Raw genomic sequence first — 55,493 nt, 5'->3', positions numbered from 1 at the left:
CTATTGGATGGAATGGTGCCGCTTAGGTGACTCGAACACCTGACCCCGTCATTACGAATGACGTGCTCTACCAACTGAGCTAAAGCGGCGCCTGGAAGCTGCTGCCTCCAAGTTGCGGTGGGTGATAGACGGAAGCCCGCGGAAATTCAAGATGGGTTATCGTCAATTCATGCACGGCGTGCGCAGGTGGCTCACTTCCGGGTTTGGCGGTCAGGTGCGGGGTCGCGAACAAATCCGCGGAGCCTCGGGCATTTTGGGGCACCGGGTCGCTTCCTTTCGGGCCTGAATGCGCCGGTGAGCGAACGAAACAAGGGGACGCACGCGCCTGTCGCGAAACGAATGCGCCGTTAGGGCGTTGATTGACTGGCCGCCTGCGTTTAACGATCATGCCAACGCGGACGACGCCCGGAGGAACTTTCTTGGACCCGATCGAAAAAGCGATCCGGAATGCCTTCGAAAAGGGAAATGCCGACGATCGCGCCTTTCGTGAAAAGGTCTATCGGTCGGCTTTCGCGGCGCTGGATCGGGCGCTGCAGGCCAATCCGGGGACGACCGTCGAGATTGCGATCAAACGCCGCAAGTCGATGCAGGCGAAGATTGCCGAAATCGAATCGGAATATTTGCCGGCCGTGGCCGGGGTCGCGCCGGAAATAACCGTCGGCCGACAGGCTCCGGCGGTCGAAGCGCCGTCGGTGAGCGTCGGGCCGGAACCGACCGTGGACAAGCCTGTCTCCGACCGGGATCCGGCGTTGGAAGCCGGTCGCACGGCTTCGCTCGACATTCCCGCTACGGGCTCGCTGCCGGTGCCCGACATCTCGCTGGAGCCTATCCTTGCAGGTTCCACGGCGTCGGAAGCCGGCGGCAATGGCGGCGTCGAAGTCATGCCCGACAGGGACGAGCGCCGCGCCGCGCGCCGCCGCCTGCCCTCTTTCGGCCTGCTTTTCGGCCTCGCATTGCTTGCCATACTCGGCGCGGGCCTGTGGTGGGCCTTGCAGTCCGGCGCCTTGAAGATGCCGGTGCAGCCGGGCTCCTCGCCCTCGGCGGCCGAAGGCGAACAGCCGGCAGCACCGGGCGTTCCGCTCAAGCCCGGCCAGGCGGACGAGGCGCGCGAATGGATTACGGTCTTTTCGCCAAGCGACCCCACGCTGGTCAGCGCACCGGCCGACGCCGGGGCCGAAGTCATGAAGGACGATACCGGGTCGTTCCTACGCATCCGCTCGGGCGCCTCCGGATCGGCAATCAGCTTCGACGTCGGCCAAGGCATTCTGGAAAGCCTGGCCGGCAAGCACGCCGTCTTCGACATTCTGGCTCGTGCCGAGGAAGGCAAGGAAACGCAGATGTCGGTCGACTGCAATTTCGGTGATATGGGCGATTGCGGGCGCAAGCGATACGTGGTCGGCAACGAGCGCAACGAATATCTGTTCGACGTGCAGTTCCCCGACAAGCATCCCGGAGCCGCCGGTACCATCGCCGTCAATTCCGATTTCGGCGGGGGTGGCAAATCGGTGGACATTTACCAGATCCGCGTCTCTATCGCTGAATAACAGCAGCTCAATTATCGAGCAGCGCCTTGAGCGTCTCGATACGGTCGGCCTCGGCTGCCGGCTTGTCCCAGCGCAACCGCGAGATGCGCGGAAAGCGCATTGCGACGCCCGATTTATGGCGGGTGGAGCGGGCAAGCCCCTCGAACGCCACTTCCAGAACCAGCCCATTGTCGCGGTCGGCGCGCACCGAGCGCACCGGGCCGAAGCGCTCGATCGTGTTGTCACGGACATATTTGTCGATCTGTTTCAGTTCCTCGTCGGTGAAGCCGAAATAGGCTTTTCCCACCGGCACCAGTTCTTGCGCGCCTTCCGGCCCCGACCAGACGCCGAATGTGTAATCAGAATAGAAGCTCGAGCGCTTGCCATGCCCGCGCTGCGCATACATCAGCACGGCATCCACCGTGTGCGGGTCGCGTTTCCATTTGAACCACGGGCCCTTCGGCCGCCCTGTGAGATAGGGCGAATCCCAGCGTTTCAGCATCACGCCCTCGATGATCGGATGCGGCGGCGCGCTGCGCAGTTTTTCGAGATCATGCCAATCCTCGAAAGCCACAAAGGGCGACAGGTCGAAGCGGGCCGGATCGAGCGTTTTCACGAAAGCGTCGAGACGGCTGCGCCTTTCGCGAAACGGAAGACCGCGCAAATCCTCGTCGCCCTCTTGCAGCAAATCGTAGCAACGCATGAAGGCCGGATATTGCTGCATGATCTTTGGCGAGACCGCCTTGCGGTTCAGCCGCTGTTGCAGGTCAGAAAAGGTGCCGGTGCTTGACGGCCTGCCGACCAGCAATTCGCCGTCGAGCGTCGCGGAAAAATCCATCGCGTCCGCAAGGTCGGGAAAAGCACCAGATACATCGTCGCCGGTACGCGAATAAAGCCGCCGCACGCCGCCTTCGGCCACAGCCTGTACGCGGATGCCGTCCCATTTCCACTCCGCCGCATAATCGGCAGGATCGAGTTTTTCGAGGTCGTTGTCCCCGACCGGATTGGAAAGCATGACCGGGCGAAACAGCGCCTTGGCCGTCCTTTCCGGCTTGTCCGCTTTGCCCTCCAGCCATGCGAAAAGCTCGGCGTAGGGCGCTGCCAACCCGTGCCACAGTTCCTCGACCTCGGCGACATCGATGGGCCCGAGATTGGCGACCGCCTGCTTGGCAAGCCTGGCCGAAACGCCGATGCGCAAGCCGCCGGTGACCAGCTTGATGATGGCATAACGCGCGTCGATATCCGCGCTGTCGAGCAGCCCGGCCAGCACTTTCGGCCCGTCGGAGCGGCTTGCCGCCTGTAGCTTTTCCACGACTTCGGCCAGCGTCGGTGCGTGGTTCGGAATGGCGGACGGCGATGGCGGCCACACCAGCGACACGGTTTCGGCGAGGTCGCCGACATAGTCGTAGGAGTAGCCGAACAGCACCGGGTCCATGCGCTCGGTCACCAGCGCGCGCAGCATGGCCGGCTTGACCGCGGCGATTTTCAAGTCGCCGGTAATCGCCGCCAGCGCCAGCCCGCGATCCGGGTCTTCCGTGGCGCGAAAATAATCGGTGAGCAAGGTAAGCTTGCCGTTGCGCGACGGCGTCAGCACCAGCCGGTCGAGGAGTTCGGCGAAGCGGTTCATCAATCCCCCTCGTCTTCATAGCCGACGAGGTGCAGCGGCTTTGCCTCGATGCCTTGCAGTTCGCACCAACGCACCAGCGCTTCCTCGCGGCCATGCGTAACCCAGACTTCGCCGGCTCCAGTCTCGCGGATCGTCAGGAGCAACTCGTCCCAGTCGGCGTGGTCGGAAATGATCAGCGGCAGTTCGACGCCGCGCTGGCGGGCGCGCTGGCGAATGCGCATCCAGCCCGAGGCGAAGCACGAAACTGGGTCGGGAAAGCGCCGCGCCCAGCGGTCGGCAAAGGCTGACGGCGGACCGATGACGATGGCCCCGGCGAAATCGCCCTTGCCGCCGTTTTCCACCGTGGCCGGCTCCAGCCGGCCCAGGTCGATGCCCTGCCCCTGATAATAGTCGCTGAGCCTTGCCAGCGCGCCGTGGATATAGATCGGCCCGTCATAGCCGGCATCGCGCAACAGCCGCATGACACGCTGTGCCTTGCCCAGCGCATAAGCGCCGACCAGATGTGCCCGCTCGGGAAATTGTTCCGTCGATTTGAGCAGGGTCGCGATTTCGTGCGTGTCGGGCGGATGCCGAAACACCGGCAGGCCGAACGTCGCCTCGGTGATGAACACGTCGCAGGGCACCACCTCGAACGGCTGACAGGTTGGGTCCAGCCTGCGCTTGTAGTCGCCGGAAGCGACGATGCGCATGCCCTGATGCTCGACCGCGATCTGCGCCGAACCCAGCACGTGCCCGGCCGGATGAAAACTGACGCTGACACCTCCCAGCGCGATCGTCTCGCCCATCGAGGCGGCCTGCGTCGCTTCCGCAAAGCCGTCGCCATAGCGCAGCGCCATGATGTCCAGCGTCTCGCGTGTCGCCAGCACCGAGCGGTGGCCGGCGCGGGCATGGTCGGAATGGCCATGCGTGATCAGCGCACGGTCGACGGGCCGGACCGGATCGATGAAAAAATCGCCGGGTGGGCAATAAAGGCCTTCAGGGCGGGGATGAAGCAGGTCGCTGGCGCGCATGCTGCAAAGATAGGGTTTTATCGCTGGAGGGAAAGCCGGTGTTCCAATACTCCTGCCACACATTCAAGAGGCACAATCAGACCAAGGCCCGTCAGCAGGCCGTCACGTCCGAACTCGACCTACCAGTAAACGCCGATCACTCCCGACATATTTATATCAATGCCTTAGGTCGCGCACTGGCGTTCTGTTGCGACGTCCGGATGGGCAGAAATCATTCCCACTCGATGGTGCCGGGGGGTTTGCTTGTCACGTCGTAGACGACGCGGTTGATGCCCTTTACCTCGTTGATGATGCGGGTGGCGGCGCGGCCGAGGAAGGCCATGTCGTAGGGATAGAAATCCGCCGTCATGCCGTCGACCGAAGTGACGGCGCGCAGCGCGCAGACAAATTCGTAGGTGCGCCCATCGCCCATGACGCCCACCGTCTGCACCGGCAAAAGCACCGCGAAGGCCTGCCAGATGGCATCATAGAGGCCGGCCTTGCGTATTTCGTCGAGATAGACGGCATCGGCCTCGCGCAGGATTTCCAGCTTTTCGCGGGTGATGCCGCCGGGGCAGCGGATCGCCAGGCCGGGGCCGGGGAAAGGATGACGGCCGATGAAACTTTCGGGCAGGCCGAGTTGCTTGCCAAGCACCCGGACCTCGTCCTTGAACAGTTCGCGCAGCGGCTCGACCAGTTGCATGTTCATCCGGTCGGGCAGGCCGCCGACATTGTGATGCGACTTGATCGTCGACGAGGTCGCACCGGTAAACGACACGCTTTCGATGACATCGGGATAGAGCGTTCCTTGCGCCAGGAATTCGGCGCCGCCCAGTTTTTCGGCCTCTTCCTCGAACACCTCGATGAACAGCCGGCCGATGGTCTTGCGTTTTGTTTCCGGGTCGCTCTCGCCTTCCAGCGCGCCGATGAAGCGGTCCGCCGCATCGACCAGGATCAGCGGCAGATTGTAATGCTGGCGGAACATGGCGACGACGTCGGCCGCCTCGTTCTTGCGCATCAGGCCGTGGTCGACGAGGATGCAGGTCAGCTGGTCGCCAACCGCTTCATGGATCAAAAGGGCGGCCACGGAAGAATCGACGCCGCCTGAAAGCGCGCAGATGACCTTGCCCTTGCCGACCTGCTTGCGGATCGCCTCGACAGCCTGTTCACGATAGGCGGCCATGGTCCAGCCGGAACGCAAGCCGGCGATGTTGTGGACGAAATTGTGCAACAGCTTGGCGCCGTCGGGCGTGTGCACCACTTCCGGATGGAACTGGACGGCGTAGAATTTTCGCGCCTCGTCGGCGATGGCCGCATAAGGCGCGCCGGTCGAGGTGCCGACCACCTTGAAGCCGCTCGGCAGGGCGGTGACGCGGTCGCCATGGCTCATCCAGACCTGATGCCGCGTGCCTTTTGCCCAGATGCCGTCGAACAGGGCGCAATCGTCTTCGATCTCGAGAAAGGCGCGCCCGAATTCGCGCTCGTGCCCGGCTTCCACCTTGCCGCCCAGTTGGGCGCACATCGTCTGCTCGCCATAGCAGATGCCAAGCACGGGGATGCCGGCCTTGAATATAGCTTCCGGGGCACGCGGGCTGCCGATGTCGACGGTGGAATGCGGGCTGCCCGACAGGATAACGGCCTTGGGCTTGACCCGGTCAAAGGCTTCTTGCGCCGACTGGAACGGCACGACCTCGCTGTAGACGCCGGCTTCGCGGACGCGCCTGGCGATCAGTTGCGTGACCTGGCTGCCGAAGTCGATGATAAGAACGGTGTCGGAGTGATTGGCTGTCTTCATGGCGGGCGTTTAGAGAAGAAGTTGAGTCGGCGCAATGGGTTTGGCGTGGCCCGAACGTCGCACAAGACGCCTTATGCGTATCAACAGCAGATTTCGTCCGGTGAAGCCGGTCAGCCGTCGATATCATCGCGGCCCACCACCGTCATCATCGTGCCGGTCATGGTGGCGATGAGGCGCGCCTCGCCATCGGCGGCGATGGCATAGGCCTGCCCGTCGGCAACCAGGATGGTGCGGCCGGGCTTGGTAACGGAGCCGCGAAACAGGAAGCGTTCGCCTCTGCCGGGAGCCAGCAGATTGACCTTGAACTCGATGGTCAGAACGCCAGCATCTTCCGGCATCAGCGAAAAGGCGGCGTAACCGCAGGCCGAATCCAGCGCCGTGGAGATGACGCCGGCGTGCAGGAAACCGTGCTGCTGGGTCAGCGCCGGCGAATAGGGCATCTCGATTTCTATGATGCCGGGCGTCACCAGCGTCAATTCGGCCCCGATGGTCGTCATGACCTGCTGACGTGCGAAGGAGGCGCGAACGCGCTCCTCGTAATCCGGGGCCGGTACGATCTTTGCCGCCATAGCCTTATCCTCGCTGCTGCGATAGCCGGCTTATCGCAGAGGTCGCCACGGCAGGCAATCGCAAATGCTGCGATGCAGCATTCAACCGGATCGGCGCATGGCGCAGAAATAGAAGCCATCGGTGCCGCTGCGGGCCGGCGACAGCGAAATTCCGCCGCTCGTATCAAGCCGTGCCGCAGCCTCATGGCCTGGGAAATGGGCGCGCCACAGCGCGTCATGATCGACCGGCCCGAATTCGGGAGCACGGTCCTGGAAAGCGGCGGTCTGAGCGGCGTTTTCGTCATCGAACACCGAGCAGGTAATGTAGACGAGCAGCCCGCCGGGTTTCACGAAAGCCTTCGCCGCATCGAGGATCGCCGCCTGTTCGGCCTTGCGCGCGTCGAGCTGCCTTTGCGTCAGCCGCCATTTGGCATCGGGTCGCCTACGCCATGTGCCGCTGCCGGTGCAGGGCGCATCGACGAGGACGATGTCCATGCGCTCCGTCAGCGGGGCAAGCTCGGACGGCTTGGTGACGACCTGCACGTTGCGGTTTTCCGAGCGGCGCATGCGCTCGAAGATCGGCGCGAGGCGCACCTTCTCGGAATCATGGGCAAATACCTGGCCGTGATTGTCCATCGCGGCCGAAAGCGCCAGCGTCTTGCCGCCGGCCCCGGCGCAATAGTCGAGAACCTGCATGCCGGCCTTTGCGCCCGACAGTTCGGCAACCAGTTGCGAACCCTCGTCCTGGACCTCGAACCAGCCCTTCTGGAAAGCCGGCTCCGCCTGTACGTTCGGATGGCGGCCGTCTGCCTCAATGGGTGCGATGCGGATGCCATGCGGCGCGATGGCGCTGGCGCTGGCACCCGTCTGCGCCAGTTCGGCCAGCACTTTTTCCCGGTCGGCTCGTAGCGTGTTGACGCGAATGTCCAGCGGCGGACGCGCGGCAAGGGCCGCCCCCTCCTCCACCCAATCCGCGCCAAAAGCCTGCTCGAACAGCGGCACGCACCAGTCGGGAATATCGGCGCGGATTTCCGGTGGCGCGTCGTCGAGCTGCCGGCTTTCGATTGCCTTCAATTCGGCATCGTCAAGCGGCGGCGGCGCGAATTTGTCGCCCTCAAGGGCTGCATTCAGGGATGCCGCCGTGCGGCCTCCTTCCAGCAAAAGCGCGCCGAACGCGAAAGCGCGCGGCGTCTCCTCGCCGACCAGCCAGCCGGCCGAACGCCTGCGCCGCAGCGCGTCATAGACGATGTTGCCGATGGCGGCGCGGTCGCCGCCGCCGGCGAAGCGATGCGACAGGCCCCAATCCTTGAGCGCGTCCGCCACCGGCCGGTGCCGCCGGCCGATGTCTTCCAGCACTTCGATGGCTGCCGCCAGCCTTCCGCCAAGTCGCATGTTGTTTGCCGCCGTTTGTCGATTTCGGTTCTGCTGTAAAGCGCGCGGCCCGCATGCACAAGCGAGCGGGTCCGCACAATAGCCGCGCTTCCCAATGTCACGCGCGAGGCCTAATCTTTCGCGGTGATTCGAAGGTGGGACCCGGACGGATCCATTCCCATACCAGGAGAGGGTACATGAAGCTATTTTTTGCCGAATTGCTCGGCACGTTCTTGCTTGTTTTCATCGGTACTGCCGCAATCGTCACGGGCGGCATGGGCGATGCCTTGCCGCTTGGCAGTATCGGCATCGGTCTTGCTTTCGGCATGGGCCTGGTCGCGGCCGCCTATGCCATCGGCCCGATTTCGGGCGCGCATCTCAATCCGGCGGTGACGCTGGGCTTCTTCCTCGCCGGCCGGCTGCCCGCAAGGGACGTCATAACCTACTGGATCGCGCAGGTGGTGGGCGCCATTCTTGCCAGCATCGCTTTGTGGGCCATCGTTGCCGGCAAGGTCGGCGATCCGGTCACGAACCTCGGTGCAACGACATGGGACCCGACGAAATGGGGGATCTCGGCGATCTTCCTGATCGAGGTGATCGCCACCTTCACCTTTGTCCTCGTCATCCTGGCTTCGACCAGCGCCAAGCACATGACCCCGCTTGCCGGCCTGATCATCGGCCTGACGCTGGCGGTGCTGCACTTCGGCTTCATTCCGATTTCCGGCAATTCGCTCAACCCGGCACGGTCTATCGGACCGGCGCTGTTTTCGGGCAGCGTGGCGATCGGCCAGTTGTGGCTCTACATCGTAGCCCCGCTGATCGGCGGCGCCATTGCCGGCGTCGTCGCCAAGTGCGGCGTGTTCGAAAAGGACTGATCGGGCCTTCCAGATCCAACGAAAAAGGCCCTCACGGGGCCTTTTTTGCTTCAGGCCGTTTTCGCAACCTTCAAGCCGAGTTCCTCGATCATGGCGTCGCGCATGATGAATTTCTGCGGCTTGCCGGTCACCGTCATCGGCAGGCTGTCCTTGAAGCGGATGTAGAGCGGTATCTTGTAGTGGGCGATCTGGCCCTTGCAGTAGGCTTTTATTTCATCTTCCGTTGCGCTCTGGCCGGGGGCCAGCACGATCCAGGCGGCAAGCGCCTCGCCCAGCTTATCGTCGGGCACGCCGAATACCTGCACTTCCTTGACCTTGGGATGGCGGTACAAAAACTCCTCCACCTCGCGCGGATAGACGTTCTCACCGCCGCGGATGACCATGTCCTTCACGCGCCCGACAATGTTGCAGTAGCCTTCGGCATCGAGGGTCGCGAAATCGCCGGTATGCATCCAGCCGTCCTCGTCTATGGCCTCACGGGTCTTTTCCTCGTCCTGCCAGTAGCCCTTCATCACCGAATAGCCGCGCGTGCACAATTCGCCCGGTTCGCCTACGGCCACGGTGACGCCGCCCATGCCGACGATCTTGACTTCGACATGGGGCTGGATGCGCCCGACGGTCGAGACGCGCTTTTCGAGCGGGTCATCGACATTGCTCTGGAACGACACCGGACTGGTTTCCGTCATGCCGTAGGCGATGGTCACTTCGCTCATATGCATCAGCGACACGACCTTCTTCATCACCTCGATCGGACAAGGCGAGCCGGCCATGATGCCGGTGCGCAGGCTGGTCAGATCGAACGACGCGAAATCGGGGTGGTCGAGCATGCCCACGAGCATGGTCGGCACGCCGTAAAGGCCGGTGCAGCGTTCGTCGGCGACGGCCTTCAGCACCGCGCCGGGGTCGAACCCCTCGCCCGGAAACACCATGGTCGCGCCCTTGGTGACGCAGCCCATGGAGCCCATCGACATGCCGAAACAGTGGTAGAACGGCACCGGGATGCAAAGCCGGTCTTCGGCGGTCAGCTTTATCGCCGAGGTGACGAAATTGCCGTTGTTGACGATGTTGCGGTGCGTCAGGGTAGCCCCTTTGGGCGCGCCGGTGGTGCCGGACGTGAACTGGATGTTGATGGAGTCGTCGGGCTTCAACTCCTCCGATATGGCATCCAGCCGCTCGTATTCGTCGAGACCGCCCATGGCCAGCACATCGCCGAAATTGACCATGCCGGCGGTAATGTCCTCGCCCATGCGTACGACAATGCGCAGGGCCGGCAATGCCGCCGCTTCGAGCTTGCCCGGCTCGGTGGCGCCAAGTTCCGGCGCCAGCGTCTGCAGCATGCCGATATAGTCGGAGGACTTGAACGCGGCAGCCGTGACCAGCGCCTTGCAGCCGACCTTGTTCAACGCATATTTCAGCTCGGTCAGCCGGTAGGCCGGATTGATGTTGACGAGAATCAGCCCGATCCGCGCAGTGGCGAACTGCGTGACCAGCCATTCCCAGCGGTTCGGCGCCCATATGCCGATACGCTCGCCCTTTTCCAGTCCCAGCGAAAGCAGGCCCGCGGCAAACGCATCCACCGTTTCCGACAGTTCGTTCCAGGTGAACCGCTTTTCCTGGCCGGCGAAAACAGCAGCCTCGCGCTCGCCATAAGCCCGGACGGTCTCGGCAAACAGCTCGGGAATGGTCTTGTCCAGCAGCGGCACCGTCCGCTCGCCGGAGACGTGCGCGATGCCGTCCAAAGGCGCAACGAATGTCCCGCTACCGTCTGGACCGCCCTCATGCCGACGGCTCGCGTTCATCAGGACATCGAGATTGATCGCCATCGCCGTCACCTCCATTGGAGGCAAAAGCCTATCAGCCTGCGGGCGCAGTGAAAACCGCTACGTATGGGCGGTCTCCGGGGTCGGCCCAGGGCACGGCCTAAAGGCCGAGTTCGGCCCGCAATTCGGCGACGCTGGTCAAATTGACCGCGCCGTTCGGCCCTTCCATGGGCTTTTCGGGCCAAAAAATAGTCTTCATGCCGGCTGCCAGGCCGGACGAAGCGCCGGTCCAGCTGTCGTCGATCGCCACCGCTTCCGAAGGGTCGACGCCAGCCAGCCACGCGGCGCGCAAGAAGGGTTCGGGATGCGGCTTGCCCTCGCGCACATCGTTGCGGCTGACCGTTTTCATGCCGGGAAAAGCGAGACCTACGGCGTGAAGATTGGCATCGACGATCAGCCGGTCCGAGTTGGAAACGACCGCCTGAGCCACGCCGCGCTTGCGAAGTTCCTCGAATATCTCGATGGCGCCGGGGCGTGGCTTCAGCTGATCAACCAGCGGCATATAGTGGTCGTATTTGCGCACGATCCACTCGTCGAACGGCAGCGTGAGGCCGTGCTCGTCGCGCAACATCTCATAGACCGGCCAGGCGGAGACGCCAAGCACGCGGTCATGCAGATCGTCCGGCGGGTTGATGCCGGCGCTGCGCAGCGCCGCCACCAGCGCGGCCTCGTGCAAGGGCTCGCTGTCGGTCAGCGTTCCATCCATGTCCCAGAACACCGCTTTGGGTATCATTGCTCAATCCTCGCTTTTCCAGCGCCCGCCAGACTCGTCCGGAACGCTCTACCATTTCGACCGGGCATTGAAACGCCCGGTCGTGCGAAATCCGCTTGCCTGCCCAACGCTCACAGGCTTTATCAGCCTCGAGTGCCCTTTCCTGAGCCAAGCCATCTTTCAGACAATGAATAATTGACACACTTAACGAGCAATTGCTCTTAAAAAGAAATCCTGCGAAGATGCGGCACGGAGGAAAGCCGGAATGAACGCCCAGCCCGAAAACAGCAGGCTCGATGACGCGGCGCGCGCCGGTTGGCTCTATTACGTTGCAGGCCATACCCAGGACCAGATTGCCGCCGCCCTCGGCATTTCGCGCCAGACGGCGCAGCGGCTGGTATCGCTGGCCATGTCGGAGGGCCTGATCAAGGTCCGGGTCGATCATCCGATCGCCAATTGCCTGGAACTCGCCACACGCCTCAAGTCGCGCTTTGCGCTCGACCTGGTGGATGTCGCACCCAGCGCGCCGGGCTCCTCCTCCATCACGATCGGCATTGCCGAGGTCGCGGCCAGCCAGATAGAGCGATGGCTGCGCTCGCCCAAGCCCATCGTCATGGGCATTGGCACCGGGCGCACGCTCAAGGCGGCGATCGGGCAGCTGCCGCCGATGGAATGCCCGCAGCACAAGATCGTTTCGCTGACCGGCAATATCGCGCCAGACGGCTCCGCCGCCTTCTACAACGTCATCTTCACCATGGCGGACCGGATCAAGGCGCGTTCGTTCCCGATGCCGCTGCCTGTCATCGCGTCATCGCGCGACGAGCGCGAGATGCTGCTCAGCCAGCCGATGATCCAGCCGACGCTGGCGCTGGCCGCACAGGCGGACGTCACCTTCGTCGGCATAGGCGACCTCGGCCCCAAGGCGCCGCTCTATGAAGACGGCTTCATCACCGAGAGCGAACTGAAGGCGTTGCAAAAGGCCGGCGGCGTCGGCGAGATCGTCGGCTGGGTGTACGACCGCGAAGGCCGGCTGATCGATGGCGTCACCAATGATCGCGTTGCCTCCGCGCCGCTGCCGTCACGCGAAAAATCGCTGGTCGTAGCGCTCGCCATGGGCGACCTGAAACTGCCGGGCATTCTTGCGGCCGTGAACCGGCGGCTGGTCAACGGCCTGATCACCGACGAACGAACCGCCGCGGCCCTTCTCGCCGAAGGCTGATTGCCGGCGATAGTCGTCCCTCTGCCGAAAAGGTCATCGGATGCGCGGAGGCGAGTGCAATGCAACAACGAATCCGACTTGACATGCTCAATCGACAGTGAATAATTGCTCATCACCAAGGCAATTGCTCATTCTTGGTTTTGGGAGGAATTCATGAAACTGCGCACGCTCATCCTGGGCCTGTGTTCGGCAAGCGCATTCGCGTTCGCCGCACATGCCGAATCCATCACCATCGCTACCGTCAACAATGGCGACATGGTCCGCATGCAGAAGCTGACGGACGATTTCACCGCCAAGAATCCCGACATCCAGTTGCAGTGGGTTACGCTCGAAGAGAACGTGCTGCGCGAACGCGTCACCACCGACATCGCCACCAAGGGTGGCCAGTATGACGTGGTGACGATCGGCAATTACGAAGTTCCGATCTGGGCCAAGCAGGGCTGGCTGCTCGCGCTCGACAATCTGGGTAGCGACTACGATGTGGACGATATCCTGCCGTCCATTCGTGGCGGCCTGTCGGTCGATGGCAAGCTCTATGCGGCTCCGTTCTACGGCGAATCCGCCATGATCATGTACCGCACCGACCTGCTCGAAAAGGCCGGGTTGAAAATGCCGGAAAAGCCGACCTGGGAATTCATCGGCGACGCGGCTCGCAAGATGACCGACCGCGCCAATGGCATCAACGGCATCTGCCTGCGCGGCAAGGCCGGCTGGGGCGAGAACATGGCCTTCCTGACGGCCATGGACAATTCCTTCGGTGGAAGCTGGTTCGACGAGAAGTGGCAGCCGCAATTCGACCAGCCGGAATGGAAGAGCACGCTCGACACCTACGTCACGCTGATGAAGGACGCCGGGCCGGAAGGCGCTTCCTCCAACGGCTTCAACGAGAATTTGACGCTGTTCCAGCAAGGCAAGTGCGGCATGTGGATCGACGCCACGGTGGCGGCTTCCTTCGTGTCGGACCCGAAGAACTCCACCGTCGCCGACAAGGTCGGCTTCGCGATCTTCCCGAACAAGGAAGGCGTCGACAATCACGGCAACTGGCTGTGGTCGTGGAACCTGGCGATCCCGGCATCCACGAAAAAGGCCGAAGCGGCGGAAAAGTTCGTGTCGTGGGCGACCAGCAAGGGCTACACCGAACTCGTCGCCTCCAAGGAAGGCTGGTCCTCGGCCCCTCCCGGAACCCGCACCTCGCTCTATAAAAACCCCGAATATCAGAAGGCCGCTGCCTTCGCCGGCCCGACACTTGCCGCGATGGATGCCGCCGACATCACCAAGCCAAGCGTGAAGCCGGTTCCCTATACGGGCGGGCAGTTCGTGGCGATCCCCGAATTCCAGGGACTCGGCACCACGGTTGGCCAGATCTTCTCGGCAGCCCTGGCAGGCCAGTCGAGCGTCGACGACGCCCTGGCGGCGGCGCAGGCGGCGGCGGTGCGCGAAATGACCCGCGCCAAATACATCAAATAAGGCCACCTCCCGGTGCCTTGGCCGTCCGGGTTCCCATCCGGGCGGCCACTTTCCCAATCGATGAAAACCTCAATCTGTTCGATGCAGGGTGATCGCCATGGCTACTCGGCAGACCGGTACGCTCGCGCGCTTCATGATGGCGCCTTCGGTCATTCTCCTCCTGATCTGGATGGTCGTGCCGCTGGCGATGACGCTGTGGTTCTCCTTCCAGAACTATAATCTGCTCGATCCGACCCAGACCGGCTTTGCCGGGCTGTTCAACTACCGGTTCTTCTACAGCGACCCGGCCTTCTTCCAGTCGATCTGGAACACGCTGGTCATCGTGGTGGGCGTGCTGCTCATCACCGTCATCGGCGGCATCGCGCTGGCGCTGCTGATCGACCAGCCGATCTTCGGCCAGGGCATCGTTCGCATCCTGGTCATCTCGCCCTTCTTCGTCATGCCGCCGGTGGCGGCACTGGTGTGGAAGAACATGATCATGCATCCGCAATACGGCGTGTTCGCCGATGTTGCGCACTTCTTCGGCCTGCAGCCGATCGACTGGTTCGGCCAGCACCCGCTCCTGTCCATCGTCATCATCGTTGCCTGGCAATGGCTGCCTTTCGCAACGCTGATCCTTTTGACCGCGCTGCAATCGCTGGACGGCGAACAGAAGGAAGCAGCCGAAATGGACGGCGCCGGCTTCGTCAGCCGCTTCATCCATCTGACGCTGCCGCATATGGCGCGCGCCATCACCGTCGTCATCCTGATCCAGACGATCTTCCTGCTCAGCGTCTATGCCGAAATCCTCGTCACCACCAATGGCGGCCCCGGCTATGCCTCGACCAATCTGCCGTTCCTGATCTACCGCACCGCGCTGCTCGGCTACGACGTGGGTGGAGCATCGGCCGGCGGCATCATCGCGGTTGTTCTGGCCAATGTCGTCGCGCTGTTCCTGATGCGCGCCGTCGGCAAGAACCTCGACAAATAGGAGAGACCAGATGGCACGCGCAGTCTCGACACAGGCCAAGATCGGCTGGACCATCGCGGCATGGGCGGTTGCCCTGCTGATCTTCTTTCCGATCCTCTACACGATCATCACCAGCTTCAAATCGGAGACGGAGGCGATCGCCGGCTTCAGCCTGATCCCGTCGGGAACGCTGGAGAGCTATTCCGAGGTGCAGTCGCAATACAACTACTTCAAGCCGTTCATGAATTCGGTGATCATTTCGGTCGGCTCGACGCTGCTTGCGCTGGCCGTCGCCATACCGGCGGCGTGGTCGATGGCTTTCTCGCCGACCAGGCACACCAAGGACATCCTGATGTGGATGCTGTCCACCAAGATGATGCCGGCCGTAGCCGTCCTGGTGCCGATGTATCTGATCTTTCGCGACTGGAACCTGCTCGACAGCCGCATCGGCCTGACCATCATGCTGATGCTGATCAATTTGCCGATCGTGGTGTGGATGCTCTACACTTATTTCCGCGAAATTCCGGGCGAAATCCTGGAGGCTGCGCGCATGGATGGCGCGTCGCTGTGGGGCGAGATCGTCTATGTGCTGACGCCGATGGCGGTGCCCGGCATCGCCTCGACACTGCTTCTCAACATCATCCTGGCGTGGAACGAATCCTTCTGGACGATCCGGCTGACGACGACGGAAGCAGCACCTCTCACCGCCTTCATCACTTCCTTCTCCAGTCCGCAGGGCCTGTTCTGGGCCAAGCTTTCGGCGGCCTCGACGCTGGCCATCGCGCCGATCCTGATCATGGGCTGGTTCAGCCAGAAGCAACTGGTCCGCGGCCTGACCTTCGGCGCCGTAAAGTAACGATCCGATTAGCCCTTTGGGGAGGAAATCATGGGAAACATCACGCTCAAGAACGTGTCCAAGTCGTTCGGGTCGACCGTCATCATCCCCGGCCTTGATCTGGTCATCGAGAATGGCGAGTTCGTCGTCTTCGTCGGCCCGTCCGGCTGCGGCAAGTCTACACTGCTGCGGCTGATCGCAGGCCTTGAGGACACCAGCGGCGGCACCATCAACATCGATGGCCGCGACGTTACCGGCGAGGCTCCGGCCAAGCGCAAGCTGGCCATGGTGTTCCAGTCCTACGCGCTCTATCCGCATATGAGCGTCGCCAAGAACATCGCCTTCCCGCTGAAGATGGCCGGCGAAAGCCAGGCGACGATCGACAAGAAGGTGGCGGACGCGGCACGCGTCTTGAACCTGACCAACTATCTCGAACGCCGGCCAGGCCAGCTTTCCGGCGGCCAGCGCCAGCGTGTCGCCATCGGACGAGCCATCGTGCGCAACCCCAGCGCCTTCCTGTTCGACGAGCCGCTCTCCAACCTCGATGCAGCATTGCGCGGCACCATGCGGCTGGAGATTTCCGAACTGCACCAACAGCTCAAGACGACCATGGTCTATGTCACCCACGACCAGGTCGAGGCGATGACCATGGCCGACAAGATCGTCGTCTTGAACGCCGGCAATATCGAGCAGGTCGGCTCGCCGATGGAGCTCTATAAGACGCCCGCCAATCTATTCGTCGCCGGCTTCATCGGCTCGCCGAAGATGAACCTGATCGAGGGCGCGCCAGCCGCCAAACATGGCGCCAAGACCATCGGCATACGGCCCGAGCATCTGAAAATCTCGACCACTGCCGGCGAATGGAAAGCCAAGGTCGGCGTTGCCGAACATCTCGGCTCCGACACTTTCCTCCATGTCCAGACGGACGACGTCGGTCCGCTGACGGTACGCGCCGACGGCGAGATGGCGGCCCATCACGGCGATATCATCTATCTGACGCCGGACCAGACCAAGCTGCACCGCTTCGGTGCGGACGGGAAGGCGATCTGACATGCGGCTGGCAGGCAAATCGGCGCTGATAACAGGCTCGGCGCGCGGCATCGGCCGGGCCTTTGCCGAAGCCTATCTTCGCGAGGGTGCGACCGTCGCCATTGCCGACATCAATCTGGAAGCGGCCCAAAAGACCGCCGCCGAACTGGGCGAGAAGGCGTATGCCGTAAAGCTCGACGTTACCGACCTCGCCTCTATCGAAGCCGCGGTCAAGGCTGTGGAGGAGCGGACCGGCGGGCTGGATATCGTGATCAACAATGCCGCGCTGTTCGATGCCGCCCCCATCGTCGAAATCTCGAAGGCCAGCTACGACAAGCTGTTTGCGGTCAATGTCGCCGGCACGCTGTTCATGATGCAGATGGCCGCGCGCTCCATGATCGCGCGGGGCAAGGGCGGCAAGATCATCAATATGGCGAGCCAGGCCGGGCGGCGCGGCGAACCGCTGGTTGCCGTCTATTGCGCCACCAAGGCGGCCGTCATCTCGCTGACCCAATCGGCGGGGCTCGACCTCATAAAACACCGCATCAACGTCAACGCCATCGCGCCGGGCGTGGTCGACGGCGAGCACTGGGACGGCGTCGACGCACTGTTTGCAAAGTACGAAAACCGCCCGCGTGGCGAGAAGAAGAAACTCGTCGGCGATAGCGTCCCCTATGGCCGCATGGGCCAGGCCGAGGACCTCACCGGGATGGCGGTGTTCCTCGCCAGCGCGGAGGCCGAATACATCGTCGCCCAGACCTACAATGTCGACGGCGGCCAATGGATGAGCTGATGGGGATGAGCTGAATTTCCTTCTCCCCTTGTGGGAGAAGGTGGCCGAGCGGAGCGAGGTCGGATGAGGGGTGTTCCAGCCTGGCGCTCCGTCCGTCACCCCTCATCCGTCTCGACGCTGCGCGCCGATCCACCTTCTCCCACAAGGGGCGAAGGGGTCGGAGATGCCGCGCGAAACGAGAAAGCGTTGCTGAAATGACCGTAAAACTCTCTTCTTCCAGTCTGGCGAACCTCCCCGCCACCGTCGCCCAGCCCCGCTACGACCGGTCGGCGCTACGGGCCGGCATCGTGCATTTCGGCGTCGGCAATTTCCACCGCGCCCATCAGGCGGTTTATCTGGACGATCTGTTCAATTCCGGCACGGGCCATGACTGGGCGCTGGTCGGCGCGGGTGTCTTCGACGGCGAAAAGATCGGCCGTGGAAAGCTTGAGGAACAGGACTGGCTGACCACCGTGGTCGAGCAGGACGAGGGCCATATGAGCGCCCGCGTCACCGGCGCGATGATCGATTTTCTGACGCCCGGCGATGCCGCCGCCATCATCGAGCGGCTGGCCGATCCGGCCATAAAAATCGTATCGCTGACCATCACCGAGGGCGGTTATTTCATCGATCCGGCCTCCGGCCAGTTCAATCCGACGCATCCGGACATCGTGAGCGACGCCCGCAACCCGGCCGCGCCGAAAACGGTGTTCGGCATCATCCTGGCCGGGCTGACGCGCCGCCGCGCCGATGGCATCGTGCCGTTCACAGTCATGTCTTGCGACAACATCCCCCATAATGGCCATGTCACCTTCGACGGCGTCGTCGGGCTGGCCCGCCTGATCGACGAGGATCTGGCGGGCTGGGTCGGCGAGCATGTCGCCTTCCCCAACTCCATGGTCGACCGCATCACGCCCGCCACCACCGAGCGCGAGCGCAAAATTCTGGCGGACGAATTCGGTGTTGAGGACAATTGGCCGGTATTTTGCGAACCGTTCCGGCAGTGGGTGCTGGAAGACAAGTTCACCGATGGCCGCCCGCCGCTGGAAAAGGTCGGCGTCCAGTTCGTGCCCGATGTCGCGCCCTACGAGTTGATGAAGATCCGTATCCTCAATGGCGGCCATGCGGCGATCGCCTATCCGGCTGGCCTGATGGATATCCATTTCGTCCATGAGGCAATGCAGGAACCACTGGTGCGCGGCTTCCTCGACAAGCTCGAGCATGACGAGATCATCCCGACAGTGCCGCCCGTCCCCGACACCAGCCTCGAAGACTATTACCAGCTCATCGACAAGCGCTTTTCCAATCCGAAGATTGGCGACACGGTGCGCCGGCTTTGCCTCGACGGCTCCAACCGCCAGCCGAAATTCATCATCCCGACCATCGCCGACCGGTTGAAGGCAGGCAAGAGCATTGCCGGCCTGGCGCTGGAATCCGCGCTGTGGTGCCGCTACTGCTTCGGCACCACCGATTCAGGCGCGGTCATCGAGCCGAACGACCCAAGCTGGGATAGGCTGCAAGCGACCGCGAAAGCGGCCAAGGACGCGCCCGCCGCGTGGCTGGCCATGGAAGACATCTATGGCGATGTCGGCCGCTCGGAAGCTTTCACGGTAGCGTTTGCACATGCGCTCGACGAATTGTGGGCAAAGGGCGCGCGCGAGACCCTGACGCGCTATCTGGCCGGCACGCTCTGATCGGGAACTTCCTTTCGGAGCGCGCCGGTCGACCAAGCGGCTTGCGCCGATGCAACGGCCCTTATAGTCTCGCCAGTTGCTGCACTTCAGCCTGAAACGAGAGAAATGCGCCTTGATTAGCGGATTCGTCTGCGCAGTCGATGTCGGGACAGGGAGCGCCCGCGCAGGCATTCTGGATGCACAGGGAACGCTGCTTGGCCGGGCTGAACAGCCGATCCTCATGAACCGCCCCAAGACGGACCACGCCGAGCACGATTCGCAGGATATATGGGCGGCCGTCTGCGCTGCGGTGCGCATGGCTCGTGAAAAAGCCGGCATCGAGCCGGACGCGGTCGTCGGCATTGCCTTCGACGCGACCTGCTCGCTGGTCATGCGAGGCCGCGACGGGGGCCAGCTCAGCGTCTCGACTGGCGGCGATCCGCGCTGGGACACCATAGCCTGGCTCGATCATCGCGCCATCGCGGAAGCCGACGAGTGCACCCATAGCGGCCATGCGGTGCTTGATTCCATCGGCGGCGTCATGTCGCCGGAAATGCAGACGCCGAAACTGATGTGGCTGAAGCGCAAGCTGCCCGATAGCTGGGCAAAGGCCGGGTATTTCTTCGACCTCACCGATTTTCTCGGCTGGAAGGCGACCGGATCGCTGGCGCGGTCGCAATGCACGCTAACCGCCAAATGGACATATCTGGCGCATGAGGAGCAAAGCTGGCGGCGCGATTTTTTCGCTTGCGTCGGCCTTTCCGGCCTGTTCGAGCGCAGCGCCCTGCCGCAGAAGGCCAGCCCGGTCGGAGCCGATCTTGGGCCGCTTCTGCCGGAGGCCGCAGCGGCATTAGGCCTGACCGAAAAGTGTCGTGTCGGCGCGGGCGTCATCGACGCCTATGCCGGAGCGCTCGGCGTGTTGGCCGGCTTTGCCGGCGACGCCGAAAACATCGGGCGGCATCTGGCGCTGATTGCCGGAACCTCAAGCTGCGTCATGGCGATGTCACCGGAGCCGCAGCCCTTCGCCGGGGTATGGGGGCCGTATTACGGCGCGGCGCTGCCGGGCCTGTGGCTTTCGGAAGGCGGTCAGTCCGTCACCGGCGCGCTGCTCGACCACGTCATCCGCTGGCATGGCGCCGGCGGCGAACCGGATGCGGCTGCCCATGCAAGGATCGGCACGCGGATCATGAAACTGCGCGCCGAAGAAGGGCTCGACCTTGCCGGACGCCTGCATGTGCTGCCCGACTTCCATGGCAACCGCTCGCCGCTGGCCGACCCGCATGCCGTCGGCGTCGTCAGCGGCCTGACGCTGGACGCGTCCTTCGACAGCCTGTGTCGACTTTACTGGCGAACGGCGGTGTCTATTGCGCTCGGCGTGCGCCATGTGCTGGAAGCGCTGAACGAGAACGGCTATCTGATCGATACGCTCCATGTCACCGGTGGCCATACACGGAACCCGTTGCTGATGGAGCTTTATGCCGACGCCACCGGCTGCACCGTCGTCGAGCCTGTGGTGGACGATGCCGTGTTGATCGGCTCCGGCATGATCGCCGCCACGGCCGCCGGCCTTTATCCGGACCTCAACGCTGCCGGCCTGGCCATGCAGCAGGAAACGAAGACGCGCCGGCCCAATCCTTCCGCCGCCAGACGCTTCGACCGCGACTATCGCATATTCCTGGAAATGCACCGGCAAAGACAGGCGCTGGACGCGCTCGTTTAGAGCGTTTCATAGCCCCCGTCCTCTGGCTCAATCGCTGCCGGCCGGCCATGTCTTGCCAAAATGTCGCGGTTCAGTCAAAAGCAATCTCTTAGCGCTGCGGAACCGAAGGTTTTGCCGTTTGAACTGCGGCTTCCGGCTTTGCGCCGACGTGCCGTCTGAAAGTTGCGAAATGTCTATGACCAGAGCCGGCGCGCCAGCGGCGGCAAACCTGTGGCGTTCGGAAATCAGGGCGACGCTGGCGCTGTCCTGGCCGATGGTGCTGACCAATCTTGCCCAGACGGCCATGACCGTGACCGACGTGATGATCCTCGGCCGCGTCAGCGCCGGCACGCTCGCCGCCGGCGCGTTGGGCAGCAATCTCTATTTCGCGCCGATGATATTCGGCCTCGGCCTCATGCTGGCCACCGTGCCGATGATGGCGCGCGAGATCGGGCGCAACCGGCATTCGGTGCGCGACCTGCGCCGGACGGTGCGCCAGGGGCTATGGGCGGCGGTATTCATCGCCATTCCGATCTGGTTCCTGCTGTGGCATGGCGAGGCCATCCTGCTGGCCATGGGCCAGGAACCTCAGCTTGCGGCCGATGCGGGCGCCTATCTGCGCGCGCTGGAGTGGGGCCTCCTGCCTTTCTACTTCTACATCGTGCTGCGCTCCTTCATCACCACGCTTGAGCGTCCTGGCTGGGCAACGCTCGTCGCCTTCGTCGCGGTGGGCGTCAACCTGGTTGGAAACTGGGCGCTTGTCTTCGGCCATTTCGGCTTTCCGCGCATGGGCATCGTCGGTTCGGGCATCGCGACCAGCATCGCCAGCCTGACCATGTTTTTGGGCATGGCTCTGGTCGTGACGCTGGATCGCCGTTTCCGGCGCTACCGCCTGTTCGGCCGCTTCTGGCGGGCGGACTGGCCGCGTTTCAGGCAGTTGATGCGGCTTGGCCTGCCCATTGCCGCGATGATGGCGTTCGAAACCACCCTGTTCAATGCGGCTGCGTTCCTGATGGGCATCATCGGGGCGGCGTCGCTGGCCGCCTATGCCATCGTGATCCAGCTTTGCTCGATCTCCTTCATGGTGCCGCTCGGCGTCAACCAGGCCGCAACGGTACGCGTCGGCTTGGCCTACGGCGCCGGCGATCCGGCCGGCGTCACCCGCGCCGGCTGGGTCGGCTACGGCGTCGGCGTCGGGTTCATGGCGCTGGCCGCGCTGGTCATGATTTCGGTGCCGCATTTGCTCATCAGCATGTTCATCGATGTCGACAACGTCGCCAACGCCGAAGTCGTCGCGATCTCGGCCACTTTCCTGGTTTTCGCAGCCTTGTTCCAGATCGTCGACGGCGCGCAGGCGGTGGGTGCCGGCATGCTGCGCGGCCTGCATGACACCAGCGTGCCGATGATGATTGCCGCGTTCGGTTATTGGGGCGTCGGCATGCCGCTCGGCACCGTGCTGGCCTTCCATTTCGGCTTTGCCGGCGTCGGCATCTGGATCGGCCTGTCGGCTGGGCTGGCCGTGGTCGCCGTGCTTTTGCTGCTGCGCTGGCTGCGCCGCGGCCGGCTGCCGATGCTGACCTACCGGTCGACCGCCCTGCCGGACGGCCAAGCCTGAGATTGGGGGCCTGAGATTGGGGGCCTGAGATTGGGGCGGGCGCGGGACTTTTTGTCGGACCAGAAGGCAAAGCGGGAAGCGTTTTGCGAATTTCGATGCTAAGAGCCTTGCCGTGGACCGTCACCGGACAATGAAGGCGACAACACTATGGCAAAAACCGATATTGCGCGGCGCGTCTACAACCACACCTGGAAGCTCGATCCGATCGTGCGCAGCCTGCTCGACACGGATTTCTACAAGCTTTTGATGCTGCAGATGATCTGGGGCATGTATCCCAAGGTCGATACCACCTTCTCGCTGATCAACCGCACCACCTCGGTTCGGCTCGCCGACGAGATCGACGAAGGGGAACTGCGCGAGCAACTCGACCATGCGCGCACGCTGCGCTTTTCCAAGAAGGAAATGATCTGGCTGGGCGGTAATAATTTCTACGGCCGCAAGCAGATATTCGAGCCCGAATTCCTGGCGTGGCTCGAGAAATTCCGATTGCCGGAATATCATCTGGAAAAGCGCGACGGCCAGTACGAACTGACCTTCTCCGGTCCCTGGATGTACACGACATTGTGGGAAATCCCGGCGCTCGCCATCATCAACGAACTGCGCTCGCGCGCCGCGATGCGGCTATACGGGCCGTTCGCGCTCGACGTTCTCTACGCCCGCGCCAAGGCCAAGATGTGGGCGAAGACCGATCTGCTGAAGGTGCTGCCAGACATCAATATTTCCGATTTCGGCACCCGCCGCCGCCATTCCTTCCTGTGGCAGCGCTGGTGCGTCGAGGCCCTGAAGGAAGGCATCGGCAAAGCCTTCACCGGCACGTCGAACGTGCTTCTGGCCATGGACAACGACCTGGAAGCGCTTGGCACCAATGCGCACGAACTGCCGATGGTGTTCGCGGCTCTTGCCAATTCCGAAGCGGAGCTGAAGCAGACGCCCTACAAGGTGTTGCAGGACTGGCAGCGCTATTATGGCGGCAACCTGCTGATCGTCCTGCCCGACGCTTTCGGTACCGCCGCCTTCCTGCGCGACGCGCCCGACTGGGTCGCCGACTGGACCGGCTTTCGCCCGGACAGCGCGCCACCCATCGAAGCCGGCGAAAGGATCATCGCCTGGTGGCGCGAAAAGGGCCGTGATCCGAAGCAGAAGCTGCTGGTCTTTTCCGATGGGCTCGAGGTCGAGACGATCGTCGAGACGTACCGGCATTTCGACGGCAGGGTGCGCATGGCCTTCGGCTGGGGAACCAATTTGACCAACGACTTCGAGGATTGCGCCCCGGTCCCGACGAACCGGCTCGACGCCATATCGCTGGTCTGCAAGGTCACCGAGGCCAATGGCCGCCCAGCGGTGAAGCTTTCCGACAATTCGGAAAAGGCTACCGGCGATCCGGCCGAGATCGAGCGCTATTTGCGCATTTTCGGCAAGAAGGATCGCGCAAGGCACCTCGTCAAGGTTTGAAATTCCATTCCGCTTCGGTGAGCGCGTAGCGCTTGCCAGTAACCTCGAACGGCGCGCGATAAGCTGCCTTGCCATCATCCGGCATTGGTGATTGTGTGCCGTTCGTTTCGTCCCGTGGGGGGTCGGTCAGCACCAGAAGAGGACGTTCGATGCCTGACAAGAAGGGTTTTTTCGATCTTGGCCAAGCCACGCCAAGCCGCCGCACGGCGCTGAAAGGCATCGCCGCAGCCGCCGGATTGATCGCGGCTCCGGGCTTCGTGCGCTATTCTCAGGCGCAGAATTCCGCCCCGATCAAGATCGGCTTCCAGTCGCACCGCACCGGTATCGGCGCCGCCTATGGCCACTGGTATGAAAGAACCACGGACGCCGCGATCAAGGCCATCAACGCCGCCGGCGGCATCAACGGCCGACCGGTCGAGGTCATCATCGAGGACGACGGCACGGATGCGGGCCGGGGCTCGGAAGTGGTGGCGAAATTCGCCAAGCAGCACCAGACGGACATCGTCTATGGCACGCTGTTTTCCAATGTCGTCGTCGGCTCGGCGCCGACCGCGGGCGAACTCAAGATCCCTTATTATGTGGTCAGCGAAGGCTATCACGTCGCCTCTGGCAAGTTGAACCGCTGGTGCCTGCAGCCAGGCATTACCGACGTGCGCGCGCAGGTGACGTCGATGGCGCCATGGATCGCCGCCAATGCCGGCAAGAAAGTCACCATGATCTATCCAGATTATGCCTTCGGCTACGATCACCGCGACTACCTGCCGCCGGCGCTTGAAAAGGCCGGCGCGCAGGTCATCGCCCGGATCGCCATTCCACCGACGGAATCGTCCTTCACCAAATACTTTCCGCAGATCCCCAACGATACCGACGTGATCTATCACGTCATGGTCGGCCCGGCGGTGCTGACCTTCGTCAAGGAACTGGGCGAATTCTACGGCAACAGCGGCCCAAAGCTGTTCGGCTTTATCGATTCGCTGGAAGCCGTCGACATCAACAGCCCCGGTCTCGAATATCTCGAAGGCAGCCATTTCTGGGAGGGCTCGCCGCGGCTTGCACAGGCCAATGATACCGATGCGCAGAAAGCCTATCGCGCGGCCGTCGGCATCGACGACAATGGCGCTGCCGTTGAAAACCCGAAGGACGTTTCCACGGCCGGCCATATGTTCGGATGCTGGGAAACGCTCTACGTCATCAAGAAGGCGATGGAGGATTGCGCCTACAAGGGACCGGAGGACCGCGCCAGGCTGGTCGAGGCGACGGAAGCGCTGACCGACTTCGCCGAAGGCCCGGAACACCCGCAGGGGCCGAAAATCTTCAACGGCAAGATCCACCAGGTGTTCGGCGTCCAGTATATTTCCAAGCTGGAAAACGGCAGGCTGAACGTGATCCACAGAACGTCGATCGAGGACGGGATGTACGAGCCGGAAGCGGACTACACGACGCAGCCGCTTTAGGCCGCTTGCTTGCCGGATTGGTACTAACGGCGTATATACATCGTCAGTACCAATCCGGAGATGAGCCATGGCCAAGGAAGCCGTCTTCACCCTGAAGCTGGAACCGGAACTGCGCGACGCCTTCATGAACGCCGCCGCAGCGGCCGACAGGCCGGCTTCGCAGATCGTGCGCGAATTCATGCGCGACTACGTCCAGCAGGACAAGGACTATGTCGAATTCCTGCGCCGCAAGGTCGAGAAAGCGAGACAGTCCATTGCCGAGGGCAAATGGTCCAGCAACGAGGAAGTCGAAGCCAGAGCCGCTGCCCAGCGTGCCGAGCTTCAGCGTCGCATCGACGGAACTGATTCGTGAAAGTCGGGTGGTCATCCGACGCGGAGGATGACCGCGCTGACTTCAGAAACTATATCGCGACCGACAACCCACGCGCGGCGTTGCGCGTCGACCAGGCCCTTGGAGCAACCGCCGAGCGGTTGGGCACGTTTCTTTTGTCCGGACATGCCGGGATGCTGCCGGATACACGGGAAACACTGGCCCACGAGCATTATCGCCTGGTTTACGAGGTGCGTGACGATGCCGTCTGGATATTGGCCATAGTCCATACCTCCCGCCAATGGCCTCCGGCCGAGGCTGCCACCTGAATGGCCTTCGGACCCCATCTCCTGCTTGCCGTCCTTGAAGGTCTTGTCACCAGTTCCGTGCTGGCGCTGACGGCGCTTGGCCTGTCGCTGGTGTTCGGCGTGATGCGCATCGTCAATATCGCGCATGGCGAATTGTTCATGCTGGGCGCGGTGCTGGCCTGGGCGATCACCGATATGATCGGTGGCCCACCGGCGCTCGGCTTCGCGGCCGCGCTGGTGATCGCGCCGCTGATCGTCGGGGCGGTAGCCCTTGTCGCCGAACGACTGGTGCTGCGCCGGCTGAACTACAACCCGGAAGCCACGATCGTTGCCACCATCGGCATGCTCTACATCATCCAGCAGCTGGCGCTGACCTTCTACGGACCCGAGGCGCGCCCGGTGCCGCCGCCCTTCAACTTCCGCATCGCGCTGCCCTGGTTCGGCTATTCCGGCTACAAGCTGTCGATCATCGCCGCATCGGCGCTGGTCCTGATTGCGACGTGGCTGGTGCTGACCCGCACCAAAATCGGCCTCGTCATGCGCGCTACGCAGTACGACCGTGAGATCGCGCAGGCCTTCGGCATTCCGGTCGACCGCGTCTATGCCGGCGTCTTCGCGCTTGGTGCGATGCTGGCGGCGATCGCGGCGGTGCTGATCGTGCCGATCAGCCAGGCGCATTATCTGATGGGGCAGGACCCGCTGCTGTTGTCCTTCATCGTCGTCATCATCGGCGGCCTCGGCTCACTGCGCGGCACGGTCGTCGCCGCCGTGCTGATCGGGCTGTCGGACGGCATCGTTTCGATGTTCTTCTCGCCAACCTTGGCCAAGATCATCGCCACCCTGCTGGTCGCCATGGTGTTGGTGTTCCGGCCGCAGGGCTTGTTCGGGACGACCGCACGATGAGGGAAGAGGGTTCCGCCAAGGTCCATGCGCTGCATCTCGGCGTCATTGCCGTGCTGTTTGCGCTGAACTTCATCCTGCCCGATTATCACCAGAGCCTGCTTGCCCGCATCATGGTGCTGGCGGTGTTCGCCATGGGCTACAATGTTCTGTTCGGCTATGTCGGGCTGCTCAGCCTGGGCCATGCGATGTTCTTCTCAGTCGGGCTTTATGGCGCGGGCCTTGCCGTCGCGCATCTCGGTTGGGGCGTGCCGGAAGCGTTCGCCGCCGGACTTTTCTGCGGCACGGTGCTGGCGATGGCCGTCGGCGTGCTGGCGCTGCGCACCACCGGCGTCGCCTTCATGATCGTGACCATGATGTTCGCGCAGGCGTTTTTCCTCGCCATCCTCTATTTCGCGCCATGGACCGGCGGCGATCAGGGCGTGGTGGTGCCGCAGGCGGCGCGCGTGCTTCATCTCGGCTCGGCAACGCTCGACCTTATCCACCCGACCGTGCGCTATATGGCGGCGCTTGGCCTGTTTGCCGTCTGCCTCCTTGGCACGTCAGCCCTGGTCCGCTCCCGCCATGGCCGCGTTCTGGTGGCCATCCGCGAGAACGAAGAGCGCACGAAAATGCTGGGCTACGACACTTTCGCCACCAAGCTTGCGGCGGTCGTTTTGTCCGGCACCATCTGCGCCGCCGCCGGGGCCGCCTATGCGCTGCTGTTCGGCTATGTCGGCTCCAATTTCGCCTCGGTGCAATATTCGATCCTGCCGCTTTTATGGGTGCTGCTCGGCGGCGCGGCCACCACGCTCGGACCGCTGGTCGGCACGCTGTTCATGTATTACGTCATCGACCTCACCAGCTTCTACACCTCGGCCTATCTGCTGGTCGTCGGCGTGGCGCTGATCCTTCTGGTGCTGTTTTTCCCGAAAGGTGTGTTGGGCACCATCCGCCAGCGCTGGCTGGGGTGGCTGCCATGACGCCGTTGCTGACCACGACAGGACTGTCGCGCGATTTTGGCGGCTTGCGCGCGGTGGACAATGTCGATTTTTCGCTGATGCCGGGCGAAATCCGTGCCAACATCGGGCCGAACGGGGCCGGAAAGACCACCTTCGTCAGCCTGGTCTGCGGCCGTATCGAACCTTCGGGTGGAAAGATCACCTTCGATGGTATCGATATCACCGACCTTCCCGCACATCGCAGGGTGCGGCTCGGCATCGCCTATACGTTCCAGATCACCAGCGTTTTTTCCAACCTCACCGTCTATGACAATGTCGCCCTGCCGGTGCAGCGGACGCTGGAGGATGGGCGCGGCAGGGGCGCTGTACGAACAGGCGTGATGGAGGCGCTGGCGCGGGTCGGGCTTGCCGACTGTGTAGACACGCCGGCCGGCCAACTCGCCTATGGCCACCAGCGCCTGCTGGAAGTGGCGATGGGGCTGGCGCTGAAGCCGCGCCTGCTTATCCTCGACGAGCCGACGCAAGGGCTGGCCGATGCCGAGATCGATGTTTTCATCCCGCTGGTGCGCGAGATCGCCAAGGAGGCGACGGTGCTCATCATCGAGCACAATATGCGAGTGGTGATGGAACTGGCCCATCGCATCACCGTCATGAACGCTGGAAAGATACTGGCCGAGGGCACGCCGGAGCAGATCCGCGACGATGAAGCCGTACAGGAAGCCTATCTGGGGACCGCCCATGGCTGAGGCGCTGACCATTGCCGGGCTCGACTGTTTTTATGGTGAAGTGCAGGTGCTGCACGGCTTCGATCTCGCGCTGCACAAGGCCGAGGTGCTGTGCCTGCTCGGCCGCAATGGCGCCGGCAAGACAACCACGCTGAAGGCGATCATGGGGCTGGTGCCGGCAGCAAGCGGTTCGATAAAGCTCGACGGGAAGGAACTGACAGCACTTCCCGCGCATGAAGTGCCTAAAGCCGGCGTCGCCTATGTGCCGCAAGGCCGACGGCTGTTTGCGGAAATGACGGTGGCGGAAAATCTGGAAATCGGCCTGATGGCGCGCGGCAAGGGCAGAGAGACACGCGAAGCCGTGCTCGACCTGTTTCCGCTATTGCGCGAACGCCTCAAGCAGCGCTCCGGCACGCTGTCGGGCGGCGAACAGCAGATGCTGGCGATGGCGCGGGCGCTGTGCCTCGAGCCGCAGGTACTGCTGCTGGACGAGCCGACCGAAGGGCTGATGCCATCGATGATCGCCAAAATCCGTGAAACGGTGACACGGCTGCGCGAGCTTGGCGTTTCCACCATCCTGGTCGAGCAGCGGGTCGACGCCGTGCTGTCGCTCGCCGACCGCGTTACCTTCATCGAGAACGGCCGCAACCGCGAGACGCTCGCTGTTGCGGAATTGCGCGCCGATCCTGCGGCGATCAAGCGCTATGTTGGCGTAAGTTGACCTTCCTCATCCGAAGAAAAGAAAACTCGACAGGATAAACACCGGGATCAGCACGACGCCCGACCACAGCATGTAGCCGAAGAAACTCGGCATCTTCACGCCCTGCCGCCGGGCGATGGCGTAGACCATGAAGTTTGGCGCATTGCCGATATAGGTGTTGGCGCCCATGAACACCGCGCCCGCCGAAATCGCGGCCAGCGTCGAGGCGAACTCCGTCATCAAGTGCTGCGGATCGCCGCCGGCAAGCTCAAAAAACACCAGATAGGTCGGCGCGTTGTCGAGGAAGGATGACAGCAAGCCGGTCAGCCAGAAATAAGCCATGTCGTTGGGCTGGCCGCCGGGCAGCGTAACAAGCGCCACCAGTGGCGACAGCGCGCCTTCATGGCCGGCCTTGAGGATGGCGACCACCGGCACGATACAGACGAAGATGGCGGCGAACAGTTTTGCCACCTCGGCGATCGGCCCCCACTCGAAGCCGTTGGCCTCGCGGTATTCCTTGCGCGATACGGCCAGCGAGACGAAAGCCAGCGCGAGAATGATCACGTCGCGAACGAGGTTCTGTAACTCGACCTCGACGCCCTGAACGGTGAAGACAATGCCCGGCTTCCACGAAGCCGACATCAGGATGGCGGCGATGACACCGGCCAGCAGAGGCAGATTGGCGAGGCCGCGCAGGCGCACCTTCTTGTCCGGCGTCGGGTCCTTGACCTTCGGCGCGCCCTGTTCCCGGCGATGCAGGATCATGTCGAGCACGAAAAATACCACCAGCACGATGCCGCCGACGAACAGCGTGTCGGGCAGGATGTGGATCGTCGTCCAGAAGAAATCGACGCCGCGCAGGAAGCCGATGAACAGCGGCGGATCGCCGAGCGGGGTCAGCGAACCGCCGATATTGGCGACGAGGAAAATGAAGAAGATGACGACATGGGCGTTGAAGCGCCGGTTGTCATTGGCGCGGATGATGGGTCGGATCAGGATCATGGCCGCCCCCGTCGTGCCGATGATCGAGGCCAGGATCGAGCCGACCAGCAACAGCCCGGTATTGACCAGGGGCGTGCCGTGGATGTTGCCGGCGATCAGGATGCCACCCGAAATCGTGAACAGCGCAAACAGCAGGATGATGAAGGACATGTACTCCAGCAGCATGGCGTGGAGCACAGCTTCGGTGGCGGCGGAAGCGCCGAAGGACACCGCCATGGGGATGATCACCAGCGCCGCCCAGAAGGCGGCGATCTTGCCGTAATGGTGCTCCCAGACATGATGGAACAGCAACGGGCCGGTGGCGATGCACAGCAGTAGCCCGGCAAAGGGCAAAGCCCACCACAGCGCCATGGATGCACCGGGCAGGCCGTGCCCCTCGGCGGCCATCGCCGCGCCCGAGCACAAGGCGGAGATGGCGAACGTCGCCGTTGCCGTCACCAGTCTTGAAAATCGCATAAAAATCCCTCGTCCGATATTTTGTGCCCGGTATTGCCCGGTAAACCGCCGTTTCAAACCAGCGTTACGCCCGCCTCGCGCATGCGCGCCACCATCGCATCCACCGATCCATTGAGATCGATGCCGCGGCAGGCATCCAGCCTGACCGTCACGCCAAACCCCTGCTTTACCGCGTCCAGAGCCGAGAAGGCGACGCAGAAATCGGTGGCCAGGCCCACAAGTGTGATGGCGGAAATACCGCGCTCGCGCAGATAGCCCGAAAGGCCGGTCGGGGTGACATGATCGTTCTCGAAAAAGGCCGAATAGCTGTCGATTTCAGGGCGAAAGCCCTTGCGGATCACCAGTTCGGCCTTGCTCCAGGCGAGGCCGGAATGGAAATCAGAACCCAGGCTGCCCTGGATGCAGTGGTCGGGCCACAGCGTCTGCTCGCCATAGGGCATGGTGATCGTCTGGTAAGGCTGGCTGCCGGGATGGCTGGACGCAAAACTCGAATGGCCGGCCGGGTGCCAGTCCTGCGTCAGCACGACATGCTCGGCATCGCGGATCATGGCGTTGACCAATGGCACGATCTCGTCGCCGCCGCTGACGCCAAGCGCGCCGCCAGGGCAAAAGTCGTTTTGCAGGTCTATGACAATCAGCGCTTCGCCGGCCATGAAGCCAAACCTCCGGTTTCGTGTGCGCCGCGAAGCGGCCGGCGCAGAAACTTGACCAGATAGGGCGTCAGGTCAACCTGCAACCGTCCATGACGCTGGAACGTATACCAGCGTCAGCCCGGTCTACGCTGTCGGTATGCGGATGTTTCCGGCTTGAGGCCGGTCGTGCCGTCGCCGCTAGAGGGCAGGCTCGACCGGTTTTCTGATGGAAGGTGCAGCTTCCAGGACCAGAGGGTCGAACCCCTTACCGCCGGCGTCGATCATCTCGAAGGACTGGCGGCGCATGCGCCGCTCCCAGAACTTGTTGACGTGATCCGCCACCCCGGCGACGCCCTCGGCGTGCGGCTTCGACTTGAAGAACGTCGCGATCTGGTTGACCTGATAGATGAGTTTGTCAGGCGACATTTCTGGCAGCTCCGGAAACGATGCGGTCGGGATGGGTGAAGATGTCGAACTCGTCGCCGCGCACCAGCGCAACCAGCGTCATGCCGGCCTCTTCAGCGGTACGGATGGCAAGCGCGGTCGGGGCAGAGACGGCAATGATGAAGGGCGAACCGATCGCCGCCGTCTTCTGCACCATCTCGACGGAGACGCGAGAAGTGATGACTACCGCGCCGGAACCGCCATCGATGCCGGCTTTGGCCATCGCGCCCGCCAGCTTGTCGAGCGCGTTGTGGCGGCCGACATCCTCGCGGACCATCACGATTTCGCCCGACAGGCCGTTGCCGAGCAGGAAATAACCGGCGGCGTGCACCGCACCCGTCTCGGCGTGCAAAGGCTGGACTTTCGACAGCAGCTTCACCGAGCGGACGATGTCGGCGGCGTCAAGCGTAAGTTTGGACGCACCGACGGTATCGACAGAGCGCATCGCTTCCTCGATGGATTCGATGCCACATAGCCCGCACCCAACAGGCCCGGCCAGCCGGCGTCGCCGCGCCTCAAAGCGCGTGTTGGCGCTGTCCTTCAGCCTTATCTGGATATCGATGCCGCCGCCGTGATCCTCGACATCGATCGCCTCGACCTCCTCCGGCGAGGAGATGACGCCCTCGGTCAGGGAAAAGCCAAGGGCGAAATCCTCGAAATCGGCGGGGCTGGCCATCATCACCGCATGGGTGGTGCCGGCATAGGAAAACGCAATCGGCGTCTCCTCCGGCACCATGCGATTGGCCCGTGCGGTCCCGCTGGCGCGATGCGCCAGGCGGGATATTTGCACCAGAGCAGGGCGAGGCGAGGCCACCTGCCTACTCCGCCGCTTCCACCGATTCGATGAGCCGGGTCTGGCGGGACAGTTCGTCATACTCGACCTGCCACTCGCTCGGGCCGTTGGAGGGCGCTACCTGCACTGCTGTCACCTTGTATTCCGGACACCCGGTCGCCCAGTCGGTAAAGTCGGTGGTGATGACGTTCGCCTGCGTTTCCGGGTGATGGAAGGTGGTGTAGACCACACCAGGTGCTACCCGGTCGGTGACGAGCGCGCGCAGCGTCGTGTCGCTGGAACGGCTGGACAGCCGCACCAGATCGCCGTCGCGAATGCCGCGATCCTCGGCATCGTGCGGGTGGATTTCCAGCCGATCCTCGTCGTGCCAGGCGACGTTGTCGGTGCGCCTTGTCTGAGCGCCGACATTGTACTGGCTGAGAATGCGGCCGGTGGTGAGCAGCAGCGGGAAGCGCGGCCCGACCTTCTCGTCGGTCGCGACATATTCGGTCCGCACGAAATTGCCCTTGCCGCGAATGATGCCGTCCATGTGCATCACCGGCGTGCCCAGCGGCGCCTTCTCGTTGCACGGCCACTGGACCGAGCCTTCGCGTTCGAGCAGTCCGAAGGATACGCCGGCGAAAGTCGGCGTCGTTGCCGCGATTTCGTCCATGACCTGCGACGGATGCGTGTAGTTCCAGTCGAGGCCCAGCGCGCGGGCCAGTTCCTGGGTCGCTTCCCAGTCGGCATAGCGCGCCTTCGGCTCGATTACCTTGCGGACAAGGTTGATACGCCGCTCGGCGTTGATGAAGGTGCCGTCCTTTTCCAGGAATGTGGACCCGGGCAGGAACACATGCGCATAGCGCGCCGTCTCGTTGAGGAACAAATCGTGGACGACCACGCATTCCATCGCGGCCAGGCCGGCGGCGACATGCTTGGTGTCGGGATCGGACTGGAGAATGTCCTCGCCCTGCACGTAAAGGCCCTTGAACGTGCCCTCAACGGCGGCGTCGAGCATGTTGGGAATGCGCAGGCCCGGCTCGTTGTCGAGTTTCACGCCCCACAGATCCTCGTAGATCTTGCGCACCGTATCGATGGCGACATGCCGATAGCCCGGAAACTCGTGCGGGAAGGATCCCATGTCGCACGAACCCTGCACATTGTTCTGGCCGCGCAGCGGGTTAACGCCGACGCCGTTGCGCCCGATGTTGCCGGTCGCCATGGCGAGGTTGGCAATAGCCATGACGGCGGTCGAGCCCTGGCTATGCTCGGTGACGCCGAGACCGTAATAGATGGCACCGTTGCCGCCGGTGGCGTAGAGGCGCGCGGCCTGTCGGATCGTATCGGCATCGATGCGGCAGACCTTGGCCGTCTCTTCAGGGCTGTAGCGCGCGTCGGAGACGAATTCCGCCCAGTCCTCGAACGCACTCCAGTCGCAGCGCGTAAGGATATAGGTTTTGTCAAAGAGTTTTTCGGTGACGACGACATGGGCAAGACCGGTCAGGATGGCGACGTTGGTGCCCGGCTTGATCGGCAGGTGATAGGCTGCCTCGACATGCGGCGTCTTGACGAGATCGATGCGGCGCGGGTCGATGACGATGATCTTGGCGCCTTCGCGCAACCGCTTCTTCATACGCGAGGCAAAGACCGGGGCGCGGCCACGAGGCCGACCGTATGGCTGGCATCGGGGTCGACGATGGGAATGGCGCGAATAGGCTCGGCAAAGCCGAAGGTTTCCGCGAGGTTGAGCGACATGATCGACGACCACCTGCCGGTCGCTATGTGGGAAAACAGCACCAGCATCGAATTCGATTCCAGTGTCGGCCGCGACTGTTCGCCCGTCTCGGCCAGATGCTGGTCGATGATGCGCCGGTTCTGCATGTCCGGCGTCAGCAGGCATAGCGGCAGCTCGCTCACCTGCGCCCACGTCACGTCACGGCTGTCGGAATAGGGGTTTCCGATCGCCGTGATCAGTTGATAGCGTTCTTAGTAGAGCGGCACGCTGGTCACGCGGCCAAGCGGTTCATTGTCAGATAGGTAATGCCCGCGTCGACCTCGAAATTACCCAGCAAAGAGAGGATTTCGATCGATGTGTGCGACAGGATCGAAAACGTCACGCCGGGATGCTTTTCGCGAAACGGCGTCGTCAGCCGGGGCAGCATGGCCAAGGCGGTCGGGATGGCCGCGATGCGGATGCGCCCCGAAAGGCCGTGCTTCGCCGCCTGCATCTCCTCGCGCATCGAGCGCGCATCGCCGACGATGCGGCGCGCCCGAAATGCTTTTCGCGGGCCAGCGCGATGAAGTATTCCAGCTTGTCGATCATTGCGGCCGTCCTGTTTCGACCCGAGCTGGGGGAATTTGCCTGCAACCGCAAGCAGACCCGCACCGGCCCGCCCACATCTTTTTCAAGATTGCCTGTTTCCCCGGCTGTAGCGCGGGGCTATGGGAACGCATCGTCAGCGCTGCGAGGTTGGACATGCTGAACTGGTTCCGGAAATTGCTGCCACGCGAGGATCGCTTCTTCGACCTGTTCGAGCGGCATTCCCGGACGGTGGTTGGCGGCGCAGAGGCGTTGCAGCAGATGCTGGCCGGCGGCCCGGATGTCGAGCGATGGTGCCGGCAGATCGTCGATCTCGAAAACGAGGCCGACGCCATTACCGCCGAAGTGATGCTTGCGGTGCGCCGCTCTTTCATCACGCCGTTCGACCGCAGCGATATCCAGGACCTGATCCAGTCGATGGACGACGCCATCGACATGATGAACAAGACCGTAAAAACGGTGCGGCTGTTCGAAAAGACGGAATTCGATCCGCTGATGCAGGAAATGGGCAGCGTCATCGTCGAGGCTTCCCACCTGGTGGCGGAGGCGATCCCGCTGCTTGCCAAGCTCGGCGCGAACGTTCCGCGTCTTACCGCCATCGCCGAGGAGATCACCCGCCTCGAGGACCGCTCCGACGATCTGCACGAGCAGGGGCTGAAGGATCTTTTCCATCGCCACACCGGCGGCGATGCGATGGGGTTCATCGTCGGCAAGGAAATCTACGGCCAGTTGGAAAAGGTGGTCGACCGCTTCGAGGACGTCGCTGACGAAATCAGCGGCATCGTCGTCGAGAACGTCTGAGTTTCATGGAAACCCTCGCCTTTCCGCTGCTCTTTGGCCTGATTGCCATCGCCCTGATCTTCGATTTTCTGAACGGCCTGCACGATGCGGCCAACTCCATCGCCACCATCGTCTCGACCCGGGTTCTGCGGCCGCAATATGCGGTGTTCTGGGCGGCGTTCTTCAATTTCATCGCCTTCCTGTTCTTCGGCCTTCACGTCGCCGAGACGCTCGGCACCGGCATCATCGATGCCAACACCGTCACGCCGGCGGTCATCTTCGCCGCCCTTGTCGGGGCCATCGTCTGGAACGTCCTGACCTGGATCGTCGGCATTCCCTCCAGCAGTTCGCATGCGTTGATCGGCGGACTGGTCGGAGCCGGCGTCGCCAAGGCGGGAACGGGAGCCATCGTCGTGGGCGGCCTGTTCAAGACGGTTTCGGCAATCGTCTTGTCGCCATTGACCGGCTTCCTGCTGGCGCTCGTGCTGGTGCTGGCGGTCGCCTGGATATTCGTGCGCCAGTCGCCCTTTGCCGTCGACCGCACCTTTCGCGTCCTGCAATTCATTTCGGCCTCGGCCTATTCGCTCGGCCATGGCGGCAACGACGCGCAAAAGACCATGGGCATCATCGCCGTGCTGCTCTATTCGCAAGGCATGCTGGGCGACACTTTCTACGTACCGCTCTGGGTGGTGCTGACCTGCCAGTCGGCGCTTGCGCTGGGTACGCTGTTCGGCGGCTGGCGCATCGTCCACACCATGGGGTCGAAGATTACGCGGCTGAACCCGATGCAGGGCTTTTGCGCCGAAACAGGCGGCGCGATAACGCTGTTTGCCGCCACCTGGCTTGGCGTCCCCGTTTCGACGACGCACACCATTACCGGCGCGATTATCGGCGTCGGTGCTGCGCGCCGCGTTTCGGCCGTGCGCTGGGGCGTCGCCAAAAGCATCGTCGTTGCCTGGGTCGTCACGCTGCCGGCCACGGCGGCGATTTCAGCTGCTACCTATCTCGTAATCAGCCTGGCAGGGTGAGAGCGGCAATGTGGCGCTTGGTGTGCGCGCCCAATTGCCCTATCTCAGCCGCAGCACCCGCATTGAGGAAAGCGTCATGTCCGTCACCAATGAGATCGTCCTCGAACGCCTGAAGACGGTCAGCGGGCCGGATTTCTCCGGCAATATCGTCGAACTCGGCATGGTTTCCGAGATTTTCATCGCCGACGGCAAGGTCTTTTTCTCCATTACCGTTCCGGCCGCGCGCGCCAAGGAAATGGAACCGTTGCGCGCCGCAGCCGAGCGCGTCGTCAAGGCGATCCCTGGCGTTGCCAGCGCCATCGTCGCCCTGACCGCGGAGAAAAAGGGCGGCGGCATGGAAAGTGCTGTCCCGGCGCGCGCAGCACCTCCCCGGCCTGCCGCCCCACCCCATGCGCCGGCGGCCCGCCCCGCTCCGCACGCGCCCGCTTCGCACAGCCATGGCAAGCGCGGGGTGCCCGGCATCGAGGCGATCATCGCGGTCGCCTCCGGCAAGGGCGGCGTCGGCAAATCCACCACCGCCGTCAATATCGCGCTTGGCCTTGCCGCCAACGGGTTGAAGGTGGGCGTGCTCGACGCCGATATCTACGGGCCTTCCATGCCGCGCCTGCTCGGCATCAGCGGCCGGCCGCAGACCGTCGACGGCAAGGTGCTCAAGCCGATGGAGAATTACGGCCTGAAGGTCATGTCGATGGGTTTCCTCGTCGATGAAGAAACGCCGATGATCTGGCGTGGGCCGATGGTCATTTCGGCGCTGACGCAGATGCTGCGCGAGGTGGAGTGGGGGCCGCTCGACGTGCTGGTGGTCGACATGCCGCCCGGCACCGGCGACGCGCAACTGACCATGGCCCAGCAGGTGCCGCTGGCCGGTGCCGTTATAGTCTCGACCCCGCAGGACCTTGCCCTCATCGATGCGCGCAAGGGGCTGAACATGTTCAAGAAGGTCGACGTGCCGTTGCTCGGCATCGTCGAGAACATGAGCTATTTCATCGCCCCCGACACCGGCGCGCGCTACGACATTTTCGGCCATGGCGGAGCGCGGCGCGAGGCGGAACGGCTTGGCGTCACCTTCCTCGGCGAAGTACCGCTGGAAATGGGCATCCGCGAAAGCTCGGATGAAGGCCGGCCCGTCGTCGCCTCGAAACCGGATGGAGCCGAAGCCAAAATTTACCGCGCTATCGCCTCAAAAGTCTGGGAGCGGCTGCAGGAAGAAAAGGGCGCTGCCGCAGCGTCGGTGCCCAGCATCGTGTTCGAGTAGTTGCTCGCCTGACGAGGGACCCCGACCCCGGCCCTCCCCGCAAGGGGGAGGGTGAAGGGGCTCAGCCCGCGCTCACCTTCTCGTTGAATGACGAAAAAAACTGGCCGGCCAGCTTCTTCGAGGTCGATTCGATCAATCGGCTGCCGAGTTGAGCGATCTTGCCGCCGACATCGGCCTTCGCCGCATATTTCAGGATGGTCGCATCCGCGCCGTCGGCGACCAGCGTTACGTCCGCGCCGCCCTTGGCGAAGCCGGCGATGCCGCCCTTGCCCTCGCCCTGGATGGTATAGCTGTTCGGGGGGTTGAGGTTCTTCAGCGTCACCTCGCCGTTGAACGTCGCCTTGATCGGGCCGATCTTCAACACCACTGTCGCCGCCATCTCGGTCGGCGACTTCATCTCGAGGTTCTGGCAGCCGGGAATCGTCGCCTGGAGTATCGCCGGATCGTTCAGCGCTTCCCACACTTTTTGTATGGGTGCTGCGATACGTTCTTCGCCCTCGATCAACAAAGCCATCTCGATCCTCCCTGAAAAATCAGCTTGTGCAAGCCGTAACGCAGCCTTCTATTCTTGTCTATCGCACCAAAGTCGGTGCAGGGCTTGTCTATCCGTCCGTGCCGTGGCGAGCACCCTTGCCTCTGCCTGCACGTTGGCATATCCATTTGTCGTACAAATACGGAGACCAGAATGGCCGGCGCACCCCTCAAGAAAAAACTCCGCTCGCAGGAGTGGTTCGACAATCCCGACAATCCCGGCATGACGGCGCTCTATCTCGAACGATACCTGAACTACGGGCTGACCCGCGCCGAACTGCAATCGGGCAAGCCGCTGATCGGCATCGCGCAGACCGGCTCCGACCTGTCGCCGTGCAACCGCCATCATCTGGAACTGGCCAAGCGGGTGCGCGACGGCATCGTGTCGATGGGCGGCATTCCATTCGAATTTCCCTGCCACCCGATCCAGGAGACGGGCAAGCGCCCAACCGCCTCGCTGGACCGCAATCTTGCCTATCTTTCGCTGGTCGAAGTGCTTTACGGCTATCCGCTCGACGGCGTTGTGCTGACCGTCGGCTGCGACAAGACGACGCCGGCCATGCTGATGGCGGCCGCCACGGTCAACATTCCGGCCATTGCCCTTTCGGTCGGGCCGATGCTGAATGGCTGGCACAAGGGCAAGCGCACCGGCTCCGGAACCATCGTCTGGGAATCGCGCCAGCGGCTTTCGGCGGGCGAGATCGGCTATGACGAATTCATGGACATCGTCGCCTCCTCGGCGCCCTCGGTCGGCTACTGCAACACGATGGGCACCGCCACCACCATGAATTCGCTGGCCGAAGCGCTCGGCATGCAGTTGCCGGGTTCTGCCGCCATTCCCGCACCCTACCGCGAACGCGGCCAGATTTCCTACGAGACCGGCCGGCGCATCGTCGAAATGGTGCATGAAGATTTGAAGCCGTCCGACATCATGACGCGCGAGGCTTTCGAGAACGCCATCGTCGTCAATTCGGCCATTGGCGGCTCGACCAACGCGCCGATCCATCTCAATGCCATCGCCCGCCATCTCGGCGTGAAGCTCGACAATGACGACTGGCAGGAGATCGGCCACCATGTGCCGTTGCTGGTCAATCTGCAGCCGGCGGGCGAATATCTGGGCGAAGACTATCACCATGCGGGCGGTGTGCCGGCGGTCATCGCCGAACTGATCCGGGGCGGCCTGCTGCCGCATCCGCAAGCGATTACCGCCAACGGCAAGACCATGAGCGAAAACTGCGCAGCGGTCGAAAACCTCGATCTGAAAGTCATTTTCACGGTCGCCGCGCCGCTGAAAAAAGACGCCGGCTTCATCAATCTGAAGGGCAACCTGTTCGATAGCGCCATCATGAAGACCAGCGTGATTTCGAAGGAATTCCGCGACCGCTATCTGTCCAATCCGCGTGACCCGGAAGCCTTCGAGGGCAAGGCGGTCGTGTTCGACGGGCCGGAAGACTACCACGCCCGCATCGACGATCCGGCGGAGGGTATCGACGAGTTCACGATCCTGTTCATGCGCGGCGCTGGCCCGGTCGGTTATCCAGGCGGCGCGGAAGTGGTCAACATGCAGCCGCCGGCCTATCTCATCAAGCGCGGCATCCATTCGCTGCCCTGCATCGGCGACGGCCGCCAGTCGGGCACGTCGGGAACGCCATCGATCCTCAATGCCTCGCCAGAAGCGGCGGTCGGCGGCGGGCTGGCACTCTTGAAAGCCGGCGACCGCGTGCGTGTCGATCTGCGCAAAGGCACCGCCGACATCCTCGTCACCGACGACGAGATGACGCGCCGCCGCGCCGAACTGCAAAACAATGGCGGCTACGCCTACCCGGCGCACCAGACGCCATGGCAGGAAATCCAACGCAGCATGGTCGACCAGTTCGATGGCGGGATGGTGCTGAAGCCGGCAGTCAAATACCAGGATGTCGCGCACAAGTCAGGCGTGCCGCGCGACAACCACTGACGCTTCAAAAAAGCGCGCGCAATTCCGGCAGCTTGTCGTTGACCAGCCAGCCGTAATAATTTTCCTCGGGCAGCTTTTCAGGCTCGCCCGCGGCGCGGCGCCTGTCGTTTTCCGCCTTCAGCGCATAGGCGCGCTGTTCGGGATTGCCGACATTGTAGAGTGTCGCGGTGATCCCCGGATTGCCGGAAATATCGAAGCCGGCAATGTTCCTGTAGGCGTCGATGGACTTCTTCAGCGTCGCGGCGACATAAGCGAGCGTCAGGTCCGGGTCCATGATCGTCTTGTAAACGGTATTCGGGTCGCTCACGTCGAGCTTCGGCAGCCCGGAGACCTTGTGGACAAGGTCGCTCATCTGCAAGGCGGTCAGCGGGTTGAGCTGGCCGAGCCCGAAGGTCTGGCCGGCGTAATAGGGCTGGAAGAAGGTGGCGCCGAAGCGGTTGTCGGGAAAGCTCGTGCCGCCGACCGTCTTGCCGCGAAAAGCGTGGTTCCAGATTTGCTCGCGGCATTCCCATAAATCATAGCTGCCGGACTGGCTCGCGCATTTCGAAAATTGCGGCCGCTGCAGAAAGGTCGAGATGTCTTCGCCGTCATGGGCGAAGGTCAGCTTGCTCGCCAGATAGGAGATCGCCTTGACGTAGTAGGTCTGCAAGCGGTCGTAGGCATCGACATTGTAGGTATGCTCGCCGACGATGGCGCCGACAATATGGATCGGGTCGATGCCGTAGGCGGCAGCCGCCTGCCTGATCTTGTCGCGAAGCTTGGCGTCGTTTTGCAACAGCGCATAAACCTTGCGGTACTTCGCCTGAAAGGTGGTGTTGGTGGCCTGGGTGCGCCGGCTGGAAGCGCCCGGTATCGAGGGCTGCTCCACATGGCGATTGCCGGGGGGAACACGCGTTGCCGCTGCCGCCGGCAAGGCTCCGGCCGCCAGGACCAGGGCAAGGATGACAAAGATCAGCTTCTTCATGCGCCGCCGTCTGCAAATGTTGCCACGCAACCTAGAAAAAGCGCCGAACCAAGTCGAGCCTTCTATCGTTGCGAGCGCCTAAAGCCGGGCATATGCTTCCATTTGGCCACAGTCGGGCGTACCCGCGGTTGTGCTGGAGGATACCCCCACCCCGCAAGGGGGAGGGAAATCAGGCTGCGGCTTCTTCAACAGCGCCAGGGTTTCGCTCGAGTTGTCCGGAAGTCCCCTTCCCCTTGTGGGGAGGATTAGGGTTGGGGGTTCTCATTCGAGAAGACCTAGCCGGAAGAAAGCCGCCTACAGGATAAACCGCGACAAATCCGTGTTGCGCGACAGGTCGCCGACATGCTTCTGCACATAGGCGGCGTCGATGGTGACCGCCGTGCCGTTGCGGTCGGGCGCATCGTAGGAAATCTCGTCCAGCACCCGTTCCATCACCGTCTGCAGCCGCCGCGCGCCGATGTTCTCGACGGTGGCGTTGAGATCGACGGCAATGCCGGCCAGCGAATCGATGGCGTCGTCGGTAAAGATCAGATCGACGCCTTCGGTCTTCATCAGCGCGATATACTGCTTGATCAGAGCGGCCTCGGTTTCGGTGAGGATGCGTACGAAATCGTCCTTTTCCAGTGCGCGAAGTTCGACGCGGATCGGCAGGCGGCCCTGCAGTTCGGGCAGCAGGTCGGACGGCTTGGCGACATGGAACGCGCCCGAGGCGATGAACAGGATGTGATCGGTCTTTACCGGCCCATATTTGGTCGCAACCGTGGTGCCCTCGACCAGCGGCAGCAGGTCGCGCTGCACGCCTTCGCGCGAGACGCCAGCGCCCATGCCGCCTTCGCGGTTAGCGATCTTGTCGATCTCGTCGAGGAAGACGATGCCGTCTTCCTGCGTCGCTTCCAGCGCCCGGCGCACCACCTCGTCCTGGTCGAGCAGCTTGTCGGACTCGTCTTCGATCAACAGCCCGTAGGAATCCTTGACCGTGGTCTTGCGCATCTTGGTGCGCTTGCCGCCCATGGCCTTCGACAGCATGTCGTTGATGTTCATGACGCCGATATTCGCGCCCGGCATGCCGGGAATCTCGAAACCGGGCATGCCGCCGGTGCCGGTATCGGCCACCTCGACCTCGATTTCCCTGTCGTCCATTTCGCCGTCGCGCAGCTTCTTGCGGAAACTGTCGCGGGTAGCGGGGCTGGCCGTCTTGCCGACCAGCGCCTCCAGCACGCGTTCCTCGGCGTTGATGTGGGCGCGCGCCTTGACGTCCTCGCGCATCTTTTCGCGCACGAGGCCGATGGCGATCTCGACCAGGTCGCGGATGATCTGCTCGACGTCGCGGCCGACATAGCCGACCTCGGTGAACTTGGTTGCCTCGACCTTGACGAAGGGCGCACCCGCCAGCTTGGCCAGGCGGCGAGAAATCTCGGTCTTGCCGACGCCGGTCGGTCCGATCATCAGGATGTTCTTCGGCATCACCTCTTCGCGCATCTGGCCTTCCAACTGCTGGCGGCGCCAGCGGTTGCGCAAGGCGATGGCGACGGCGCGCTTGGCGTCTTTCTGGCCGATGATGAAACGGTCGAGTTCCGAAACGATTTCACGGGGGGAAAATGTGCTCATGACACGCTACTCTGCTTTCAATTGTTATCCGTGGGAGGGAAGCCAGCGGGAAAAGCCGGCGGGCAACAAGCCCAGAAAGAACCCGCGCAGCGCGCGCCAGCCGGCGCTGAGCAGCAGCACGAGCGCGCCCAGCACCAGCATGGTCAGCGGCACCACGCTGTCGATAAGGCCGGAGCCGCCGACCAGCGTGCCGAACGCTATGCCGGCATAGGACAGGCCCGACACCAGGATCGCGCGCCGGTCGACCAGGATAGCCACCAGGGCCAGCACGACAAAGATGCCGAGGATGCCCCACGCGGAGGCGGCATCCGCCCCGCCGGGGCGGATAATGAAGCCGCTCACCAGTGGGTGCACGATCAAAGGTGCAGCCAGCATATGCAGCCAGAAGGCGATATCGGTGCGTCGGGTTTGCCGCTTCGGATCGCTGAGGTCGAACCGCATGGCGAGCGCGAACACCAGAAGGCCACAGACCAGCAATGATGGCGTCAGATACGCGCTGAAAGCCTCGGGAGACATGGTCCGCAAGGTCCCCACGACAACCGCGCCGGCCGCTGCCGCGACCGTGATCGGCACGTGGAAGCGCCGGTAGTGAACAAACGCGGCCGCAACCGTCACGAGCGCCGCCCCCACCAATGAGGCCGGATCATTGCTGCTGGTATTTGCCGTGAGGGCATCGATCCATGCCGCCACGGTGACGAATGTCGACGCCGAAAAAGCCAGCAGCAAGGCGATGCTCGGCAGCGCCATGCGCCGCCGGCGCGTGAAATATTCAGCCAGCAGCCAGCTTGCGACAGCCACGATCAGCATACCGCCCTGTCCGGCAAGTCGATAGCCGAAATAGGCGGCCGCGCCGAGGAACAGGCCAAGCCCGATGGTGACGAAAATGTCGCTGAACCCGTTGATGAAGCGGAACTGCTCGTCGTCGCGCGTGACCGAAGCCGACCGGCTGCTTTCGAGATCGCGAAGCGCCTGCGCCTGCTCGCCCGTCAGCAGGTCGCCCTCGACCGCCGCCGACAGCGTGTCCGCGCTGATCGCCGATATCATCGATTGGACCTTGTCGCCGGTCATGTCACATCAATCCCGATTGCCACTGCTTGATGGACTCGAACGGATGCAGCAGCATGATCACGTTGAGTGTCAGATTGTCCCGGATGATATAGCCGACGGCGAGTTCGAAAAGGACGGCGAGCGCCACGACCACCAATATAGGAAGCCGCCGCGCCATCACAAATCCCAGCACCATCGCCAGCGTGTCGGACACCGAGTTGAGGATGGAATCGCCGTAATAGTCGAGCGAAATGGTGCCTTCGCGATAGCGGTTGATGATGAAGGGGCTGTTTTCGACGATCTCCCACGCGCCTTCCACGGTCATGGCCAGCACCAGCCGAAACCATATCGACGATTTCGGGAACAACAGCCACGCCGCCCCATAGAACAGGAAGCCGTGGATGATGTGCGAGAAGGTGTACCAGTCGGTGATGTGCTGGGAATTCTCCGAACTGTTGACGACGCCGTGCCAGAATTTGACGTAACCGCAGGTGCAGATCGCCGGATGGCCCTGCATGGCAAGCGCGACGATCTGGATGGCAATCAGGCCGGCGGCGATGGCGAGCCCTGCCCGCCACGACATCTGGGTGGCGGTCAGGCCGCCCTTGTTGGCTGCTTCGGTCATTGTTCGCCCTCATCCGCATCGATGGCCATCAGCAGCGCCCGCCCATATTCCGACGTTCGTTCGCCGAGCGGCCGAAACCCCGCCTTTTCGTAAGCCCTTATCGCCCTGCCATTATCCGGGTGAGGGTCGATGACGACGCGCAGCGCGCCTTCCTCGAAAAGCATTTCGGTGAACTGCCGGACGATCGCCGAGCCATGGCCGATACCGACCAATTCCGGCACGCCGATGGAAATGTCGATGCCGAGCGTGCCGAAAGGCTGGTCCGCATAGGGATGGTCGTCTTCCAGATGCGGATCGTAGCTTTGCAGATAGGCGATGGCGCGGCCGTCCAGTTCGACGATGAGCGGCTCGACCTCGTCGCTGTCGATATGCTCGCGGATGGAAGCGATTTCCGCTGCCGGGTCGCCCCACCATTTTGCCGTATGCGGCAGGGCCAGCCAGCCGGCGATTATCGGCAGATCGGCCTCCGTCACCGCGCGGAAGTCGTAGACCGGCGCAGTCTTACTCGGCATCCCAGCCTTATTCGGCATCAATGACTTCGACGACGAAATTGTTGTTGGTGTAGACGCAAATCTCGGAAGCGATCTTCATCGCCCTGCGAGCGATTTCTTCCGCGTCCTTGTCGCTGTCGATCAGGGCGCGGGCGGCGGCCAACGCATAATTGCCGCCCGAACCGATGGCCATGACGCCGTCTTCCGGCTCCAGCACGTCGCCATTGCCGGTCAGCGCCAGCGACACGGATTTGTCGGCCACCAGCATCATCGCTTCCAGCCGGCGCAGATAGCGGTCGGTGCGCCAGTCCTTGGCCAGTTCCACGCAGGCGCGGGTCAATTGGTCTGGATATTGCTCGAGCTTGGCCTCCAGCCGCTCCAGAAGCGTGAATGCGTCGGCGGTGGCGCCCGCGAACCCGGCAATGACCTTGCCGTCCTTGCCGATGCGGCGCACCTTCTTGGCGTTGCCCTTCATGATGGTCTGGCCGAGGCTGACCTGGCCGTCGCCGGCGATGACCACCTTGCCGCCCTTGCGCACGGTGATGATGGTGGTGGCGTGCATGCTCAGTTCATTCGACATATTTTGGCTCCGATGCCGCGCGGTCCCGATAAGGCGACCAGCGCGTTACGAGTGATTTGATCGGCCATATGTATGCAAGCGAAGGGCGATTGCAAACCGGCTTGTTCGCGCTTTGGCAACTGGCAATCGCACGATCGTGCTGCTAGAAGGCTCTCGTTTTCAAGCTTGGAATTTCCAGCACAGGGATGAGGCCATGACCGCCCGATCCGCCGAAGTGAGCCGCAGGACCAAGGAAACCGATATTTCGGTTTCTCTCCATGTCGATGGTACCGGCAAGGCCGACATCGAAACCGGCGTCGGCTTCTTCGACCACATGCTCGACCAGCTTTCGCGCCATTCACTGATCGACATGACGATTCGGGCCAGGGGCGACCTGCATATCGACGATCACCACACCGTCGAGGACACCGGCATCGTCATCGGCCAGGCCCTGTCGAAGGCGCTCGGCGAGCGGCGCGGCATCATGCGCTATGCCTCCATCGACCTCGCCATGGACGAGACGCTGACCCGCGCCGCCATCGACGTGTCGGGACGGCCGTTCCTGGTCTGGGACGTTTCTTTCTCGGCGCCCAAGATCGGCTCGTTCGATACCGAACTGGTGCGCGAGTTCTTCCAGGCGCTGGCGCAGAACGCCGGCATCACGCTGCACGTCACCAACCATTACGGCTCGAACAACCACCATATCGCCGAAACCTGCTTCAAGGCGGTGGCGCGAGCATTGAGGGCGGCCCTTGAAACCGATCCGCGCCAGCCGCAAGCTGTCCCTTCCACCAAGGGTTCGCTGAAGGGATAGGCATGGCCATCTATGTCGTAATGGAGCCGCCGGGCCGTGCCCCTGATGCCGCCGCGACGGTTTTCGTTCGCGACGGGTTTTCCTGGGTGGCGTTTCTCGTGCCGCCGCTGTGGCTGCTCTGGCATCGGCTGTGGATCGAAGCGGTTCTCGCCTTTGTCGCCCTCGGCCTGCTTTCCGCGCTCGGTGAAGTGTCCGGCTTTGCGCTGATTGGCTCGTTGCTTGGCTTCCTTGTCATGCTCTTTATCGGGCTGGAGGGACCGGCGTTGCGCATTTCCGCGCTAACCCGGCGCGGCTGGAAGCAATGGGGCGTCGTCGTGGCGGACGATCTTGACGACGCCGATGCGCGCTATGCGCTCGACAAGGGCACGACGCTTCGCGAGCACGCCCCGGAGCCATCCATCGTGCCCGATCCGACCTTTGCCCGGCCCGCGCAGCAAGCTTCGCTCGGGCTGGTCCCTTTCTCCGGAAGACACTGAAATGCGCGTCGCCATCATCGACTACGGCTCGGGCAATCTGCGCTCAGTGACCAAGGCTTTCGAGCGTGCCGCGCGCGAAGCCGGCATTTCCGCCGAGATTGAACTGACCGCCGATGCCGAGCGGGTACGCTCCGCCGACCGCATCGTGCTGCCTGGCGTCGGCGCCTACGCCGACTGCGCCGCCGGCCTGCACGCGGTCGAAGGCATGTGGGAAGCGGTCGAGGAGGCCGCAATTGGGCGCGGAAAACCCTTCCTGGGTATCTGCGTCGGCATGCAGTTGATGTCTGAGCGCGGGCTGGAAAATACGGTCACCAACGGCTTCGGCTGGATTGCCGGCGATGTGAAGGAAATCGCGCCCGCCGATCCTGCCCTAAAGATCCCGCAGATCGGCTGGAACACGGTTCAACTGCGGCAAGAACATCCGGTTTTCGCCGGCATCCCGACCGGACCCGACGGGCTGCACGCCTATTTCGTCCACTCCTACCACCTGGATGCGCAAAAGCCGGATCAAGTGCTGGCCGTCGCCGATTATGGCGGGCCGGTGACTGCGGCGGTCGCGCGGGATAACCTTGTCGGCACGCAGTTCCATCCCGAAAAAAGCCAGGCGCTCGGCCAGGCGCTGATCGCCAATTTTCTAAGGTGGAAGCCATGATCCTTTTTCCCGCCATCGACCTCAAGGACGGCCAATGCGTGCGCCTCAAGCTTGGCGATATGGCGACCGCTACCGTCTACAACGACGACCCGGCGGCGCAGGCGAAAGCCTTCGAGGACCAGGGTTTTCAGTGGCTGCATGTCGTCGACCTCAATGGCGCGTTCAAGGGTGAAAGCGTCAATGGCGAGGCCGTGGACACCATCCTCAAGGCGACGAAGAACCCGGTGCAGCTTGGCGGGGGTATTCGTACGCTGGCCCATATCGAAAGCTGGCTGGCGCGCGGCCTTGCCCGCGTCATTCTCGGCACCATCGCGGTGCGCGATCCCGAACTGGTGATAGAAGCCTGCAAGGCGTTTCCCGGAAAAATCGCCGTCGGCATCGACGCCAAGGGCGGCAAGGTGGCTGTCGAAGGCTGGGCGGAAGCCTCTTCGCTGGGCGTGGTCGAACTGGCGCAAAAATTCGAAGGCGCGGGCGTTGCCGCCATCATCTACACCGATATCGACCGCGACGGCGTGCTGGCCGGCATCAACTGGGATTCGACCATCGATCTGGCCAATGCGGTGACGATCCCGGTCATTGCCTCCGGCGGGCTTGCTTCCATCGCCGATATCGTGCGCATGACCATGCCCGACGCACAAAAGCTCGAAGGCGCGATTTCCGGCCGCGCGCTGTATGATGGCCGCATCGATCCCACAGAGGCGCTTTCGATCCTGCGCGGCGAGACCAACCCGCCCACAGCCCTGTTCGAGGAGCGGTCATGACGCTTAAATTCCGTGTTATCCCCTGCCTCGACGTAAAGGACGGCCGCGTCGTCAAGGGCGTCAACTTCGTCGATCTCATCGACGCCGGCGATCCCGTCGAGATCGCGAAAGCCTATGATGCGGCAGGGGCCGACGAGCTTTGCTTCCTCGACATCACCGCCACATCCGAGAACCGCGAAACCATTTTCGACATCGTCGCCCGCACCGCGGAACAGTGCTTCATGCCGCTGACGGTCGGGGGGGGCGTGCGCGAGGTGGCGGATATCCGCAAGCTTTTGCTGGCCGGCGCCGACAAGGTGTCGATCAATACGGCAGCGGTGAAAAATCCTGATTTCGTCGCCGAGGCGGCGCAGAAATTCGGTAATCAGTGCATCGTCGTCGCCATCGACGCCAAGAAGGTTTCGGGAGAAGGCGAGACCGACCGCTGGGAAATTTTCACCCATGGCGGCCGTGAAAAAACCGGCATCGATGCGGTCGAATTCGCGCAAAAGATGGTCGGCCTGGGCGCGGGCGAAATCCTGCTGACCTCGATGGACCGCGACGGCACCAAGGCCGGCTACGACATTGCCCTTACGCGCGCTGTGGCGGATGCCGTGCGCGTGCCGGTCATCGCGTCGGGCGGTGTCGGCAACCTCGATCACATGGTGGAAGGCATTCGCGACGGCCATGCGACGGCGGTGCTGGCCGCTTCGATCTTCCATTTCGGCACCTATTCGATCGCCCAGGCGAAGCAGCATATGGCCAAGGCCGGCCTGCCCATGCGACTCGACAGCGCCGCGGTTCGGCCTTAAACGGCGGCATGGTCGATTTTTCGCTTTCCGATCTTGAGAAAATCATTCACGAGCGCGCCCATTCCGGCGATCCGGAATCGTGGACGGCGAAGCTTTATGCGCGCGGCATCGACAAGGCGGCGCAAAAGCTTGGCGAAGAGGCGGTCGAGACGGTGATCGCGGCCGTCAAGGGCGACAAGGACGGCCTCGTTTCCGAGAGCGCCGACCTGCTCTATCATTGGATGGTCGTGCTGGGCATCGCCGGCGTGCCGCTGAATGCGGTGCTTGACGAACTGGGGCAGCGTACCAGCCGCTCGGGCATTGCCGAGAAGGCTTCCCGGCAAAAGCCGGACTGAGTGCAAAGGGGGGCAGGAGACGCGATGGACCAGCTCGCTCCTACCGAGAAATATTCGCCCTATCTTTTCTTTTCCGCCGGGGAATGGGCAAAATTCCGCGCCGATACGCCGCTGACGCTGACCGAGGAAGAAATCCGCCGGCTGCGGTCGCTGAACGACCCTGTCGACCTGGAAGAGGTCAAGCGCATCTACCTGTCGATGTCGCGGCTGTTGTCGGCGCATGTCGAGGCAAGCCAACTCCTGTTTCGCCAGCGTCGCGATTTCTTCAATGTCGGCGATGTCGCCAAGACGCCGTTCATCATCGGCATTGCCGGTTCCGTCGCCGTCGGAAAATCGACCACCGCACGCGTGCTGAAGGAACTGCTGGCGCGCTGGCCATCCAGCCCCAAGGTCGATCTCGTCACCACCGACGGCTTTCTTTTGCCCAATGAAATCCTGCGCCGCGAAAACCTGATGGAGCGCAAGGGCTTTCCCGACAGCTACGATGTCGGGGCGCTGCTTCGGTTCCTGTCGGGCATCAAATCCGGCCAGCGCGCCATCCAGGCGCCGCTCTATTCGCACCTGACCTACGATGTCATGCCCGGCGCGTTTGCGACCATCGATCGGCCGGACATCCTGATCTTCGAAGGCATCAACGTACTGCAACCGGGCAAGCTGCCCCGCGACGGCAAGATCGTGCCGTTCCTGTCGGACTTCTTCGACTTCTCCATCTATATCGACGCTGACGAAGACCGCATCCACGACTGGTACATTGCGCGGTTCATGCGGTTGCGCGAAACCGCCTTCCGCAACCCGGACTCCTTCTTCCACCGCTATTCCCAGCTTTCGCAAGGGGCCGCCCAGGCCATTGCCGAGGGCTTGTGGTCCAACATCAACCTGAAGAATTTGCGCGAGAACATTTTGCCGACGCGCGCCCGCGCCGACCTCATCTTGCGCAAGGGCGCCGATCATCTGATCGAAGAAGTGGCGCTCAGGAAGCTGTGAGAGGACAAACTTGCCGCGCGAGACGCCGTTCAGTTTCTTAAAACGCTGGAAAGCCATGACAAGAAGCGAGCGCCATGAAGGGCACGAGCCTGTCGGCAAGCCGGCCGATGAACATCGTTTCCTGCTGGTACTGGTCATCCTGACAGCAGCTAATCTGATTTTCTTTGTCGCCGGCTTCGCAAGAGAGTTGGCGAACCGCAACGGGCTGCTGATCGACCCCGTCTCGCCGTTAGGGGGCGATTTCATCAATCTCTGGACTGCCGGCAAGCTGCTCGTGGCAGGAGCCGTCGGGACCATCTACGATCCGGCAGCCTTCAAGGCGTTTCAGCAGGGTTTCGTTCACGCCGATATTGGCGCTCGCCTTTGGGCCTATCCTCCACACTCGCTTCTTCTCACCTGGCCGTTCGGCCTTGTCGGCTATCTGACCGGTTTTGTGGCCTGGAGCGTCTTCGGCGTTGGCTTCCTGGCAGTGTGCGCGCGGCGGTTCGGTTTTGGCTGGCGAGAAGTGTTCGTTCTCGTTTGTTCCCCGGCGGCTCTTTCCTGCATTTACTACGGCCAGACGGGCAATTTCTTTACCGGGTTGATGCTACTGGCGCTCGCTCAACGCTCCCGGACCGATCCGTATTCGATCGTCGGCGCGGTCCTGCTGACCATCAAGCCGCAGACGGGCTTTCTCCTGCCCCTCATCTGGGGCTTCCAGCGGCGGTGGATGCTCATCCTCATCACGGCGGCAGTCGCCTGCTTCGTCCTGATCTTATCCGTCCTCGTTTTCGGCACGCAGGCATGGTCCGACTACCTCCATCTGACGATGCCGGAGCTTTCGAAACTGGAGCGGCACGGCAGGGGCCTCTTCATGGCCATGATCCCCTCCCTGTTCATGTCGCTTCGCTTGCTCGGCATGTCCGGCGACAGCGCATTGGCGGTGCATGGAGTGTTTGCGTTATTTGTGCTCGTCACCCTTGCATGGCGCCTTTCGCGGACGACGGACCACCAGGTTCAAAGCGCCCTGGTGCTGGTTGGGACCTGCCTTATCACCCCCTACATGCACGTTTACGACCTGTCGCTGCTATTGGCTGGCGGGCTCTTGATCCTTCGCGCCGGGCGAGCGCAATCCGGGGGCCGTTTCTATCTTGCAGCCGGCGCGGCCTTCATAAGCTGGTTCGCGCCGAATTTGCCGTTGCCGCTTGCCGAGAGCGGCTTTCCCATCATGCCCTTGCTTCTTCTCATCGTATTTTTCACGATTAGAGAAGCTGACCAGCCGGCTCTGTCACCCGCCGCAGCGTCAAATTGATGCGACCGCCGTTCTTCAGCAGCGGTGATGTCTGCGGATAAATCTTGTCGACGCCGTGGAAAACCAGCCGGCTTTCACCGCCCAGTATCACGACATCGCCGCTCTGCAGCCTGAAGGCTACCGTCTTGCCACCGCGCATTGTCTGGCCGACCCGAAACAGGCAATCGTCGCCCAGCGAGATCGAAACGACGGGCGCTGCGAATTCGGTCTCGTCGCGATCCTGATGCAGGCTCATTTTCGCCTCGCCGCCGTAGAAATTGACAAGGCAGGCCTGCGGCGGATGCGGATAGGCCGCCACATCGCGCCACAGTCGCATCAGCGCTTCCGGGATCGGCGGCCACGCCTCGCCGGTAACCGGATGGGTCGGCTGGTAGCGGTAGCCGCGCTCCTTGTCCGTCACCCAGCCGAGAGCGCCGCAATTGGTCATGCGCACGCTCATTTCCTTGCCGGTCCGGGGCATGGCGGGCGTGTAAAGCGGCGCTTGGCGGACCACGTCGCGGATCGCCTCCAGCAACTGCCGCTGTGCGTCGAGCGCCAGATAGCCCGGCATGTGGCGGACGCCCGCCGGCAATAAAAGCATGATCCCCATCCTGAACCGCGTGGCGCGGCACGATGGCAGCCGCCGGCAAAATTCGCCACCCGAAACCGTCAGTCCTCGCCGACGCGGCCACGCAGCTTTTTCACGGTGGAACGCCCGGCCTTGCTCTTCAACCGCCGCTCGACCGACCCTTTCGTCGGCCGTGTCTTCTTGCGCGGCGGCGGCGGCGGTTCGGCAGCCTTGGCGACGAGTTCCGTAAGCCGGGCGCGGGCGTCGGCACGGTTCTGTTCCTGCGTGCGGAAGCGTCCGGCCTCGATGACGATGACGCCGTCCTTGGTGGCGCGCTGCCCGGCAAGTTTTATGGTGCGTTCGCGCACGCGCTCCGACAGGCCCTGCGCATGCGCCGCGTCGAAACGCAATTGCACCGCCGTCGCGACCTTGTTGACGTTCTGGCCGCCAGGCCCCGACGAGCGGATGAAATCCTCGTGCAAATCATCCGGGCGGATGACCGCCCCTTCGGCAATGACGATGTCTTCGTCGGCACTCATATCTGACGCCACATGCTGGACTGTGTGGGCCAAGCCCTTAGCGTTTTCCGCCGGCCTTGACGATCCCCGAACAGTGGTTCCAACTTTCGGGAGATATGCGTCAGGCGATCTTGGTCGAGGCGATGTCCGCTTCGCGGCCGCGATTGGCTTCGGCCTCATGGTCGATCGTATTGCGCATGAGCATCAAATTGCCCATGAACTCCACGCCGCTGGCCATCGAATCCATGACGACCCGCGCGGTCTCGTTGACGCCGACCGCATTCCCGACCAGCGCCGTCTCCGGCGGCAATTCGATGATGCCGAGCGTCGTCATGGTCTTGTAGGCCTGGCTGAGATGCAGGCACGACCACTTCATCGACATGGTGAGCGGGCATTTCATGTAGAGCGTCGGCTGCGTGTGCCAGATCTTCAGGCCGTTCTGATCCTCCAGCGTGAAGTGAAGATCGACCTGGTTGTTGAGGCGAAATTCCTGATGGAAAATCGTCTGCGCCACGGCTTCGCACCCTGCCAGCAGTCCGTCGATATCGACCGATGCCAGCGCCTGGCTGATTTCGACGGGTTCGCGCCGCCCCTGATACCGGACGACCAGCTGCGGCTGCTCGCCTTGCAAGACCTTGGTGTCGAGGATCGACAAACTGTAAGAACTGGCGGTTCCAGGCATCGGCTTCTCCGGAGTCGAAACAAACCCCGACTCCTCTGCGGCAAGCATACAGCATCCGGCCACGGCGGCAATGCGACCCATCCGTCTGACAGCGCCGGCTCAATCAGTCGTTGAAGAAGCGGCCTTCCTTGACCTCGGCCGCGTAGCCGGCGCGGATGGCGAAATCGCCGAAATGCTCACCCGGCAAACGCTCGCCGGCGAAATGCGCGATTACTTTCTCGAGATATTCGAGAATGATCTTCTCGCCCACATTCTCCAGCACCATCTTGTTCAGGCGCTGGCCGTGGAAGCCGCCGCCCAGATAGAGATTGTATTTTCCCGGCGCGCGCCCGGTCAGCGCGATCTCGGCGATGTAGGGCCGCGAGCAGCCATTGGGGCAGCCGGTCATGCGGATGGTGATCGGCTCCTCGGACAGTTTATGCGCGGCCAGAATAACATCGATCCTGGTGATGAGATCCGGCAAATAGCGTTCGCTCTCCGCCATCGCCAGCCCGCAGGTCGGAAAGGCGACGCAGGCCATGGAATTGAGCCGCAGCCCGCTGCCGGCGTTGAGACCGTCGAGCCGATATTCCTTCAAGAGCGCTTCGATGGCTGGCCTATCCTCGGCCGCCACGTCGGCAATGATGAGGTTCTGGTTCGGCGTAACCCGGAACATGCCCTTGTGGATTTTCGCGACGGCGCGCAAGCCGTCGAGCAAAGGCTTATCCGGGAAATTGCTGACGCGCCCGTTCTGGATGAACAGCGTATGATGCCAACGCCCATCCTCGCCTTGCGTCCAGCCGATTGGGTCGCCGTTCGAGGTGAAGGCGTAGGGCCGCGCCGGCGCCAGCGCAAACCCTAGCTGCGCCTCGATCTCCGCCTTGATGAAATCGAGGCCCTTGTCGTCGATGGTGTATTTGAAACGAGCGCGGGCGCGATCGAGCCGGTCGCCATAGTCGCGCTGCACCTTCATGGTGGCGTCGCACATTTCCAGCACCTTGTCGGCCGGCAAAAAGCCGATAACGCTGGCGAGCCTTGGATACGTCTTGGGCGCCTGGTCGGTGCGGCCCATGCCGCCGCCGATGGCGACGTTGAAACCTGCAATCTTGCCATCCTCGATAATGGCGATGAAGCCCAGATCCTGCGCATAGACGTCGATGTCGTTGATCGGCGGAATGACGAAGCCGATCTTGAACTTTCGCGGCATGTAGGTCTTGCCGTAGAGTGGTTCTTCGGGGCCGCTGACGGGCTTGCGTTCCTCGCCGTACCAGATTTCGTCGTAGGCGCGGGTCTTGGGAATGGCGTGGTCGCTGGCCTTTTGCGCCAGCGCGTGGATTTGCGCGTGCAATGCTGAAAGCTGCGGATTGATCGAGGCCATGACGCCGCGCGAATCGTCGCCGCAGGCGGCCCTGGTATCGAGCAACACGTCGTGCAGGCCCTGAATGAGGGAGCGCAAATTCTTCTTGTGGATGTAGTGGAACTGGAAGGTCTGGCGCGTGGTCAGCCGAAGCGAATTGCCGCCATAGGCGCGGCCCAGTTCGTCCAGTTTCAGCCATTGGCCCGGCGAAAGCACGCCGCCCGGCAGGCGCACGCGCACCATGAAGCGATAGGCCGGCTCCAGCTTCTGGCGGCGGCGCTCGTCGCGGATGTCGCGGTCGTCCTGCTGGTAGACGCCATGGAATTTCATCAGCTTGATGTCGGTGCCGGGAACTGCCGCCGTCAGTTCGGCGTCAAGCCCGGCCGCGATGGTGCCGCGCAACTGGTCGCTGTTGGCCTTCAACGTCTCGTCCGGCCCTAGCTTGTCCAAGGGCTGCGAAACGTCACGGCTGCGATCTACTTCAAGCACGCTCATAAGAACCTCAATAGACGTCGATCTGGTAGCGA

55 protein-coding genes, 1 tRNA gene and 2 pseudogenes (1 of these 58 running past the window's edge) are annotated in these 55,493 nt (G+C 62.9%); 31 read left to right on the top strand and 27 right to left on the bottom strand.

The features are described from left to right. Positions 1 to 13: 13 nt before the first annotated feature. Positions 14 to 89, bottom strand: a tRNA-Thr gene (locus ACX3P1_RS02265). 330 nt (positions 90 to 419) lie between these two features. Here ACX3P1_RS02265 and ACX3P1_RS02260 point away from each other — a divergent pair. Further along, positions 420 to 1,544, top strand: coding sequence for a hypothetical protein (locus ACX3P1_RS02260; protein WP_459077893.1), 1,125 nt, complete (start codon positions 420 to 422; stop codon positions 1,542 to 1,544). Between the two features lie 7 nt (positions 1,545 to 1,551). On the opposite strand, the gene ACX3P1_RS02255 is transcribed toward ACX3P1_RS02260, so the two are convergent. The 5 genes from ACX3P1_RS02255 to ACX3P1_RS02235 form a co-directional block, all read right to left on the bottom strand. Then, positions 1,552 to 3,150, bottom strand: coding sequence for a cisplatin damage response ATP-dependent DNA ligase (locus ACX3P1_RS02255; RefSeq protein ID WP_459077892.1), 1,599 nt, complete (start codon positions 3,148 to 3,150; stop codon positions 1,552 to 1,554). Beyond that, on the bottom strand, positions 3,150 to 4,160 hold the full coding sequence (locus ACX3P1_RS02250; RefSeq protein ID WP_459077891.1) for a ligase-associated DNA damage response exonuclease: 1,011 nt from the start codon (positions 4,158 to 4,160) through the stop codon (positions 3,150 to 3,152). Before ACX3P1_RS02250 ends, ACX3P1_RS02255 begins: the two co-directional genes overlap by 1 nt. Positions 4,161 to 4,371: 211 nt before the next feature. Then, complete coding sequence (guaA, locus tag ACX3P1_RS02245; protein WP_459077890.1) at positions 4,372 to 5,934, bottom strand: glutamine-hydrolyzing GMP synthase; 1,563 nt, start codon at positions 5,932 to 5,934, stop codon at positions 4,372 to 4,374. A 110-nt stretch (positions 5,935 to 6,044) separates the two neighbouring features. After that, a complete protein-coding gene (locus ACX3P1_RS02240; RefSeq protein WP_459077889.1) occupies positions 6,045 to 6,503 on the bottom strand; it encodes a PaaI family thioesterase in 459 nt (152 codons plus the stop codon). Positions 6,504 to 6,584: 81 nt separating this feature from the next. Then, positions 6,585 to 7,874, bottom strand: coding sequence for an RsmB/NOP family class I SAM-dependent RNA methyltransferase (locus ACX3P1_RS02235; RefSeq protein ID WP_459077888.1), 1,290 nt, complete (start codon positions 7,872 to 7,874; stop codon positions 6,585 to 6,587). Positions 7,875 to 8,050: 176 nt separating this feature from the next. On the opposite strand from ACX3P1_RS02235, the gene ACX3P1_RS02230 reads away from it, so the two are divergent. Further along, positions 8,051 to 8,728, top strand: coding sequence for an MIP/aquaporin family protein (locus ACX3P1_RS02230; protein ID WP_459077887.1), 678 nt, complete (start codon positions 8,051 to 8,053; stop codon positions 8,726 to 8,728). A gap of 50 nt (positions 8,729 to 8,778) precedes the next feature. Here ACX3P1_RS02230 and ACX3P1_RS02225 read toward each other — a convergent pair whose 3' ends face one another. Further along, positions 8,779 to 10,551, bottom strand: a complete 1,773-nt coding sequence (locus ACX3P1_RS02225; RefSeq protein WP_459077886.1) for an AMP-binding protein — start codon at positions 10,549 to 10,551, stop codon at positions 8,779 to 8,781. 97 nt (positions 10,552 to 10,648) lie between these two features. Continuing rightward, positions 10,649 to 11,281, bottom strand: a complete 633-nt coding sequence (locus tag ACX3P1_RS02220; RefSeq protein ID WP_459077885.1) for an HAD family hydrolase — start codon at positions 11,279 to 11,281, stop codon at positions 10,649 to 10,651. 244 nt (positions 11,282 to 11,525) lie between these two features. Here ACX3P1_RS02220 and ACX3P1_RS02215 point away from each other — a divergent pair, with 244 nt between their 5' ends. The 10 genes from ACX3P1_RS02215 (at position 11,526) to pncB (ending at position 23,970) form a co-directional block, all read left to right on the top strand. Beyond that, entirely contained in the window at positions 11,526 to 12,479 is a 954-nt protein-coding gene (locus ACX3P1_RS02215) for a sugar-binding transcriptional regulator (RefSeq protein ID WP_459077884.1), read from the top strand. 153 nt (positions 12,480 to 12,632) lie between these two features. Then, positions 12,633 to 13,946: an ABC transporter substrate-binding protein gene (locus ACX3P1_RS02210; RefSeq protein ID WP_459077883.1), complete on the top strand. Its 1,314-nt coding sequence runs from the start codon at positions 12,633 to 12,635 to the stop codon at positions 13,944 to 13,946. Between the two features lie 97 nt (positions 13,947 to 14,043). Then, a complete protein-coding gene (locus ACX3P1_RS02205; protein WP_459077882.1) occupies positions 14,044 to 14,916 on the top strand; it encodes a carbohydrate ABC transporter permease in 873 nt (290 codons plus the stop codon). Between the two features lie 10 nt (positions 14,917 to 14,926). Beyond that, the gene (locus ACX3P1_RS02200; RefSeq protein ID WP_459077881.1) at positions 14,927 to 15,751 is read left to right on the top strand and encodes a carbohydrate ABC transporter permease; all 825 of its coding nucleotides are present in this window, start codon (positions 14,927 to 14,929) and stop codon (positions 15,749 to 15,751) included. 30 nt (positions 15,752 to 15,781) lie between these two features. Then, positions 15,782 to 16,780 carry an ABC transporter ATP-binding protein gene (locus ACX3P1_RS02195; RefSeq protein WP_459077880.1) on the top strand — a complete coding sequence of 333 codons (999 nt, stop codon included), beginning with the start codon at positions 15,782 to 15,784 and terminating at the stop codon, positions 16,778 to 16,780. Position 16,781: 1 nt separating this feature from the next. Continuing rightward, complete coding sequence (locus ACX3P1_RS02190) at positions 16,782 to 17,552, top strand: L-iditol 2-dehydrogenase (protein ID WP_459077879.1); 771 nt, start codon at positions 16,782 to 16,784, stop codon at positions 17,550 to 17,552. Positions 17,553 to 17,746: 194 nt separating this feature from the next. Continuing rightward, positions 17,747 to 19,225 (top strand): mannitol dehydrogenase family protein, encoded by a 1,479-nt coding sequence (locus ACX3P1_RS02185; protein WP_459077878.1) that lies wholly within the window; start codon positions 17,747 to 17,749, stop codon positions 19,223 to 19,225. Between the two features lie 112 nt (positions 19,226 to 19,337). Continuing rightward, positions 19,338 to 20,924: an FGGY-family carbohydrate kinase gene (locus ACX3P1_RS02180; RefSeq protein ID WP_459077877.1), complete on the top strand. Its 1,587-nt coding sequence runs from the start codon at positions 19,338 to 19,340 to the stop codon at positions 20,922 to 20,924. Positions 20,925 to 21,093: 169 nt separating this feature from the next. After that, a complete protein-coding gene (locus ACX3P1_RS02175) occupies positions 21,094 to 22,518 on the top strand; it encodes an MATE family efflux transporter (RefSeq protein ID WP_459077876.1) in 1,425 nt (474 codons plus the stop codon). A gap of 147 nt (positions 22,519 to 22,665) precedes the next feature. Beyond that, the gene (gene pncB, locus ACX3P1_RS02170) at positions 22,666 to 23,970 is read left to right on the top strand and encodes a nicotinate phosphoribosyltransferase (protein WP_459077875.1); all 1,305 of its coding nucleotides are present in this window, start codon (positions 22,666 to 22,668) and stop codon (positions 23,968 to 23,970) included. Here pncB and ACX3P1_RS02165 read toward each other — a convergent pair. Then, a complete protein-coding gene (locus ACX3P1_RS02165; RefSeq protein WP_459077874.1) occupies positions 23,960 to 24,130 on the bottom strand; it encodes a hypothetical protein in 171 nt (56 codons plus the stop codon). The genes pncB and ACX3P1_RS02165 overlap by 11 nt on opposite strands. On the opposite strand from ACX3P1_RS02165, the gene ACX3P1_RS02160 reads away from it, so the two are divergent. The 7 genes from ACX3P1_RS02160 to ACX3P1_RS02130 all read left to right on the top strand — a co-directional run bounded on the left by ACX3P1_RS02160 (position 24,120) and on the right by ACX3P1_RS02130 (position 29,329). Beyond that, positions 24,120 to 25,424 carry an ABC transporter substrate-binding protein gene (locus tag ACX3P1_RS02160; protein WP_459077873.1) on the top strand — a complete coding sequence of 435 codons (1,305 nt, stop codon included), beginning with the start codon at positions 24,120 to 24,122 and terminating at the stop codon, positions 25,422 to 25,424. The two genes, ACX3P1_RS02165 and ACX3P1_RS02160, sit on opposite strands and share 11 nt — an antisense overlap. A gap of 67 nt (positions 25,425 to 25,491) precedes the next feature. Next, the gene (locus ACX3P1_RS02155; RefSeq protein ID WP_459077872.1) at positions 25,492 to 25,776 is read left to right on the top strand and encodes a hypothetical protein; all 285 of its coding nucleotides are present in this window, start codon (positions 25,492 to 25,494) and stop codon (positions 25,774 to 25,776) included. Continuing rightward, complete coding sequence (locus tag ACX3P1_RS02150; protein WP_459077871.1) at positions 25,773 to 26,063, top strand: type II toxin-antitoxin system RelE/ParE family toxin; 291 nt, start codon at positions 25,773 to 25,775, stop codon at positions 26,061 to 26,063. Before ACX3P1_RS02155 ends, ACX3P1_RS02150 begins: the two co-directional genes overlap by 4 nt. Further along, complete coding sequence (locus ACX3P1_RS02145) at positions 26,064 to 26,945, top strand: branched-chain amino acid ABC transporter permease (protein ID WP_459077870.1); 882 nt, start codon at positions 26,064 to 26,066, stop codon at positions 26,943 to 26,945. It begins immediately after the preceding gene. Next, the gene (locus tag ACX3P1_RS02140; RefSeq protein WP_459077869.1) at positions 26,942 to 27,904 is read left to right on the top strand and encodes a branched-chain amino acid ABC transporter permease; all 963 of its coding nucleotides are present in this window, start codon (positions 26,942 to 26,944) and stop codon (positions 27,902 to 27,904) included. The genes ACX3P1_RS02145 and ACX3P1_RS02140 overlap by 4 nt, the downstream gene beginning before the upstream one ends. Then, on the top strand, positions 27,901 to 28,629 hold the full coding sequence (locus ACX3P1_RS02135; RefSeq protein WP_459077868.1) for an ABC transporter ATP-binding protein: 729 nt from the start codon (positions 27,901 to 27,903) through the stop codon (positions 28,627 to 28,629). The genes ACX3P1_RS02140 and ACX3P1_RS02135 overlap by 4 nt, the downstream gene beginning before the upstream one ends. Continuing rightward, entirely contained in the window at positions 28,622 to 29,329 is a 708-nt protein-coding gene (locus ACX3P1_RS02130) for an ABC transporter ATP-binding protein (RefSeq protein WP_459077867.1), read from the top strand. The genes ACX3P1_RS02135 and ACX3P1_RS02130 overlap by 8 nt, the downstream gene beginning before the upstream one ends. A 6-nt stretch (positions 29,330 to 29,335) precedes the next feature. On the opposite strand, the gene ACX3P1_RS02125 is transcribed toward ACX3P1_RS02130, so the two are convergent. The 6 genes and pseudogenes from ACX3P1_RS02125 to ACX3P1_RS02100 all read right to left on the bottom strand — a co-directional run. Further along, complete coding sequence (locus ACX3P1_RS02125) at positions 29,336 to 30,766, bottom strand: sodium:proton antiporter (protein ID WP_459077866.1); 1,431 nt, start codon at positions 30,764 to 30,766, stop codon at positions 29,336 to 29,338. 53 nt (positions 30,767 to 30,819) lie between these two features. Then, the gene (pncA, locus tag ACX3P1_RS02120; protein ID WP_459077865.1) at positions 30,820 to 31,419 is read right to left on the bottom strand and encodes a bifunctional nicotinamidase/pyrazinamidase; all 600 of its coding nucleotides are present in this window, start codon (positions 31,417 to 31,419) and stop codon (positions 30,820 to 30,822) included. A 177-nt stretch (positions 31,420 to 31,596) separates the two neighbouring features. Further along, positions 31,597 to 31,824 (bottom strand): formate dehydrogenase subunit delta, encoded by a 228-nt coding sequence (locus ACX3P1_RS02115; protein WP_459077864.1) that lies wholly within the window; start codon positions 31,822 to 31,824, stop codon positions 31,597 to 31,599. After that, a complete protein-coding gene (gene fdhD, locus ACX3P1_RS02110; RefSeq protein WP_459077863.1) occupies positions 31,814 to 32,656 on the bottom strand; it encodes a formate dehydrogenase accessory sulfurtransferase FdhD in 843 nt (280 codons plus the stop codon). The genes ACX3P1_RS02115 and fdhD overlap by 11 nt, the downstream gene beginning before the upstream one ends. Positions 32,657 to 32,660: 4 nt before the next feature. Beyond that, positions 32,661 to 34,280: pseudogene (fdhF, locus tag ACX3P1_RS02105) on the bottom strand (formate dehydrogenase subunit alpha); the annotation flags it as partial. Further along, positions 34,262 to 34,965 (bottom strand): annotated as a pseudogene (locus ACX3P1_RS02100) (LysR family transcriptional regulator substrate-binding protein); the annotation flags it as partial. The pseudogenes fdhF and ACX3P1_RS02100, both read right to left, overlap by 19 nt. Positions 34,966 to 35,090: 125 nt before the next feature. On the opposite strand from ACX3P1_RS02100, the gene ACX3P1_RS02095 reads away from it, so the two are divergent. The 3 genes from ACX3P1_RS02095 to ACX3P1_RS02085 all read left to right on the top strand — a co-directional run bounded on the left by ACX3P1_RS02095 (position 35,091) and on the right by ACX3P1_RS02085 (position 37,997). After that, positions 35,091 to 35,735, top strand: a complete 645-nt coding sequence (locus ACX3P1_RS02095) for a DUF47 domain-containing protein (protein ID WP_459077862.1) — start codon at positions 35,091 to 35,093, stop codon at positions 35,733 to 35,735. Positions 35,736 to 35,740: 5 nt separating this feature from the next. Next, positions 35,741 to 36,742 carry an inorganic phosphate transporter gene (locus tag ACX3P1_RS02090; protein WP_459077861.1) on the top strand — a complete coding sequence of 334 codons (1,002 nt, stop codon included), beginning with the start codon at positions 35,741 to 35,743 and terminating at the stop codon, positions 36,740 to 36,742. A gap of 76 nt (positions 36,743 to 36,818) precedes the next feature. Beyond that, positions 36,819 to 37,997, top strand: a complete 1,179-nt coding sequence (locus ACX3P1_RS02085; RefSeq protein WP_459077860.1) for an Mrp/NBP35 family ATP-binding protein — start codon at positions 36,819 to 36,821, stop codon at positions 37,995 to 37,997. 61 nt (positions 37,998 to 38,058) lie between these two features. On the opposite strand, the gene ACX3P1_RS02080 is transcribed toward ACX3P1_RS02085, so the two are convergent. Beyond that, complete coding sequence (locus tag ACX3P1_RS02080; protein ID WP_459077859.1) at positions 38,059 to 38,511, bottom strand: SRPBCC family protein; 453 nt, start codon at positions 38,509 to 38,511, stop codon at positions 38,059 to 38,061. 171 nt (positions 38,512 to 38,682) lie between these two features. Between ACX3P1_RS02080 and ACX3P1_RS02075 the strand changes: the two genes are divergently transcribed. Next, positions 38,683 to 40,485: an IlvD/Edd family dehydratase gene (locus ACX3P1_RS02075; RefSeq protein WP_459077858.1), complete on the top strand. Its 1,803-nt coding sequence runs from the start codon at positions 38,683 to 38,685 to the stop codon at positions 40,483 to 40,485. Between the two features lie 4 nt (positions 40,486 to 40,489). Here ACX3P1_RS02075 and ACX3P1_RS02070 read toward each other — a convergent pair whose 3' ends face one another. The 6 genes from ACX3P1_RS02070 to hslV form a co-directional block, all read right to left on the bottom strand. Then, a complete protein-coding gene (locus ACX3P1_RS02070) occupies positions 40,490 to 41,449 on the bottom strand; it encodes a DUF1402 family protein (protein WP_459077857.1) in 960 nt (319 codons plus the stop codon). Positions 41,450 to 41,743: 294 nt separating this feature from the next. Beyond that, positions 41,744 to 43,057 carry an ATP-dependent protease ATPase subunit HslU gene (gene hslU, locus ACX3P1_RS02065; protein WP_459077856.1) on the bottom strand — a complete coding sequence of 438 codons (1,314 nt, stop codon included), beginning with the start codon at positions 43,055 to 43,057 and terminating at the stop codon, positions 41,744 to 41,746. A gap of 24 nt (positions 43,058 to 43,081) precedes the next feature. Next, a complete protein-coding gene (locus ACX3P1_RS02060; RefSeq protein ID WP_459077855.1) occupies positions 43,082 to 44,125 on the bottom strand; it encodes a hypothetical protein in 1,044 nt (347 codons plus the stop codon). A gap of 1 nt (position 44,126) precedes the next feature. After that, on the bottom strand, positions 44,127 to 44,729 hold the full coding sequence (locus ACX3P1_RS02055) for a DUF2585 domain-containing protein (RefSeq protein WP_459077854.1): 603 nt from the start codon (positions 44,727 to 44,729) through the stop codon (positions 44,127 to 44,129). Continuing rightward, positions 44,726 to 45,241, bottom strand: a complete 516-nt coding sequence (locus ACX3P1_RS02050; protein ID WP_459077853.1) for a GNAT family N-acetyltransferase — start codon at positions 45,239 to 45,241, stop codon at positions 44,726 to 44,728. The genes ACX3P1_RS02055 and ACX3P1_RS02050 overlap by 4 nt, the downstream gene beginning before the upstream one ends. A 7-nt stretch (positions 45,242 to 45,248) precedes the next feature. Then, a complete protein-coding gene (gene hslV, locus ACX3P1_RS02045; RefSeq protein WP_459077852.1) occupies positions 45,249 to 45,800 on the bottom strand; it encodes an ATP-dependent protease subunit HslV in 552 nt (183 codons plus the stop codon). Positions 45,801 to 45,993: 193 nt separating this feature from the next. Between hslV and hisB the strand changes: the two genes are divergently transcribed. The 8 genes from hisB to ACX3P1_RS02005 are packed head-to-tail and all read left to right on the top strand — an operon-like array spanning position 45,994 to position 51,883. Further along, entirely contained in the window at positions 45,994 to 46,593 is a 600-nt protein-coding gene (hisB, locus tag ACX3P1_RS02040) for an imidazoleglycerol-phosphate dehydratase HisB (protein ID WP_459077851.1), read from the top strand. 2 nt (positions 46,594 to 46,595) lie between these two features. After that, positions 46,596 to 47,069: a DUF2628 domain-containing protein gene (locus ACX3P1_RS02035; RefSeq protein ID WP_459077850.1), complete on the top strand. Its 474-nt coding sequence runs from the start codon at positions 46,596 to 46,598 to the stop codon at positions 47,067 to 47,069. Position 47,070: 1 nt separating this feature from the next. Then, complete coding sequence (gene hisH / locus ACX3P1_RS02030; RefSeq protein WP_459077849.1) at positions 47,071 to 47,721, top strand: imidazole glycerol phosphate synthase subunit HisH; 651 nt, start codon at positions 47,071 to 47,073, stop codon at positions 47,719 to 47,721. Next, the gene (gene hisA, locus ACX3P1_RS02025; RefSeq protein WP_459077848.1) at positions 47,718 to 48,482 is read left to right on the top strand and encodes a 1-(5-phosphoribosyl)-5-[(5-phosphoribosylamino)methylideneamino]imidazole-4-carboxamide isomerase; all 765 of its coding nucleotides are present in this window, start codon (positions 47,718 to 47,720) and stop codon (positions 48,480 to 48,482) included. The genes hisH and hisA overlap by 4 nt, the downstream gene beginning before the upstream one ends. Then, positions 48,479 to 49,273 (top strand): imidazole glycerol phosphate synthase subunit HisF, encoded by a 795-nt coding sequence (gene hisF / locus ACX3P1_RS02020; protein ID WP_459077847.1) that lies wholly within the window; start codon positions 48,479 to 48,481, stop codon positions 49,271 to 49,273. The genes hisA and hisF overlap by 4 nt, the downstream gene beginning before the upstream one ends. 8 nt (positions 49,274 to 49,281) lie before the next feature. Beyond that, entirely contained in the window at positions 49,282 to 49,608 is a 327-nt protein-coding gene (locus tag ACX3P1_RS02015) for a phosphoribosyl-ATP diphosphatase (RefSeq protein ID WP_459077846.1), read from the top strand. Between the two features lie 24 nt (positions 49,609 to 49,632). Next, positions 49,633 to 50,592 (top strand): type I pantothenate kinase, encoded by a 960-nt coding sequence (gene coaA, locus ACX3P1_RS02010; RefSeq protein WP_459077845.1) that lies wholly within the window; start codon positions 49,633 to 49,635, stop codon positions 50,590 to 50,592. 55 nt (positions 50,593 to 50,647) lie between these two features. Then, positions 50,648 to 51,883 carry a glycosyltransferase family 87 protein gene (locus ACX3P1_RS02005; RefSeq protein ID WP_459077844.1) on the top strand — a complete coding sequence of 412 codons (1,236 nt, stop codon included), beginning with the start codon at positions 50,648 to 50,650 and terminating at the stop codon, positions 51,881 to 51,883. On the opposite strand, the gene ACX3P1_RS02000 is transcribed toward ACX3P1_RS02005, so the two are convergent. The 5 genes from ACX3P1_RS02000 to ACX3P1_RS01980 all read right to left on the bottom strand — a co-directional run. Next, positions 51,834 to 52,463: an alpha-ketoglutarate-dependent dioxygenase AlkB family protein gene (locus tag ACX3P1_RS02000; RefSeq protein WP_459077843.1), complete on the bottom strand. Its 630-nt coding sequence runs from the start codon at positions 52,461 to 52,463 to the stop codon at positions 51,834 to 51,836. The two genes, ACX3P1_RS02005 and ACX3P1_RS02000, sit on opposite strands and share 50 nt — an antisense overlap. A 68-nt stretch (positions 52,464 to 52,531) precedes the next feature. After that, positions 52,532 to 52,969 carry an alternative ribosome rescue aminoacyl-tRNA hydrolase ArfB gene (gene arfB / locus ACX3P1_RS01995; RefSeq protein ID WP_459077842.1) on the bottom strand — a complete coding sequence of 146 codons (438 nt, stop codon included), beginning with the start codon at positions 52,967 to 52,969 and terminating at the stop codon, positions 52,532 to 52,534. 100 nt (positions 52,970 to 53,069) lie between these two features. Next, on the bottom strand, positions 53,070 to 53,630 hold the full coding sequence (locus tag ACX3P1_RS01990; protein ID WP_459077841.1) for a hypothetical protein: 561 nt from the start codon (positions 53,628 to 53,630) through the stop codon (positions 53,070 to 53,072). Between the two features lie 103 nt (positions 53,631 to 53,733). Then, positions 53,734 to 55,461: an NADPH-dependent assimilatory sulfite reductase hemoprotein subunit gene (locus ACX3P1_RS01985; protein ID WP_459077840.1), complete on the bottom strand. Its 1,728-nt coding sequence runs from the start codon at positions 55,459 to 55,461 to the stop codon at positions 53,734 to 53,736. Positions 55,462 to 55,468: 7 nt separating this feature from the next. Further along, positions 55,469 to 55,493: the 3' portion of an assimilatory sulfite reductase (NADPH) flavoprotein subunit gene (locus tag ACX3P1_RS01980; RefSeq protein ID WP_459077839.1), read on the bottom strand. It continues 1,802 nt past the right edge of the window; only the last 25 of its 1,827 coding nucleotides appear in the window; its start codon lies beyond the right edge, outside the window — the gene reads right to left on this strand; the stop codon is at positions 55,469 to 55,471.

It is taken from the genome of Mesorhizobium sp. A623 (genome assembly GCF_054489405.1).
The sequence above is the reverse complement of the archived record's forward strand: the minus strand, read 5'-3'. Positions and strand labels throughout refer to the sequence as shown.

Bases quoted from the DNA above. Each gene is read 5' to 3' on its own strand.
- ACX3P1_RS02255 (WP_459077892.1), bottom strand. From the start codon at position 3,150: ATGAACCGCTTCGCCGAACTCCTCGACCGGCTGGTGCTGACGCCGTCG.
- ACX3P1_RS02250 (WP_459077891.1), bottom strand. From the start codon at position 4,160: ATGCGCGCCAGCGACCTGCTTCATCCCCGCCCTGAAGGCCTTTATTGC.
- guaA (WP_459077890.1), bottom strand. From the start codon at position 5,934: ATGAAGACAGCCAATCACTCCGACACCGTTCTTATCATCGACTTCGGC.
- ACX3P1_RS02240 (WP_459077889.1), bottom strand. From the start codon at position 6,503: ATGGCGGCAAAGATCGTACCGGCCCCGGATTACGAGGAGCGCGTTCGC.
- ACX3P1_RS02235 (WP_459077888.1), bottom strand. From the start codon at position 7,874: ATGCGACTTGGCGGAAGGCTGGCGGCAGCCATCGAAGTGCTGGAAGAC.
- ACX3P1_RS02230 (WP_459077887.1), top strand. From the start codon at position 8,051: ATGAAGCTATTTTTTGCCGAATTGCTCGGCACGTTCTTGCTTGTTTTC.
- ACX3P1_RS02225 (WP_459077886.1), bottom strand. From the start codon at position 10,551: ATGGCGATCAATCTCGATGTCCTGATGAACGCGAGCCGTCGGCATGAG.
- ACX3P1_RS02220 (WP_459077885.1), bottom strand. From the start codon at position 11,281: ATGATACCCAAAGCGGTGTTCTGGGACATGGATGGAACGCTGACCGAC.
- ACX3P1_RS02215 (WP_459077884.1), top strand. From the start codon at position 11,526: ATGAACGCCCAGCCCGAAAACAGCAGGCTCGATGACGCGGCGCGCGCC.
- ACX3P1_RS02210 (WP_459077883.1), top strand. From the start codon at position 12,633: ATGAAACTGCGCACGCTCATCCTGGGCCTGTGTTCGGCAAGCGCATTC.
- ACX3P1_RS02205 (WP_459077882.1), top strand. From the start codon at position 14,044: ATGGCTACTCGGCAGACCGGTACGCTCGCGCGCTTCATGATGGCGCCT.
- ACX3P1_RS02200 (WP_459077881.1), top strand. From the start codon at position 14,927: ATGGCACGCGCAGTCTCGACACAGGCCAAGATCGGCTGGACCATCGCG.
- ACX3P1_RS02195 (WP_459077880.1), top strand. From the start codon at position 15,782: ATGGGAAACATCACGCTCAAGAACGTGTCCAAGTCGTTCGGGTCGACC.
- ACX3P1_RS02190 (WP_459077879.1), top strand. From the start codon at position 16,782: ATGCGGCTGGCAGGCAAATCGGCGCTGATAACAGGCTCGGCGCGCGGC.
- ACX3P1_RS02185 (WP_459077878.1), top strand. From the start codon at position 17,747: ATGACCGTAAAACTCTCTTCTTCCAGTCTGGCGAACCTCCCCGCCACC.
- ACX3P1_RS02175 (WP_459077876.1), top strand. From the start codon at position 21,094: ATGTCTATGACCAGAGCCGGCGCGCCAGCGGCGGCAAACCTGTGGCGT.
- pncB (WP_459077875.1), top strand. From the start codon at position 22,666: ATGGCAAAAACCGATATTGCGCGGCGCGTCTACAACCACACCTGGAAG.
- ACX3P1_RS02160 (WP_459077873.1), top strand. From the start codon at position 24,120: ATGCCTGACAAGAAGGGTTTTTTCGATCTTGGCCAAGCCACGCCAAGC.
- ACX3P1_RS02155 (WP_459077872.1), top strand. From the start codon at position 25,492: ATGGCCAAGGAAGCCGTCTTCACCCTGAAGCTGGAACCGGAACTGCGC.
- ACX3P1_RS02145 (WP_459077870.1), top strand. From the start codon at position 26,064: ATGGCCTTCGGACCCCATCTCCTGCTTGCCGTCCTTGAAGGTCTTGTC.
- ACX3P1_RS02140 (WP_459077869.1), top strand. From the start codon at position 26,942: ATGAGGGAAGAGGGTTCCGCCAAGGTCCATGCGCTGCATCTCGGCGTC.
- ACX3P1_RS02135 (WP_459077868.1), top strand. From the start codon at position 27,901: ATGACGCCGTTGCTGACCACGACAGGACTGTCGCGCGATTTTGGCGGC.
- ACX3P1_RS02130 (WP_459077867.1), top strand. From the start codon at position 28,622: ATGGCTGAGGCGCTGACCATTGCCGGGCTCGACTGTTTTTATGGTGAA.
- ACX3P1_RS02125 (WP_459077866.1), bottom strand. From the start codon at position 30,766: ATGCGATTTTCAAGACTGGTGACGGCAACGGCGACGTTCGCCATCTCC.
- pncA (WP_459077865.1), bottom strand. From the start codon at position 31,419: ATGGCCGGCGAAGCGCTGATTGTCATAGACCTGCAAAACGACTTTTGC.
- ACX3P1_RS02115 (WP_459077864.1), bottom strand. From the start codon at position 31,824: ATGTCGCCTGACAAACTCATCTATCAGGTCAACCAGATCGCGACGTTC.
- ACX3P1_RS02095 (WP_459077862.1), top strand. From the start codon at position 35,091: ATGCTGAACTGGTTCCGGAAATTGCTGCCACGCGAGGATCGCTTCTTC.
- ACX3P1_RS02090 (WP_459077861.1), top strand. From the start codon at position 35,741: ATGGAAACCCTCGCCTTTCCGCTGCTCTTTGGCCTGATTGCCATCGCC.
- ACX3P1_RS02085 (WP_459077860.1), top strand. From the start codon at position 36,819: ATGTCCGTCACCAATGAGATCGTCCTCGAACGCCTGAAGACGGTCAGC.
- ACX3P1_RS02080 (WP_459077859.1), bottom strand. From the start codon at position 38,511: ATGGCTTTGTTGATCGAGGGCGAAGAACGTATCGCAGCACCCATACAA.
- ACX3P1_RS02075 (WP_459077858.1), top strand. From the start codon at position 38,683: ATGGCCGGCGCACCCCTCAAGAAAAAACTCCGCTCGCAGGAGTGGTTC.
- ACX3P1_RS02070 (WP_459077857.1), bottom strand. From the start codon at position 41,449: ATGAAGAAGCTGATCTTTGTCATCCTTGCCCTGGTCCTGGCGGCCGGA.
- hslU (WP_459077856.1), bottom strand. From the start codon at position 43,057: ATGAGCACATTTTCCCCCCGTGAAATCGTTTCGGAACTCGACCGTTTC.
- ACX3P1_RS02060 (WP_459077855.1), bottom strand. From the start codon at position 44,125: ATGACCGGCGACAAGGTCCAATCGATGATATCGGCGATCAGCGCGGAC.
- ACX3P1_RS02055 (WP_459077854.1), bottom strand. From the start codon at position 44,729: ATGACCGAAGCAGCCAACAAGGGCGGCCTGACCGCCACCCAGATGTCG.
- ACX3P1_RS02050 (WP_459077853.1), bottom strand. From the start codon at position 45,241: ATGCCGAGTAAGACTGCGCCGGTCTACGACTTCCGCGCGGTGACGGAG.
- hslV (WP_459077852.1), bottom strand. From the start codon at position 45,800: ATGTCGAATGAACTGAGCATGCACGCCACCACCATCATCACCGTGCGC.
- hisB (WP_459077851.1), top strand. From the start codon at position 45,994: ATGACCGCCCGATCCGCCGAAGTGAGCCGCAGGACCAAGGAAACCGAT.
- ACX3P1_RS02035 (WP_459077850.1), top strand. From the start codon at position 46,596: ATGGCCATCTATGTCGTAATGGAGCCGCCGGGCCGTGCCCCTGATGCC.
- hisH (WP_459077849.1), top strand. From the start codon at position 47,071: ATGCGCGTCGCCATCATCGACTACGGCTCGGGCAATCTGCGCTCAGTG.
- hisA (WP_459077848.1), top strand. From the start codon at position 47,718: ATGATCCTTTTTCCCGCCATCGACCTCAAGGACGGCCAATGCGTGCGC.
- hisF (WP_459077847.1), top strand. From the start codon at position 48,479: ATGACGCTTAAATTCCGTGTTATCCCCTGCCTCGACGTAAAGGACGGC.
- ACX3P1_RS02015 (WP_459077846.1), top strand. From the start codon at position 49,282: ATGGTCGATTTTTCGCTTTCCGATCTTGAGAAAATCATTCACGAGCGC.
- coaA (WP_459077845.1), top strand. From the start codon at position 49,633: ATGGACCAGCTCGCTCCTACCGAGAAATATTCGCCCTATCTTTTCTTT.
- ACX3P1_RS02005 (WP_459077844.1), top strand. From the start codon at position 50,648: ATGACAAGAAGCGAGCGCCATGAAGGGCACGAGCCTGTCGGCAAGCCG.
- ACX3P1_RS02000 (WP_459077843.1), bottom strand. From the start codon at position 52,463: ATGCTTTTATTGCCGGCGGGCGTCCGCCACATGCCGGGCTATCTGGCG.
- arfB (WP_459077842.1), bottom strand. From the start codon at position 52,969: ATGAGTGCCGACGAAGACATCGTCATTGCCGAAGGGGCGGTCATCCGC.
- ACX3P1_RS01990 (WP_459077841.1), bottom strand. From the start codon at position 53,630: ATGCCTGGAACCGCCAGTTCTTACAGTTTGTCGATCCTCGACACCAAG.
- ACX3P1_RS01985 (WP_459077840.1), bottom strand. From the start codon at position 55,461: ATGAGCGTGCTTGAAGTAGATCGCAGCCGTGACGTTTCGCAGCCCTTG.